This is a genomic window from Dyadobacter sp. UC 10 (assembly GCF_008369915.1).
In the GTDB taxonomy this organism is placed as follows: Bacteria; Bacteroidota; Bacteroidia; order Cytophagales; family Spirosomataceae; genus Dyadobacter.
The window spans coordinates 4968661-5026331 of the sequence record NZ_VSRN01000001.1 but is presented as its reverse complement, the minus strand read 5'-3'; the positions used below and the strand labels follow the sequence as shown (position 1 = coordinate 5026331).

Here is a 57671-nt window from a genome sequence, read left to right as displayed (position 1 = left end):
TTCAGGCTCATCGCCGCCACTAACAGAGATTTGAAAGCAGAATCAGAATCGCATAAATTCAGGTCCGACTTGTATTTCCGTCTAAATGTCTTTCAGATCCAGCTGCCTTCTTTACGGGAAAGAAGGCAGGATATCCCGCTTTTGCTCAATTTCTTTCTCGACTATTTTTCAAAACAGACCAACAAGCCGAACCCGGGATACTCCGGGGATTTTCTGAAACGACTCGAAACACACGAATGGAGCGGAAACATCAGGGAGCTTAAAAATGTGGTCGAACGGGCGGTAATCATCAGTGACGGCGAGCTGCAAACGGATAGTCTGCCTTTCAATATGCACCAATCCATTTCCACGCACAGTCCGCACCTTTCAGCCTTCTCGATGGCCAGTGCCGAGAAATTGCATATCCAGAAGGTTTTGAATTACTGTAAAGGAAACAAGACGGAAACCGCCCGTCTGCTGGAAATCGGCATTGCCACGCTTTACCGGAAAATCGAGGAATACGGTCTTCAAAAATCAGTTCCATAAATCCAGCGCCGGTTCGAAACATGCAACAGATTCAGTATATCACAAGCCCGAATATGACCACACCACTGTTCGCTTCCGAACATCAGCACTTTCCCAATTCCAACATAAACACCTCTCTATAAGAAGCTTACGATTTCAGAATTGACTGGTATATTATTTTGCCCTGGACACCAGGCGCATTGTACACCAACCCCTGTCGGCCATGATCCGTAACTACTTCAAAATTGCATGCAGGAACCTGACGAAAAACCCGGGCTATTCGGCGATCAATATCGGCGGCCTGGCTGCCGGAATGGCCATCGCAGTGCTGATCGGATTGTGGATCTATGATGAATTCTCATTTAACAAATACCATCAGAATTACGGCAGCATAGCGAAAGTAATGCAAACCGTTACCGTGGAAGGAAAAACTTACCACGGAGAATACATGCCCGGGCCGCTCGGCAACGAACTTCGTACGCAATACGCGGGCGACTTCAAACATGTGGTCATGTCGTCTTTCTTCGGCGATCATATCGTGGCATATGGAGACAAAAAATTCACAAAAAAAGGAATTTACCTGGGTGCAGAAGCGCCTGAAATGTTTTCGCTGAAAATGATCCGCGGAACCCGGGCCGGGTTGCAGGACCCGTATTCGATTATGTTGTCCGAGGAAATCGCAGGAGTCCTCTTCGGAACAGAAAATCCGGTCGGCAAAATCGTGAAGCTCGATAATACGATGAACCTGAAAGTGACGGGAATTTATGAAAACCTGCCTTACAATACAGAATTCCGCGACATGAAATTTATCGCCCCCTGGGATCTGTATGTTGCCACTCAGGATTGGGTCAAAACGGCTTTGGCCAATGCAGAATGGGACAATAACTCCTGGCAGATCCTCGTGCAGCTTAATCCGAACGCAAACCTGGAAACAGTTTCGGGAAAGATCAGGGACGTTAAACTGAAACATGCGCAGGAAACAGCTCATCTGAAGCCTACCGTTTACCTGCACCCCATGGAAAAATGGCACCTGTATTCCGGTTGGGATTCCACCGGGAACACTACCGAGCGAATCCAGTATGTGTGGCTATTTGGCGTAATCGGCTTGTTCGTCCTGCTGTTGGCCGCTATTAATTTCATGAATCTGAGCACTGCCCGGTCTGAAAAGCGGGCGAAAGAGGTAGGGATACGAAAAGCCGTCGGTTCACTGCGCAGCCAGCTGATCGGCCAGTTTCTGAGCGAGTCGCTGCTCGTGGTGGCTTGTGCATTTGTCCTTTCTGTCCTGTTGGTAGTGGTACTGCTACCGGCATTTAATGCCCTTGCCGACAAACAGATCGCATTTTTGTGGACAAACCCGGTATTCTGGCTTGCGGGGGGCCTGTTTTGCCTTATTACCGGCATTGTTTCTGGAAGTTACCCTGCGCTTTATCTATCATCTTTTCAGCCGGTTAAAGTATTAAAAGGGACATTTTCCACTGGCCGGTTTGCGGCAGTTCCGCGGAAAGCCCTTGTTGTTTTGCAATTCACGGTATCTGTGACGCTGATCATCGGTACCATCATCGTTTACCGGCAGATCCGGCATGCGAAAAACCGCCCGGTCGGATACGATAAAAACGGGCTGATCACCGTCAATATAAATACGCCGGAGCTCTACAACCAGTACAATGTACTCAGGAGGAGCCTGCTGGAAACGGGAGCCGCGGTTGAAATGTCAACTTCCTCTACGCCGCCTACCCAGACGAGTTCCAACAACGGCGGATTCGAATGGGAAGGTAAAGACCCCAATTTCAAGGACAACTTTTCTACCATTGCCGTCACCCACGATTTCGGCAAAACCGTCGGCTGGCAGTTTGTCGAGGGAAGGGATTTTTCACGGTCATTTTCGACGGACTCGACAGGTATGGTCATGAATGAAGCCGCTCTGAAATACATGGGTTTCCGCAAACCGTCGGATATCATCGGGAAGCCGGTAAAATGGAATGGTGTAACCTTTACGGTGGTTGGCGTGATCAAAAATATGCTGATGGATTCTCCATTCAAGCCAGTTCGGCCGGCCCTTTTTATGGTCAATTACGGCTGGGCAAATGTGATCAATGTGAAGCTCAATCCGGCTTTGTCAGCTCATGAATCCCTGGAAAAGATAGGAACTGTTTTTCGCAAGCTGAACCCGGGAAGTCCATTCGACTTCAAATTCGCCGACCAGGAATTTGCTGTAAAATTTGCAACTGAAGAACGCATTGCCAGGCTGGCTTCCGTTTTTGCAGCGCTGGCGGTCATGATCAGCTGCCTGGGACTATTCGGCCTCGCTTCCTTCACCGCCGAGCAACGCACGAAGGAGATCGGGATCAGGAAGGTCCTGGGCGCATCGGTTCCCAATCTGCTGGCACTTCTGTCCAAAGATTTCGTACTGCTGGTGATCATTTCCTGCCTGATTTCTGTCCCGGTTGCCTGGTACCTGCTGCGTAACTGGTTGCTTACATACGAATACCGCACAGAGATTTCATGGTGGATATTTGCAATCTCCACACTGGGCGCCTTGGTGATTACTTTGCTGACAGTCAGCTACCAGGCTATCCGCGCTGCCATGCTCGATCCCGTTAAATCGTTAAAAACAGAATAATCTGACTGGTAAGTAATTATATTGGGGGATGAAATTAAAACGACATTTACTGACCGCAGTTTTCGCTCTCTCCGCATTGATTACGCTTGCCTACGATCACCCGGGCGGAATGCATCCGAAAAGCCAGCTTGACTATGTTAAAAAGCAGATCAAAACAAGGCAACAGCCACATTGGGATGCATATCAGCAGCTGATCGTCTACGCTGACTCCGCCTTGCAAAAACCCGCCGAGGCACTCGCCGATTTCAGTGTACCAGGTTATTACGTGAATGCGCTGATGCACCGGAAAAACTCAAAAAGCCTGATGTCCAATGCATTCGGCGCCTATGCCTGTGCGCTTGCGTGGCAGCTAAGCGGTGAGCAGAAATATGCGGACAAATCGCTGGAAATCCTGAATGCCTGGGGTTCAACCAACACGAAATACTCGGATGCCGACGGAAGTCTTGTCATGTCTTATGCCGGCTCGGGGATGCTGATGGCCGCCGAGCTGCTGTACCATTATGAAGGTTGGGAAAAAGCCGACAAAAAGCAGTTCGGTACCTGGGTTGAAAATGTGTACAAGAAAGCATGCAACGAAATCCGGAACCGATCAAATAACTGGGCCGACTGGGGCAGATTAGGCTCCGCTTTGTGTGCACAATTTCTGGATGATGAAAAAGAAATGGCGGAAAATGCGAAACTGATCAAGAGCGACCTGTTTCATAAGATTGCGGCCGATGGAAGCATGCCGGAGGAAACAAAGCGTAAGGCGAATGGCATCTGGTACACCTACTTTTCACTGGCCCCGATCACGGCCGCATCGTGGGTGATTTTTAATGCGACGGGCGAGAATCTTTTCACCTATTCCCAGGAAGGCCGGTCAATGAAAACTGCCCTGGATTATCTGCATTATTATGCCATGAACCCGTCGGAATGGAAGTGGTTTGAAAATCCTAACAAAGGATCTGCCGGAAGCTGGCCGGGCAATTTGCTGGAAGCGATGTCAGGCATTTATAAAGAAAACGAATATGTGAAATACGTTCAGGCCAAACGCCCGCTCATTTATCCCACGCACCATTTTGCGTGGACTTTCCCTACGTTAATGACTGTCACGCTCGATCAGTCCAAACAGGAGAAACCTTAAACTTGATTAACGATTTTTCTTAATTCAAATCATTGGTATTGCCGGCTCAAAATGATCAATTTTGTCAGATCACTTAAATTAACAGAAACATGAAACTGAAATGTTTACTTACACTTTGCCTCATGGCTGGTTTAGTTCAGTTTGCCTCCGCTCAAAACTCCGCCGAAGAAATGGTGAAAGAGTGGGAAAGGGCGAAAGCCTACACGAAAGAGTATCTTGACGCAATGCCGGAGAAGGGTTATGCATTGAAGCCCACGCCCGAAATCCGCTCTTTTGCGGATCAGATGCTCCACCTTACCGATGCAAATTACGGTTTTGCTTCTGCTGCAACTGGCGAGAAAAGTCCTTACGGAATGGGAGAACTGGAAAAATCCACGACCGATAAGTCAAAGGCAAATATTACCAAGATCGTGCTGGAAGGATATGATTTCGTAATCAATGGTATTAGGAAAATGACGCCCGCGCAAATGGCTGAATCTGTAAAGCTTTTTGGTCGTTTTGAAATGACAAGGGCAATGGCATTAGCCAAAAACTTTGAGCATCAGACCCACCACAGAGGACAAACAACGGTATACATCCGCATGGCCGGCGCTACTCCTCCGAATGAAAAATTGCTTTAAGCGACACTTGATCTGACGTGGCAGCCGGTAAAACCGGCTGCTACGCTTCAGTATCCCGCTTGCGCTTCCGGCGAAACTTCATCCGCAGTGGTCAATGACCGATTTCAGGATATGGCTATTGTTACTTCAATGCTTCGCCAACTATCTTGCCGATAGATCCGCTGGGTGGTAAAATGTGTAACAAAGCCGCGATCGTAGGCGCAATATCACTGATATGTGTCCTGTTGAATGTCTCACCCGGCTTCACTCCCCAACCGAAAAGCACGAAAGGCACGTGCGTGTCGTAGTTATAAGGCGTACCATGAGTAGTGCCATGATTCCCCCTGCCTATCCAGCCCGGCTGAAAAATGAGCAGCAGATCGCCGCTCCGTTTCGGATTAAAATCGTTGAGATATAACTGTTTCTGATACTCAGTAAGTGTTTCCTGATGCAGGTTGCGCAAATTGACAACATTCGCAACTTCCGGTAAATCGGCGATGACCTCCCGGATCACTTCCTGCACCGCCGTAACGGACACATTCTTTTCTATCATCCGTTTTTTATCCAGATAAATCTGCCAGGACGAGATCGCTTTGATGAAATGTTCGCCGCCAAATTCCGCCGCCAGCCGTTCTTTTATTTTTCGCTGAATATCCCCGGACTGATAACGCGAACCGGGCATTTTATTCGCAGCAAGAAACTCAGGCACGTCCATAACACCATGGTCAGCCGTAAGGAACACGGTGTAATTTCCCTTTCCTGTCCAGTTATCCAGAAATTCAAACAGCCCGGCCAGCTCGGCATCCAGCCTCAGGTAAAGATCCTGCTGCTCAACGGAATTGGGACCGAACTTATGCCCTACTCCGTCAGGTGCGGAGAAGCTCAGGGCGAGGAAGTCGGTAAATGCTCCTTTGCCAAGCTTCTCCGCCTGTACCGCGGCCATTGCCATTTCCCTGGTGAGCGTATTTCCCCAGGGCGTTGAGCCCACCAGATCAGGTTCGGATGTTGATAGCTTGTAAGGAAATACGGGTTTATTATTGCCTTCCAATCCTTCCTCATACCGCTGATCGTCCGTGGTGCTCTCGGTATATTCGCTCAGCGGCAACATCGGCTGCCAGCCTTTTGAAAGATAAGTGGCCGGAAGCTTCCGCGCATTGAATGCCGTTACCCAGTCAGGCACTTTCTCCATGTAGAAAGTGCTTGTTACCCAATTCCCCGTATCCCCGTCATACCAGTAACTTCCATTCGAAGTATGACCGCCGGGTAATACCGCCGAACGGTCTTTCAGTGCAATACTGATTGTTTTTGACCTGAAATTATTGGCGATCCGCAGCTGGTCGGTGATAGTGGTAACCAGCAGATTGCGGGGCGAACCTTTCCCGGCTTTTGTTGTCCCAACACCCGATACGATACTATCGGCGACACAATTGATATTTTTGTTTAAAGCAGGCACATACCAATCATTCGCCAGGATACCGTGTATCGCAGGAGCGGAACCTGTGTAAACAGACGCATGCCCCGGGCCGGTGGAGGTGTTGGCATAATGGTAATGGTGGTCGCGGCAATTGAATCCTTCCCGCAGCATCCGTCTGAAACCGCCTTCCTTGTACTTATCATAATAGCGGTAGAGGTAATCATAGCGCATCTGATCTACCACAATGCCGACGACCAGTTTCGGGCGTGGCAGTTTGGCAGGCTGCGGCTGCGCATTTACCAAAACAACAGATGCAGGCAAGAATAGCAGCCCGGCGAGAAAATGCGAAAATTTCATTGATAACTTATTTATTCAAAAAAAACCAGCTTCTTATACTACGCCGAATAAACAGGAGGTGACTATTGGCTACGTTACTGACATTTTTTTTTGCATTCGGAACCTGTTGAAAACGAAGGGTTCACTTGTGGATTAATATTGACTTTTACTAAATTAGCAAACCCAAAGTTCCTCTAAAAACCCTACTCTTTCCGTTCTGTATGAAGATACTACCTCTACTATCCCGTATTTCTATTCTTGCCCTCGCCGTAATGCTCGCAGGTTGTCCGTTTGGTTCAAAAGAAGATGGACCAACGCCTGATCCGGGTTCTGGTAACGGCAAGCAAAAAGTGGAAGTTTTGAAACTGGACTGGGACTCTGCGAGTGTCAGCATGGAGCAAACGAGCCGTACCGTCGATAACGAAGCGAATGTCATTGTCGTGGGGTCGTCTGATGGCTGCTGGGGCTGTAAGGATTGGTTTTTATTCGCCATTGTAGAGCAGTCTCAATGTGGCAGGAACGGCTGGCAATGCACTGCCAGGGGTAATATTGATGTCAAATTCGAAGGTCTTCAAATCGGTAAGGAATCGTCGCTGGGCTGGCAGGTAAACACCGGCGGGAAGCTGACGATCAGGTCTATCGACGGGTCTCCCTTTATTTCCGGCACGACAGCGACAAAGAACTATCAGATACAAAAAATCGAGATCGAGTCTCACAACGACGAAACTTCCCGTAACAATGGGGATCTGCGCATCGGCACGCCCGAATGTCCGGCTGTAAACCAAAACCGGCTCTGGCAGAAAAGCGACGAGGGCGACCCGCGCAAACTGCTTGTCGACGTTGCCGCTAAAATGGCGGGAAGGAAATACGCGCTCGCTATCAAAGTCACCGACCTGAACCGGTGGTGCGCCAGTACCAGCTACGCGCCGCTGTTTACTTCGCTCAAAGGTGAGAAGTTTAGTTTTGAACAAAAATCGGTGGTAACAGGCACAGGCGAGTTCATCGGCCAGGACCTGGCAGACCTGCTGATCGAAGACCACGAAAACCTGTACGATTACAGCCAGGGCAGCACCTATTTCTGGATGAATGATGAGGTAAATATTATCACGGCTTCTGATACGATCCAATATTACAAACGCGGCGTTTCCAACACCTCGGGTAATATGAAGTTCTACGTCGCCGATCTGATGTTCCATTTTGAAAGCAACGACAGCATGATGGTCATGGTCGAAGGTTACCAGTCATTTGAAGGAACCTGGAAATTTGCGGATAAGACGAAGTACGACCGGATCATTATCAATGGTCACGACAACGGCCTCGGTTTCGGGTATGACAACGTAGAGTTAAAAATCGACAAGCTGCAAAAGAACGTTTTCAACTATACCCGGGAAATCGACCTGACAAAATTCGACCCTTACGGAACCACCAATTCCGCCTATATCATAGAACAAGTCGGCTGGCTCTCGATACTGGAAGAGCTCAGGAAACCGCCTTTGTCCAAATTCAAACTGCAATGTAAAATGGTGCCTTACCGGTAAGCCGCCGGCACTGCATCACTCGCTTTGCAAGCTTTTCACGGGGTTCATCAATGCAGCTTTGATACTTTGGAAACTTACTGTAAGCAAGGCTATTGCGGCAGCTGTCAGGCCCGCTAAGGCAAATATCCACCAGTCGATCGTAGTTTGATATGCAAAATCCGCAAGCCACCTGTCCATGGCGTACCAGGCGATAGGCGAAGCGAGCACAATGGCTATTGCGATTAATTTCAAGAAATCGCGGGAAAGCAATGTTACGACGCCTGCCACGGTCGCGCCCAGCACCTTTCGCACACCTATCTCTTTTTTACGCTGCTCGGCCATGAATGCTGACAAACCGTAAAGCCCGAGGCAGGATATAAAAATGGCCAAACCAGCGAAGAGGTTAAAGATATTCCCCATTTGCTGCTCGCTCCGGTACAGGTTATCCAGGTCTTTATCAAGAAAACCGTATGTAAATGGATAAGCAGGATTAAGCTGGCGGTTGATCTCTCCCAGCTTGGTAATGGTGGCTTCGTTGGTACCGCCCTGCGTCCGCACGATCACCACGCCTCCCCACCTGTTGAGCCGTAGTATGAGCGGCTCAACCGCATATTGAAGTGATTTGAAGTGAAAATTTTTCACCACCCCTACGATAGTCCCACGGCTTTCACTGAAAGTAATGCTTTTCCCAACTGCGTTGTTGACATTCATTCCCATGATCTGCATGGCTTTTTCGTTGATCACGTAGCTGGAGCTGTCGCCTGAAAATTCACGGGAAAAGCCGCGCCCTGCGAGCAAGGTTGTTTTGAAAACGCTGACAAAATTCTCGTCCACATCCATGGAAGGCACGACCACTTCGTTTTTGGTCACCTGCCCGTCCCACTCGAGATCAACAGTACCGGATGTCAATGCCGTGGGCAGGTCCGAAATGATCGAGAAATTTTCCGTGAGCGGACTTTGCGCCAATGCCGTTTTGAGCGCCTGCTTTTTTCCCCACAGTTCGCCTGTCATGGGAAGATACAGCAGGTTGGATTTGTCGAAACCGAGGTTTCGGTCTTTGATGAAATTCAGTTGTTTGTAAACGATCGCAGTACCAACGAGTAAAACAATAGCGACGACAAACTGCGTGACAACCAGCCCGTTCCTGAAATAGAGGTTTGCCCCTGCCATCCTCAGTTTCCCTTTCAATACTTTCACAGGAGCGAATCCCGAAAGAAATAATGCAGGATAACTGCCTGATATCAGGCCGGTAAGCACCGCAATGCCAGCCAGGCTCAACAGCAATCTTCCATCAAGCAACTGAATATTCAGCGCTTTTTCCGTTAACATTTCGAAGACCGGCAGCAGCAGGTACACAATCCCGACCGCGATGAAAAGGGACAGGAAAGAAAAGATCAATGATTCTCCAAGAAACTGCGCAATAAGCTGGTAGCGACCGGCGCCTACCACTTTGCGCAGCCCTACTTCCTTCGCCCGCCGCTCCGACCGGGCTGTGGCGAGGTTCATAAAGTTGATACACGCAACTGCCAGGATGAAGATGGCGACCACGAAAAAGATATTGACATACTGCATGTTGCCGTGTCCGGGCACATCGATCTGTAAATCGGAATGCAAATGAATGGCTGTCAACGGTTGCAGGTGAAAGTCAACTTTCATGACCTGCCCGTGCGCTTTGTAAAGTTTATAGATCTGCTCGCCCAGTGCATTTAAACCGGCGGTAGTTGTGTTCGTATTTTTATTGATTTTGAAATAGGTGTAAAAGTTAAAGTTCCCCCACGTTCCTGTCTTCAAATCGTTATCGTAACGCGCCAGCGTCGACATAGGGATAAGGAAATCGAACTGCAGGTGCGAATTGGAAGGCGTGTTCGCCAGAACGCCGGCTATAGTAAAGTTTTCCTGATTATTTCTGCGGATCACCTTACCGATCGGGTCCTGGGTTCCATAATATTTCTTGGCCATTTCCTCCGTAATCAACAGCTTGCCCGGGTTGCTCAGCGCAGTGCGTATCTCGCCTTTTAAAAGCGGGAAGGAAAATATCTGCAGAAAATTGGAGTCAACGAACAACACGCGTTTCTCCTCAAACTTCTTTTCGCCTGCTTCAAAAAGGCTGGTAACGGATTTACTGGTCCTGACCGAAGCTTCGATCTGGGGCATTTGCGCCTGCAATCCGCTGGCCATTCCCGCCGGGGTTACGGCCGCCCGGAAATCACCGGCGTTGCAGGTGAGCCTGAAAAGCTGATCGGCGTTCGCGTGGAATCTGTCATAGCTCAGTTCATTCCGCACCCAAAGCAAAATCAGAATGCTGCATGCCATCCCGATAGACAGCCCCGCGATATTGAGCGCTGAATAAGCTTTTTGACGGACAATATTACGCCACGCGATTTTGATGTAGTTCTTGATCATATCGGGATTTAAGAAAAAAGGTTGGTGGTATGTTGTCTTGCTTTGCCTGCGTTTGACGAAAGGCGGCAGCACTGAAATCACATTATGGATATAGCGGAGGGTTGCCTGCGTTTTGCCGGCGCGCCTGTACCAGTGTTCAAATAATTCGTCCAGATCACCTTCCACTTCCTCGATCGTATTGTCGGGATGCAGCTGCCGGAGCAGTAACCTGGCCCACCTCGGAGGTTTTGGAGTGCTCATATCCCGCTCATATTTAGCGCATGGTCCGGCATCATTTGCCAGAGTTTGTTGCGGAGCTGCTGAATATCTCTGAGTGCATTGCTTCCCAGGTTAGTTACCTTGAAAAGTCGCTTCCGCCGCCCGCCGCGTTCAGTAGTGGCCCCGCCCAGCTCAGAGCTTACAAAACCCTTCTCTTCCAGCCGGATCAATGTATTATGCACGGCGCCAAATGTGACTGCCCTGCCAGTGTGCTGCTCAATTTCCTGACTGACGGTTACCCCATAAGCCTGCCCGTCGAGAATGGCGATCATCATTAAAACCAGTTCTTCAAATTCCCCCAGATAGGTTCGGCGCATTGGCAATGCTTATTAGTTTATATTTTCTAGTACAAATGCATGCCAATTTCTTAAAACGGGCTAACTGAGCCCTTATGCACTCTTTTCAACTATTTTCTGTAAAGAAATTTGTCCGCAAGAGAACGGATACTGTCCGGTAACGGACAATGTAAATGACCGGGTTGAGAAGTTTCGGTGAACGGATAATCAGGATGAAAATGTATCAGAATTTCAATTTCATTCCTTCGTGGCTACCCACAAACCCCAGTTGCTGATAAAATTTCAAAGCTTCCGGCCGCTGTTTATCGGTTGTCAGTTGTACCATATAGCAACCCTTTTCCCTCGCCCGGCGGATCGCGTAGCTTAACATTTCTCTGCCGATTCCTTCGCCGCGGCATTTTGATGCAACTCGCACTGCTTCGATCTGCGCGCGCAAACCACCCTGGTGGGTGAGATACTGTATAAATGTAAGATGATAAGTTCCCACTATTTCCCCGTCACGTTCCACGACCGTCAGCTCATGGTTTTGATCATTTCTAATCTGCTTGAAAGCATCACCGTACGGTTGAAAAAAATCTGCCGCCCCTTTTTCACGTTTGGCACCAAGGGGATCGTCCAGCAGCATTTCGACGATATTCGCTAAATCTGATTCTGTGGCCAGGCGGAATTGAAGAGGGATTTCCATTCGTTTGTAAAATGTGAATAGACGAAGATATTAATTTCTTCAACCTAAAAAATGACCTGCCGCGATGAAAATCTCCGCCGGATCCGGATAGGGAATGTGCGTTGCATACAGCTGATCCGACACATAACGTATGATGGAATTGGTGCTTTTCAGATGCTCCGGGACCGAAAACGGAAGGATCAGGTGCGGCGATTTCCAAGGGGTATGCTGTGGGTTTGTCTGCGCATACAGTACCACCACGGGCGTCTGTGTCGCTGCTGCGATGTGAATGGTAGCGGTATTGACGGAAACCACACAACGCGCGCCTTCGATGAGGCTTATAAATTCGCCCAGTGAAAGCATTCCCGCTACCGAAACCGCCGGCTCCCCAATGCCTTCTGCAATGGTATCCGCCAGCCTTTTCTCTCCACCCGACCCACTTACCAGGATCGGCAGCCCATAATACTCCCTCGCCAGTAACCGCCCCGCTCCTATCCAATACTCGACCGGGTATTCCCTTTTCTGTTCGGAAACACCTGGATGAAACAGCAGGTAAGGCTGTGCCGTATCCATTCCGATCTCACCTAGTTTTTGTCTGAATGAATGCTTTTCTGCATCATTTACCCGAAGCAACAGATGGTCGTCGGCTGTACCCGCACCCAGCTTAGCGACCAGTGAGAGGTCACGCTCCACCTGATGAGTGATCTCCTCAAAAGGTTCAGGATCGGGAACCCAATGCGTAAGGAGCTGGTAGGGGTTTTCACGGGCATAGGCTACCCGCACGGGGATACCGGCCATAAATGCCAGCATAGCGGCGGGAAAGGAAGTCTGACTATAAACAGTGAAAATCACTGCCGCATCGAAATTTCTTTGTCTGAGTTCTCCTGTTAATGCCACCAATTCGCTGCCGTCACAACCGTCACTCCGCACCCAGGGCAGATCGGTCACAATCGTATCGTCCAAACAGTCAAGATTCTTACATATGAGCGAGCCTGCCCTGGAAGTGAGCAAAGTAATGTGGCTGCCAAAAGTTTCCTTGAGTGCGCGGATAGCCGGAGAAGCCATGATCACATCTCCCATATTATCCGCACGTATGCAGAGTATTTTCTCAAATTTCGGTTGAGGCATCGGCAGTTACTGTTTTCGAAGCAATGTAATCCGCCGCTTCCCGGAAGTCGCTTGCAATATATTCGGCATCGCGGAAAGGGCCGGCGACCCACTCCGTTTCATTTCCATTGTTGATCAATACCGTCCTGCATCCTGCCCGGTTACCTGCCTCGACATCGTTTAAAATGTCGCCAACCATCCACGATCGTTTCAGGTCAACGTTCAATTCTCTTGCAGCCCGGATCAGCAGACCCGGCTCCGGCTTTCTGCATTCACAGGAAACGCCCTGTCCGCCAGGTGCGTGCGGACAATAATAAAAGCCTGCAAGTTCCAGCCCCTTTTCCCGGAATGCCGCGTGAAAGCTTGCAATCAATGCATCGAGCTGCTCCTGATTAAACTTTCGCAGTTCCAGTCCCGGCTGATTGGATATAATGGCCAGCTTGTATCCACTGGCCTGAAAATTTTCCAATTCTTCAAAAACATAGGGTTCAAAAACGACCAGTGCAGGATCCGCATTGTAGGGGATATCCTTAATCAGCGTACCATCTTTATCGAGGAATATCGCTTTTGCAGATAGATTTTCAGAAATATTGATCATAGGTTCCGGCATTTTGATTGCGCGGGAGTTGCGGTATCCGGCGCCTGGGAAGAGCGCTATTCCTACTTATATCCACACAGTCCGCTAGCAGGTTTTGTTTGACCGGCTACTCTGCCAAGGACGGCAGGCTGCCTTTTCTCAGAACTGCCTCCTTATGAATGTAGCGTTCAGAAAGCTCCCGCAGCAGCAAATCGGTCCCTGCATCGTCGATAATGTTACCTTCCAACACTTTCTCTACAGATTCCGCCGCCAGTATCTGCGATAGCGTTATCAAGTTTTCGTAGCATGCAATTTTATATCGCCCGGCTTTTTGCGCCGCGATCATGATCGTCAGATCAGCCGTATTTTCATTGGCAGCCTGATCGGCAACAACCTGTTCCATATCTTGCGCCCACCTTTCTATAGCGGCAGACTTAGCTCCTTCGGCAGGTTCTTCAAGTGATTCAAAAAGACCCCTTACCCGGTTGGTATGCTCAAAGGCGTGCGTACGGCCCTGACGTAGTATGCGTGCAAAATCCGGAGACTTAACCGCATCCTGGAACCTGCGAAGCACTGAACTGATTTTCTCTTCCACCCAGAACATTTCGCGGAGTTCAGAAAGGAATATTGGGTAAAATGCCGATTCTTTGTATGCTGGTGCCATAGTATTTCGTGTAATCTGCTGGTTAGTGCAGCGGTGCGCTTGGAATCGCCAGTCAATGTTTGTATGATGGCCTGCGGGTTTATCAAAAAACATGCCAGGCCAGCAATCAGCTCAGCATCATTCGCATTTGCCGGAGATGCTCTGCCTCCTCCTTCCGCTTTTGGAGCAGATTCGCGATCATTTCATCGAGCATATCGTTAAAATCCTGAAACTCATCTTTGAGCGCCCGGTGCGCTTGCTGCAAGGAAGAAATGCAAGCCTGATGCGCATTCACTACCTTTTTGGGATGCTTGTCATATTGGCTGTATTCCACATAAATTTCCTGATTAACCGGATCTGTATACCACTCTCCTACCAGCTCCTGGATAGGTACTGACGGTCGGCAGCCCAGCAGGTAAGTCGTTCCTGTCAAAGGATATTTGTACATCAGCACGCTTACACGCACATTTATGCCCCGTCTCATTCCGGGTTGATAGTCTGACAGAGGCAATATCCGGTCGACAATTACCTGCCGACCGTTCAGAAAATCGATATCAGGCACACTTAGCCGGAAAGTATCTTTCAGCGACGAAATATGTTGTCCGATCTCCATTGAACGGAAGTATTCCTCAGGCCATTGGCCCACCTGATCTTCCAGTTCCTTTTTGGTTTTAAGGAAGAGCGCAGCGGCATCATACTGTGAGAATAATCTAATTTTTTGCATGGGTAAAGGATAAAAAACGCCTGACTTTTTATTGCAAACCTGCTACTAAAAACAGGCCAGGCGTGACTAAAATCAACCGCCTCCCGAAAAAAAATATTTCGCCGACCTTGCGCCTCCTCAAACTACATATCAATTGAAAATTACGAGGAAGCGCATCACTATCTCAGGCAGCTTAACGACCATCCGTACCAGGCGGTGATTTTGCCGGAAACGGAAAGGATGCCAAACTGATTCTGCTATCCACAAACATTATTTTTTTCCGTACACACTGGAATGGTTTTTTACAAACCCGGCCAATTCAAATTCTCGAACAGGCACTTAACAGTTCAACTATGTTAGCAATGAATTATCGCGGCCCGTATCGGGTCAGGGCTGACCGCAACAAGCCAATGCCCAGGATTGAGCATTCCGGCGATGCGATCGTCCGCGTCACACGATCCTGCATTTGCGGATCTGATTTACACCTTTATCATGGACTGGTGCCGGATACCAGGGTTGGTACCACTTTTGGTCACGAGTTCATAGGCGTTGTCGAGGAGATCGGCGAAGCGGTTCAGAACCTCAAAGTTGGTGACAATGTGCTGGTACCATTTAATATCGCTTGCGGAAAATGTGTGTTTTGTGAACAGCAGCTATATGGTAACTGTCACGAATCCAATCCTGAGGCTACGGCGGTAGGCGGCATATTCGGATATTCCCACACGGCCGGGGGATTTGATGGCGGTCAGGCTGAATATGTCCGCGTACCTTATGCCGACGTGGGCCCGATGATCATTCCCGAAGATATGGACCACGACAATGCGGTATTGCTGACCGACGTTTTCCCGACCGGATACCAGGCCGCAGAAATGGGCGGGATCAAGCCTGGCGATACGGTCGTTGTTTTTGGAGCGGGTCCGGTAGGGATTATGGCCGCCAAATCGGCCTGGCTTTTCGGTGCGGGAAGGGTGATCGTCATCGACCATCTTGAATACCGGCTGGAATTCGTCAAAAACTACGCGCAATGCGAAGCCTACAATTTCAGGTCACTGGAAGATCCCGTATTGTTTATCAAAAAAACGACCGACTGGTTGGGCGCCGATGTTTGCATTGATGCCGTAGGTTGCGAAGCTGCCGGCGATGCCATGCAAACCATCACCGGAAGGAAGCTGATGTTACAGGCCGGATCGGCTACTGCCCTGCATTGGGCGATCAATTCCGTTAAGAAAGGCGGGATCGTATCGATCGTGGGTGTGTATGGCCCTACCGGTAACCTGATACCAATCGGGAACGTGGTCAACAAAGGCATTACGATCCGGGCCAACCAGGCTTCTGTTAAAAGGTTGTTACCCCGGCTGATCGAGCATATCCAGTCAGGGCGCATTGATCCCAAACAGATCATTACGCACAGGATCCCTCTGGAAGAAGTATCCGATGCGTACCATATATTTTCTGCAAAGCTCGACAACTGCATTAAGCCAATACTGATTCCGCCATCTGCACGTAAATAACAAAATGATGAAAAATACAGAACAAGATTACAGCCACATCAAAGGCTGGGGATTCGACGCCGATCCGTTGGATGTGCCGTCATACCCGATGAAAAAGAGAACTGAAAATGATAACAAAGGAATGATTTGGGAGAGGCCCCCGCAACAGCCGGAACTGGTAGAGGTGCTGCATTCGAATGAGCGTCCGGGCCTTACTGCTGTTTTCGGCACACCTAACCCACCCGCAGGCCTGAGCGGTAAAATCCGGCGCTTTGCATTCCGGTATAGCGAATCCATGATCAGGCACTGGCTATTGCTATTGCTCGCCGACCGTGTCAATGTGATGGAAGGTGTCCACCAGGATATCCGGAGCGGCCACATACCTGACTTTTTCGGAGAACTCGGCGGTAAAGCCGAACTCAAATACAATAAGGCGGGTCTGATCCGGAAAGTGGCGCTGGGAGTGCTGGTGGGGGTTGTGGCGGTGGCTTGCTTGCGGAGGAAAAACGAATGACGGATGATCAGCCGTGGAACGGGGAATGAGCAAATGACCTAATGACTTATTGAACTGCAAACTCAAATGACCCTGACTAGGATCACCGGGGTTTGCAGTTTTGCTTGGGGCCGATCCGGCTTTGGGCGAGCTTTTCACAAAATCAGGTCAAAAACAGGTGTGACCCTGCATGATAATCGAAAGCGCCCCCGATCCATTTACGGGCGTGACTGCGTTTTCTGATTATGCTTAATTTCCTGGTTTTGGTAGTTGCCAGTTTTGCCGGTTAAGTTTTTCGAATTCTTCGGCGCAGACCCACTGCCTTTTTTAACGGTTGTGTCTGCCTCTGTAAGATTTTTCCTACGCGCTGCGAGCGCCTTTTTTGAATGCGTCATCGACTTCTCATTTTCCTCCTCAGAATAGCGTCCGACGTCGTTTGCATTCTCGTGTGACCTGCCACCGGGACGCGTACTGCCATCTCCCGCCGTACTTTTTTGAGCCTGCTTTGAACGGGTATCTACCTGGCCGGCATTGCCTGTTTGCGGCGTATTACCCTGCTTGTTCTGCCCGTCAGTACTACTTTCCTGTACCTGCTTGTCAGACTGCCCGTTGGAACCGGAACCGGATGTAGATGTTGACGTACTCTGTGAATATGAGACCGTGATAGCAAAAAATAGTGCTGCTGCGACGATCATAATGGACTTTTTCATAATACTATTTTTAGATGTGATGAATTGTTCAAACTGAAAGCTGGGTACTTTTCTAAAATTATGCCAGCAATGATGGCAAGCCCCCTGCGGGAATTACGCTCATGCGTGCCTCGCTTGCTTTCAACGCACTTGCGATAAGCTGCTGGCCCAGTAATACTGCGGCTATGGAAGCCGAGTGCGGTAGCCGGGCAAGCTTATCCGGGTAATTTGTGTCCCAGAGGCCCGACTGGTGCCACACCTCCGTATTGTCCCAGTCAGGCCTGTCTATCACGGGATAAATGCAAACGCCCAGGAGCGGCGCGCCCCGGTTGATCAGTTCCGCACACTGCGCCGAGATCATACGGATCCATAAGGGCCTGTCTTCCTTCGGGTGACTGGTTTCGGAAATAAGGAACGGCTTTTTGTAGCGAAGCCAGGCGGTTTCCAGCAGGTCGGCGAGGGGTTTCCACCTGGGATCGGCTACCGGGTCGTTCCAACCCAGAAATTCATATGTCCCAATGATCCACTGATTGTTATAATAGTAATTGAAGCCGAGCACGTCGACCAGGTCGGTACTTCCGCCCAGTTCAGGGCAGATAGTACCGCAAAGCATATCTACGGATTGAAACTGCTGCTCATTTTCAAGCGACGCGGCCAGCATATCGTCCAGCGTTGGGTCAAGGGGAGGGACCATATTCACGAGTGGTTCGGTGGTCAGTATCCGCACATTTTCACTTGCCTGCTTCATTGCTTTTGCCGCTGCGATGTACGCCTTCATCAATGCATACTTCACATGCCAGCCGTTTTTCTGACAATAAGGAACAGTCCCTCCTACCTCGCCGCCGAGCCAGGATATGAAGCTCACTTCGTTAATCGGCGTAATGTAGAAGATTTCGTCCGGGAAATGTTCAGTATAAAAGGCAACAAAAGCTTTGCAAAGCGACACAAAGCGCGGCGTAAAATGCGGATGTAAAGGAGAAAGATCATCGGGAAAACCGAAGTGACAGATATCCCAGATCTGCTGCACATTACACGCTTTGCCTGCATTCAGCATCCGCAAAACGTCAGTAAAATCATAATGATACGGCTTGAATTCAACCACACTCCACCTGATTCCTTCACGTACCGTTTTGATGCCAAGCGAACCGATACGGGCATAGTCTGCATCGATCAGTTCCAAATGCCCGGTCAAAGCAAGCAAATCCACGCGATCTCCGCTTGCATTGAGCTGGTCGCTGCACTCGAAGCCAGCCATCCAAAATGAATTGAACGGAGTCTTCATAGTTTCCGACAGGACAGCCTGCCCCGCGCTGTCAGCTGGCATTTTTCAATTCGATAGTTAATGCCACAGCCTTATCATGCCTTGCGGCTGCATGCATCAGGGCCAGCATGGACGAATAAGTATCCTCCCAGGATTTGTCGGATAAGAATGTGTCGACAGCTTGCAGCCAGTCGGTATTCCCGAGATTGCCCAACTCATATTCGATAGCCGAAATAAAAGTATCCGCATCTTTACCGATACTCACGAGCCCTGACTTTCCATATGGAAATACTACGTCCCGGATCGGAGTTGAAACGACCGGTCTGCCGGCAGCCAGGTATTCGGGCGTTTTGGTCGGGCTGATAAATTGCGTGGATTCGTTGATCAGGAACGGTATCAAAGCTACATTCCACCCGGAAAGGTATGCGGGCAGCTCTATATAGTTTTTGCATCCGAGATAGTGAATGTTACCCGCCGCCGGAAGCTCTGCCGGATCGATTTTTACAATCGGACCGATTAAGATAATCTGCCACTCCGGCCGTTTCGCAGCAATAACCCTGATCAGCTCCTGGTCGAAACGCTCATCTATAACTCCGTAGAACCCCAACTTTACTCCGGAAATAGCAGCCTGATCCTGCGGCTCTGCCAGTGCTTCACGAGCCGACTGGAAATGCGTTTTGTCAATGCTGCTGGGGAACGGGTGTATGTTGGGGTGACTGGACTTTTTGGCTTCATAAAGCGTGAAACCACCCGTAAAAACGACGTCTGCCTTTGCCAGCAGCTGTTGTTCCAGTGCCCGGATCCCGGCCGGGGCGAATTTGAAAGCCGACAATTCGTCCATGCAGTCGTAAACGATCAGTTCGGGCTGAAAGGTTTTTGAAAATTCAAAAGCCATCGGTGTGTAATACCAGAAAATAAAGTTGGTACTGCCCCGCTCCTCAAAAAACGATCGGAGCAATCCTTCCATGAGCCCGGCCGCATTGGAGCCTGTGCAGCCAGGCGGCAAATGAGGCACGCAGACCGAAAGCCCCGGAAGCTTCTTCTCAAATTGAATGTAGGGATTTTCCGAAGCGTCGAAAAGCGGCTCTTCCAGGAAAAACACGTTCCCGTTCTGGGCAAAACGTGTCATTAAATGTTGCGGTCGTTGAAACACAAAATCCCATCGGAGGTGGGAGAAGCAAATCAAATCCTTCTGTAAGTTGATACCCATATCACGTTGTGCCAAAATAAAAAACTGACCGGTGTAGATAAGAAGTATGCCAGCGGTTAGATCGCATTTACTGACCTGCTCAGGTTTACATTGGGGAACCGTTTTCCACTTGCGGGATCAGCTTTCGGAAATACGATTGGGAATTTCGACCCATTTACAACAAAATCGTCAAAACCCAGGGGCACGACCAGGAGGGATCGCACAAGGTTTCAAACTGCGTAAAAAAGCTAAGGGAGGCGCTAAACAGGCGCCTTTAATTTGTTCATAAAAAGGATGGTTTGCCCCGATAATGCCAGTAGAAACAATGTGAAATACCGCTTTGTTTTTGTATGATCATTATCGCGTTGGTTCTCTCCCTTATTTTTTTCGCGTTGGGTTTTATTGTTACTAAAAACAACGCCAGGTATATCCTGTCAGGCTACAATACCATGTCCGAACAGGATCGGCAGCAGTTTGATATTGTTTCCTACATCAAACTGTTTAAGCAGTTCCATCTGATTCTTGCGGCAACCCTTTTTGGTGGGGTATGCCTGCTGAGCCTTGTCAACAATAATTGGGCAAGCCTGTTCATGACCGTTTATCCACTGGTTGCCTATCTGTATTTTCTGATCAGATCGGCGAAGTATCATAAGGGAAAATTCGGCCGGAAAGCAGGCGCATACATGGCGGGCGGCGTGCTGGTTGTCGTTATCGCGGTACTGCTGATCAGCAGCCTCACCGACTATAAAAGCAGCGAATTAAGCCTGGGTTCAGAGCGGCTTGAGATAAAGGGCTCCTACGGACTTACCCTTGGTAAAAGCGAGATACTTGAGCAAAAAGTTGTGGACCAACTTCCGCCTATCAGCTACAAATCAAACGGTTTTGCCGCCGGTGATTATGCAAAAGGCCGTTTTAAAACCAGCGACGGTAAATCCGTCTGGCTTTTCGTAAATAAAAAGGCGGGGCACTTCCTGCTGATACGCAGCTCGAAAGGGGATATCTATTACAGCCACGATGAAATGGATATACAGCAACTGAGCCGGAATGTAGCGCAGTGGCTCGCGCGTAAATTGTGAAATCCAGCCTAGGATTTATCGCTGGTACTTTTTAGTGCCCACCAGATCAATACCGGCTGAAAGAATAACCGTACAAACCGCTTTTTGTCAGTATCCAGCCCGAAGGCATCGCGGCGATTCACCAGCTGGGCAATATTTCCGGGAAACACGGCCGTAAAAAAAGCACCTGCAACCTTCCCTACCGTTTCGCGGTATCGCTTCGGTGCGGCAATGAGCGCACTTCCCATCGCTATCTCCGCAATACCAGAATAAACTACGGTATCGTCCTTTATGAGTGGCACAAAATCCGGTACCTGCGCCTGAAATTCCCTTCTGGCAAAAGTAAGATGACTAATCCCTGCATATATCAGCCCGGCGCCCAGCAAGATCCGCGCCGCTGTTTTCATATCCCGTTCTTTCATGATCTCTGTTTTAAAAGGCAGCTACACAAATATTGTTCCCTGATTACGATTTGGTGATTGACGTGGCTGCTATTTGAAAAGCAGGAAAATGATGGTTTCCAGGTCCGGGCAGGCCGGTTATCAGGGTTTCAAAAAGTCACATTTGGTGACATTGAGATCTAATTTCATCTTGATCACAATAGCCTTTGTCTTAAAAATAGGGGCGTTCGTCCCTTTTTTCTGGACTCAGGTGCAAGGATGCCGAAATTTGTAGCCTTCACCATCACCAATCCGAGCACAAATGCCTGCATTACTAACCATTCGTCAGAATTTACTAAACCCCGCGAAATATCTCCTGGCAACATTGCTATTCACAACCACATTATCAGACACGCTGGCGCAAACGATATCCGATACAACAAAGCATAAGGATATTGCTCCCGATACAACGATCAACCCCGCAGCGCGGTGGTATGCAAAAGAAACGATCTACCTGGTTGGTGGTAATACGTACATCAAAGACGGCAAACAACTGGGCAGAAAAACGCTGCTGAACGAGTTTTCTGTTTCTCCCGCAGGAATGCAGCTATATGTACGGTCCAGGCGCATACGGAACTTCACAATGACATTGTCCCTGGCCGGAGCCGTCGGAACAATTATTTCAACTACATCAAAAAACCGGGATAATTTAAGAGGCTTGATGTGGACATCGATCGGCGTTGGTGTCGTATCATCCTGGGGAACCGCGTATGCAAACAGCCTGCGTGACAAGGCTTTCTGGACCAGAAATTATGATGTGATGCGTAAAATGAATGAAATGAATGAATAGCTTTTAACACGATTATCTCAATGAATCGATAACCTTAGCTGAGAGCCAAAAGATATCTCCGTCGCGGGAAAAGAATATATATTTGCCGTCGCTGGTAACAAAAGGGCAAAACTCGTAGCCTTCACTATTAACCACGCCGCCCATATTTTTTGCTTTTTCCCACTCGCCGCTTTTGTTCCTGAAACTAATATAAAGGTCTCCTTTTCCCAGGCCGCCCGGACGCTCGGAGCAAAAAATGACATACTGCTCGTCAGGCGAAACAAAAACGTCGGCTTCATAATGCCCGGTATTAACAGCATCTGCCAATTTTACCGAAGGTGAAAACGCACCCTTTGAAAAACGGGATGAGCGTATATCATAGTTTTTGTCGGTTGACTGATCGGTGCCACCGTTAGAGGAGAAATACATCGTGCCACTTTGTGTAAATGACATATAATATTCATTTTTCCCGGTATTGATCGCCGGGCCGGCATTGACGGGCATCTGCGACCAACCGCCCTTTTTTCGTTCCAAATACCAGATATCAAAATCCTTTTTGTCACCCTTTCCGTTTTTTGCCTGATCAGAAATAAAATACAATCGATTTTGATCCGGTGAGAGGAAGGGATCATTGTATTCGTATTTATCGCTGCCAATAACCGTTTCAGGCATGGTCCAGGAACTATCTGCAAGCCGGCTGTACCGGATCTGAGGCTTACCATTGATAATCACCGCGTAATAGAATTCCTTGCCATCTTTTGAAAATACCGATCCATATTCATAGTGGTCCTTTAAAGAAATCAAGTCCGGCGCGAACACAGTTGGTGTTAAACCGGGGAGCTTCTGATTCATATACAGAACGCTTTCCGGCGCAACAATCTGCCCGGACAATATATTCGGCAAAATGAGTAATACTGCAAATAGGATTCGTAACTGGTTCATGGCGAAGGATATGGTTAAAAGCGAATACAGCCTGCAAGATACATGCTATAATATTATACCAACAATTAACCAACTGCAAAACAGAGAGTTGCAAGCTGAACCACATGAAATTAATGTGCGCTGTCGCTCAACTTGTTCGATATCGAACGGAGGTGTTATAGAAAAAGCAAAAAGCCTGGCAGTGCCAGATTTTCAAAGATAAAGCTTCACCATTTCCCGCCAGTAACGCGGCCGGTGGGCTTCCTCATTCCAGATGTAAAGGTTGTGTGGCACGCCGATCGCGTGAAGAGAGGCGCTTAACTGCTCGTTATCAGACAAAAAAGGATCCTCCTGGCCGATTACCAGCGTGATATCCAGCGTTTTCAACTGGCGAAGTAAATCGGCATCGCTGATCCCGGGCACGAAGCGGTTGGGCATATTGAAATAAATATTCTCATCGAAATAACCGTCGAAAAGGTCGGCGAAAAACGGCAGTGCTCTGGTAAGGTCGTACCTGGCGCTCATTCCTACGATCTTGCTGAATATGGTAGGATGCCGGAGGCCGATATTAACCGCGTGAAATCCGCCGAGACTGCATCCTGCTACGGTCAGCGGGGCATTTTTATCGCTCTTTCTTACAAAGTGGACTACTTCATCCAGGATATACTTCTCATACTGCAAATGCCTGAGTACGCGCTGCTGAGGCGGAATATCCGAGTAGAAACTCTCCTGGTCAATACTATCTACACAAAAAACCTGCACCTCGCCAGCTGCTATTTTGCCACGCATAGCGTCGACTATTTTCCAGTTTTCCAGGTCATAAAAGCGGGCTGACCTGGTAGGAAAGAAAATAACCGGCAGTCCGCTTTTCCCGAAAACCAGCATTTCCATCTGCCTGTTCAGGGCGGGACTGAACCATTTCTGATATTCCCGTTCCATCAAAGAAATTGGTGCGCTTACCATCAGTTAAGGATTAAGTGGCAGGTTGAGGGATTTTCTTATCCGTGTTTTCCAAAGCTCATAACCTGCGGGGCTCAGGTGCAGCCCGTCCTGTTCGAACAAGACGCGGGAAGGTGTTCCCTGCTCATCCAGCATGGCAGGAAAAACGTCAATATAATGCTGGTCGGGATCGCCGTTGATGACGTCGAGAATCAGTCTGTTGGCAGCCCTGATCTGTGAGATGATCTCCCAGCGCTGCAGGCTCGGCTTGATACTGATATAATAGCACGGTATACTGCCAAACTTCTGCCTTACCTGCCCGATTAACTGACGGTAATGCAGGCACACTTCCATCGGGTTGCGGCCGTCACCCAGATCGTTATCCCCCGCGTAAATAACCATCGCCTTCGCCGGGCCAATCTGCGTCATGATCCTGTCAAAAAACCAGGTGCAGGCAGCCATCGTTGATCCTCCAAAACCGAGGTTTACTGGCTTTGCATCTTCAAAATCTGCATATAAGGTTCTCCACAAATTAATGCTGGAACTGCCGTAAAAGACCGTTTCAGGCTGGTAGGCCAGCTTTACGGCTTCTTTTTCAACCCTCAAAACTTCGTCCTCGTACCAATCCATAAAGTTGCATTTCGCTTCGTTAAATCACTAAACCTGGCTTTCAATCCAATATCATTTAAAATTAGGCTTCAAATATGACCTGCGTGTTAATTTCATCCGCAGGAATTTTATCAAATATTGAATATTGAAACTGATGCCGAATATAAAAATCGCACCAGACGCATTCATGCGAACTGCGATTACAGGACCGTGATGCCGTTTTCTTTAATATACATGGAACTACAATCATGCTTTTTAACAGTCACCGACTGGCAGTTTTGTCAGCTGCGCGAAAGGGCATGGAATTTGTGCCTTAACTCTTTTACATTAAAATCAACAATATGAATACTGAAAAAGCCATTCTGGCAGGCGGCTGCTTTTGGGGAGTAGAAGAGCTGTTCAGACATTACCCAGGTGTTATTTCGACGGTTGTTGGCTATACGGGCGGCGATGTTCCCAATGCGACGTACCGGAACCATGGAACACATGCCGAAGGAATTGAGATCGTTTTTGATCCCGCAAAACTGACCTACCGCGCACTCCTGGAATATTTCTTCCAGATCCACGATCCGACGACCAGGAACAGACAGGGAAACGACATTGGAACGTCCTATCGCTCTGCTATTTTTTATCTGGATGAAGATCAGCGCGACGTCGCAAATGCACTGATCGCGGAAATGGATGCATCAGGAGTATGGCCAGGCAAGATTGTCACAGAAGTGGTACCGGCCGGCGATTTCTGGAATGCAGAGGTAGAACACCAGGACTATCTGCAAAAACATCCCGGCGGCTACACCTGCCATTTCGAAAGGCCCGACTGGAAATTGAATTGAGGAGAGAATGCCAAAACGAGCCAGACAAATTATTAATTGTCTGGCTCGTTTTGTTTCGGAGGTACGGCTGTCCCCCCATTTCCTCTTTTTAGTATTTCAGTTCTTTCAGTTTGGCGATCACGCGGTTGGCTACTATTTCGTAGCCTTTGTCGTTGATATGGATCTCGTCCGCATTGCCTGGCCTCATACCACGCGGGAAGTTTCCTTTTTCAATGTCCGAAATGTCTTCCGCCGATGGTGTATAGCTGATGGCCTCCATTTCTTCTTCGGTCGGCGGTTCCATTGAAACAAATGCATCACCATACCGGGCTGAAAGGCTGTTGTTAATATCCCTCACTTCATTGTAACGGTCTGTCCCTTTGTTTTCGGGAATGGCCGTCAACACCCCGAGCACCAGAAATCTTTTAGGTTCTGAGAGGTAATCAATCGAATTGTCGAGTGCAGCCAGGATATCCTCTTTGGCATTCGGCCGGCCGATATTGTTGCGGCCGTACCACAGGACTTGCGTGGCTGTACGCAGCTTGGCCGGTTCTTCCAGCACAAATTCGGAATCGTCGGCAATATCCGCAGTACTCTCGGTATCAGCCTTAATGGTGTAAATCTCGCCTGTTTCCTCGTTTGCTTCGCGGGTAACCGTGCATTTTACGCCAGCTACGGTGCCGGTTCTGCTGTACGTGTTGTAGTTGATGGGCGTTGATAAAAATTCGTTGCTCAACTTTTTGATTCTAACCGGATTTACCCCGTCAAGCTTCCCACCTTCCACCGATAGTTTGACCGTTTCGCCACCCTGCCTGATCGCTATCGAACGGGCGATCTGGCCGCCGATGCCGTCACTTACGATGCGTCGCCCGGGAAGTCCGGTACCGACCATCGTACCATAAGGGACATTCGCCCCTGCGCCGATGGTCAGGCTGTCGCCAAAAAACGCGAGTGTCTGGTCCAATTGTGGCTTGTCTCCTCCCGTACCTTCGGGATTGTTCTTTTTCGGGAAGACTTCATCGATCAGTCCTTCACAGGAAGTAAGGAACGTCGTGGAAATGATCGCCGCCCCAGTTTGGCGAAAAAATCGCCTGCGGCTTAATGAGGTATCAGTGTTCGTGGCGCCGGATTTGCGCCAATTGGATTTATTCATTCGGTTTGGATGAACGTTTGAGTGTGTTTTCATAACTACCCTTCAATAATCATTCCATGTTTTAAGGGCCTGTTTTGTGGTAGAATATGCGCCTGGGATACTGCCTGAGCATTTAGGAGATTCAATGTTGTCAATCCCCTGTCGATTTTTAACTTTACAGCATATAACCCTGCTTGCCCGAAAACCAACAGCCTGTTACTGAATACCGACAGGCAAGTCTTGAAATGGCCGTAAAAACCATTTTCGTAAAAAATCAGCCCCGAATCATCAGTGTTCTGACACTCTATGAATTTGATAAACCGCTACCTCTCGCTTGTTGCGCCGTTATTATTGGCTCTAAATGTGTCAGCGCAAAATGCAAAGCCTTACCAGTTATCGCTAAAAAGCGGTGTGATATTTCCCCGCGAAAACCTGCATGAAATTCTCGCAAACGATGCAGGGACTTCCAGGTCGGCCGCACTGGATGAAGAATTCTATATCATTCAGTTTTGGCAAAACCCTGACGAAACTGTCCGGACGAAACTGAAAGACGCCGGGATCAACCTGCTTGAATACATCCCTGATCATGCTTTTACAGCTGTGGTAACCGGCAAATTCGACGGAGAGACTATGAAGTCGGCAGGTGTGCGGTCGGTTATCAGCCTGTCTGCGGAACAAAAAGTCCACCCCGAACTTTTATCCGGCAGTCTGCCGCAACACGCTGTGAAAGAACCCGGAACGGTAGATTTGTACCTTAGCTACCCCAAATCTTTTGACTTTGAAGAGGTGGCTAAAAATCTGGAAGAGCACAAAATCCAGCTTGTCTCTGATCTGCTGAGGCCTTATGAGATCGTACAGATCCGGATAAAACAGGATGGTATACTTGCGCTGGCCGGGATGCCCTGGGTACAGTACGTTGAAGCAATTCCTGCCCCCTCCGAGCCGCTGAACGATAAAAGCGCAGCAAGTACGAAAGCGAATGTACTGACTTCATCCAGGCTCCTCGGGTACAATCTGACGGGAAAGGGAGTGGTCGTAGGAATCGGCGACTACGGCAGTCCGTTCACGCACAGGGACGTAAGCTACCGCATTATCAGTCATGACCCTACGGCAACTTTCTGGCACGGGGTTCATGTAACAGGTACTGTTGCGGGAGCAGGGCATGTCAACGAACGTTACCAGGGATACGCACCGGAAGCCAGCATTCTTTTCAGGATTAATTCGTCGATACTGGAAGGGGCGCCAGCGTCGGTCCGTGACTTCGGCATGGTGATCACCAGCAACTCGCATTCACCGTCGGGCGGGGCGGGATGCGGCAACTTCGGCGCCTATGCATCAGAATCGTATGTGCTGGACCGGCAGGCATTCCAGCTACCGAGCCTCGAACATGTATTTGCCGCAGGTAACAGCGGGCTGGAACCACCTTGTGAAGGTTTCCCGGCGGGTTTCGGCAACGTGCTGGGGAAGTATTCACCTTCCAAGAACGTAATCAGTGTCGGTCGTACTTTCAATGACGGAACAGTCGCCGGGCCTTCCAGCAAAGGCCCGGTTCGGGACGGAAGGATAAAACCGGAGCTGATAGCACCCGGTACTGCGATATTTTCCACAACTCCCACAGACATTTACCAGGCAGCTTCCGGCACCAGCATGGCAGCACCCGGCGTGGCAGGCGGCCTTGCGTTGCTATATGAACGTTACCGGCAGCTGAACGGCGGAAATGACCCGAAAAATGCGTTGATAAAAGCACTGACCCTGAACGGCGCATCCGATCAGGGACTGGCCGGCCCCGATTTCAGCTACGGATTCGGTAGTCTGAATCTGCTTCGTTCGGTAACCATGCTGGATAAAGGACATTATTTTAGTGGTCACGTTTTTCACCAGGAAGCCAAGTCGCACGGCATCGTTGTTCCGCCCAATACTGCCTTGCTGAAAGTAATGCTGTACTGGAATGATCCCGCCCCTTCCATCCTCAGCGCAGGCAAAACGCTCGTCAACGACCTTGACCTGAATGTAACCATCGCCGGCTCACCAGTACTTCTTCCCATTTTCCCAAGAGCGGCTGACCCCACCATCGCAGCGGCGGCCGGAATTGATTCGGTCAACAATGTGGAGCAGATCGTTATATCCAATCCCACAGCAGGTAACTATGCGCTGAATGTAAAGGCCAGAAAGATACCCCAGGAGCATCAGGAGTATTTTGTAGTATATGATATCATTGAAGCCAATACCTATTTAACATACCCTATCGGATCTGAGCGACTTTCAAAAGGCGATGCGATTAATATTTGCTGGGAATCCTATGGACATAATTCAGGCACTTTCAGCTTGTCTTACTCGCTCAATAACGGCGACTCCTGGGTCCTGATTAATTCCGCGGTGCCAGCCAATAACAGATTGTTTACCTGGACTGTACCCGACGCCACAACCGGCTCGGCGAAAATCAAAATAGTTCATAATGAAAGTGGCACCCAACATGTAAGCGGCGCTTTCACGATCCTTGGGGTGCCTGTTGTTTCATTCGCACCGGTGCAATGTCCGGGTTACGCTGCCATTCGGTGGACGGCCGTAGCAGGCGCTACCGATTACGAGGTAATGGTGCTGGAAGGCGAAAAAATGAAATCCATTACAACTATTAATGCATTGAACTACACTTTAACCGGCCTTTCCAGCGATTCAACTTATTATATCACCGTCAGGGCGCGCAAGGATGGTATTCCCGGAAGAAGAGCCGTTGCGGGCAAACGTAAACCGGACTCAGGTACCTGCTCAGGTTCAATCTCGGATAACGATCTTAAACTTGAACGCATCATTGCACCGGTACATTCTGGCAGGGAACTCACTTCTACCAGCCTTTCTTCATCACAAAAGATCAGTATAACAGTTAGAAATCTCGATGACCAGCCTGTAAACCAACCACTTAAGATTGGTTTCGCGGTGGGCGATGACGGTGCACAAATATATTGGGAAACGGTCCAGACCACTATAGCAGCCCAGGGATCGCTTGATTTGACATTTAACCAAACCGTCAACTTTGCGCCGCCCGGCAATTACCGGTTGCGGGTGCTTGTGCAAAATCCGGGTGATATAGTCGAGAGTAACAATGTAGTAATCAAAACATTCAGACAAATACCAAACCAGCCGGTTGCCCTGCCGGTGACAGAGCTGGTAGAAGCCTCCCCCGGGCAGCAAATTACCTCGCACACGATCGGCATTGCAGGCATTGAAAATTTTGATTTTTCCACACCCGATAACTACGCCCGGCTGCGTACACAAACGAAACAGGTTGCTACCTATTCCGGTGAAAAAGGTTTCACATTGGATTCGGATTCCTGGGGTGTTTACGAAAGCAGGAGTAACCTGGACGCGACTTATAATCTGGCAAATTTTGATACGCAAAACGACGAGATCAGGTTAAGTTTCAGGTACAGGCAGCACAATACTTATTACCACAGCGGGCAACAGGGAGTATTGATCCGTGGCAGGGATACCGATCCATGGGTGTACGCTTACGAATATGGTGCCTCCCAGTTTGAGGAAGTAGAAAATGGTTACCGGCTGGGCGTGATCGAAATCAGTGACCTGTTGAAAAAAAATGGCCAGACGTTTTCTTCCAGCTTTCAGATAAGATGGTCGCAAACCGCCTATTACCCTGCCATGACAGATGGATTTACGATCGACAATATCCGTATCTACAAAACTACCAGCGACATCGGACTTGTGAAGGTAGTACCTCCGGTAACAAGCCCCTGTGGCCCCTACCACCAGCCGGATTTCAGTATAGTTTTAAAAAACAATTCCGCTGAAACCTGTTATAACGTCCCAGTTAGTATTTCGGTCGATGCCGGGACTGCGGAATATATCACGGTCCCGGTTGTACGCGGCAATAGTGATACGACTTTTACCTTTCAGTTCCTGTCGACGCTTCACACCGAAGGTATGCACTCGCTCAAAATACAGGTAGAAAAAGCGTTTGACCAGAATAAAGAGAATGACCTGGTCCAGATTGCGATTAATACACCAGCCGCTGTAACTTCCTTTCCTTATCTGGAAGATTTTGAGCATGGTGCGGGTGGATGGCAGAGTTCCGGCACCAACAGTTCCTGGCAATTCGGACATCCCAATTCGACTAAGGTAAAAAAGGCAGCCAGTGGGCAAAATGCCTGGAAAACCAACCTGACCGGCCCCTATCATACTAACGAGACGTCGTACTTGTATTCTCCCTGTTTCAGACTCAATGCGATGTCCGCCCCTGCGCTCAGTTTCAGCATGTCGGCAGACCTCGAAAATTGCGCGGGTACCAATTGTGACCAGGTGTATATTGAATATAGTGTCGGGGCGATGTGGATCAGGCTCGGTGATGTCGGTTCTGGAACAAACTGGTACAACGCACAAGACAATAACTTCGGGATCTGGAATATAGAAAACTATACCCGCTGGCACGTTGCTACGATCCCGCTCCCGTTTGCTTACCAGAATGAATTCGTTCAATTCCGTTTTGTTTTTAAAACTAATGCAGCCAATAACAGGGAAGGCATTGCAATCGACGATATACATATCTATGACCTGAACCAGGATATCTACAACATTGAAAATGAATCGGATATTGCTAATGCAGGGCAATCGGACGGGAATGGCTGGATTCCTCTAATGAAAAACGGAATGATCCTGGTAGCGGTAAATCCGCACGGCCAGAATATGGGCAACACGTCCGCCGTAACGTACCTGCACCAGGGAAATGTGAGAGATAATGCAAAGCAATATTACCTGGATCGCAGTTTTATCTTCAACTCTTCAAAAAAGACATTCCCAAATCCCGTGGGCCTTCGCCTCTATCTCACCGATCGCGAAATTGAAAAGCTTATTGCTGCCCCGGAAAAGGCTAATATAGACCGTCCTGGCTCTGCCTATGAGCTGGCCGTCACTAAGTATTCAGGAGTTAACGAAGATGGTACGATCTCAAATAATGCGCAGTCCGCGTGGACTTTCTATCCTGTTTCAAATGTCAGAAAAGTGCCATATGGACGGGGATATTATGTTGAATTTAATACCAAAAGTTTTTCGGAATTCTGGCTCGCGAAGGATTACATCGGAACCGGAACGGCGCTGCCTGTGGAGCTGGTCAGCTTTTCAGCCAGAAAAAATACCAGTACGGACGGACGGGATCACGTATTATTGGAATGGTCAACGGCAGCTGAAACCGATTTCAGTCACTTTGAAGTCCAGCTGGCTGTCGGAGACGAGGCTGTGCGGACGAATGCCTTTCAGCCAATCGGGCAGTTGGCTGGTGCGGGTGGTAGTCAGATAACCAGCGGGTATTCGTTCCCTGATTACAACATTAGCCCGGGAGACAAACGGTATTACCGACTAAAAATGGTTGACAAGGACAGTAGTGAACGTTTTTCAGCGATCCGGTTTGTTCATTTTTCCCCCGTTACGGAATGGCGGATATTCCCCAACCCTTCTTCGGGAAAGTTTTACCTCGATACCCGATCCGGTGCGCAGGAAAAGGTAACTGTCAATACATTTGACCTGAATGGGAAAAAGATATTGAATAATACTTTTCGGCCCGGCACGCATGAAATAGATCTTTCGTCCCGCGACATTCAGCCGGGATTATATTTTCTGAAAGTGAATTCTCCTCACAAAGAGCAGGTTTTCAAAGTATTGAAGGAATAGGACAAACTGCACTTCGACAACTTTACCCCGCAGCCAAAAGTGCTTTCCTGACTTTATGGGGTGAATTTCCGTACCATTTTTTGAAAGAATGTATAAAAGAAGCCGGTTCGGAATAGCCCAGGATGTAGGACAAGCTGGCAATCGGATAAGGCTCGTGCAAGATCAGGAATGAGCAAATCTGCTTTTTCAGATCCTCTGTAATTTTCCGATAGGTAATTTCCTCTTTCAACAGCTTCCTCTGCAAAGTTCTGGCTGTCAGGCACATTACATCACAAACACTATCAATATCGGGTAACTCGGGATCAGACATCGAAAGCATTGTTATCCGCACTTTGTCTGAAAACTTGTCCGTAGTATCCAGCTGGCTGATCATTTTCAAATATTCAGGAATCAGAATATCCAGGCGCAACTGGTTCACATCTTTCAGAGACGCTTTCAAAATGATGGAATCGAAAGAAACGCTAAAACCCGTCCCTTGCTCCCAGCCGGAAGGATAATTCTCATCGACAAACGGGCTTGTTATTGTCAGGTTAGTGATTTTCCCCGCCATCATTTGTAGTTCCCGTGAGATAATCGTCAGGACATTTTCAAGGATAATACGGTCCAGGTCGGTGTTGCCTTCTTCGATAGTCAATATCACCGAAGCAGAATCCCCTGAAATAGCTGTTCGCGCGCGGATCATCGGAAATGTTGCCTCCATATAGGATTGCAGATAATGGAATGCTTCCTCAACGGTATTAGTCTGCAGGGAGATCTGGTAAATGGCGCCAAGCAGTTTGAGGGCCATAAAATTTCCGGCTTTAACACCCAGGTAAGGGTCGCCCACTGCCTGACGGAGTACTGCAAGTGCATCGCAAAATGCCGCTCTCTCGATCATGGTCTGTTCTGCGGCCCAGTCAGGCGGCAGTTTCGATTCAAAATATGCCTGATCAGATTTAGTCAAACCACGGAGGCGGGCATAGTCGAAAAAATTTTTCAGATGTAGTGAAAGCACTTTCATAATGTCGCAAAATGTCAATTTATTCCTTAACCGGCAAATTAATTTTGTCAGGTAATCAAAAACATTCAGACTATGAAAATGCTAAAAAACGTGTTGCTGATCAATGCATTAACCTCAGGTGCTACTGGTTTATTACTAACCATTTTTCCTTCTGCTATTGCGGATATTTTTGGTCACTCTCAGAGTATTCCGTTTACTGCCGTTGGTATTTTTCTGGCGATTTTCGCAGGGATTGTGTATCTGCAAAGCAGAAAAACACAGGTCAGCAAAAACTGGCTGAAACTGATCATTGCCCTGGATATGCTCTGGGTAATCGAAAGTGTGGTCATTATCGCCGCTCAAATGTTTGGCTTCACGATGATCGGTTATCTGCTCATCGCCGCCGTGGCAGCCTGGGTGGGGCTTATGGCCTTTCTTCAGATCCGTGGCTTGCGCACGATATCGCTCCATGTAGCGTGACCGTGTCTAAATGCAAAAGAAGGATGAGCTGGTGCCCATCCTTCTTTTGTTTATTATCAAATAGCAGATGCTTCTTATTTAACCAAAGGAATAGCCCAGAATAAACTTGCCTGGATTACGCTGTTTTTGAAGTCCGGGTCAATGCTGTGACCTGAAAAATCCCCCACTTTGGAAAGCCCGGCAACATATCTTACACCAACACCCAGTCCGATCGGTGACTGATACCCGATACCTGCGGCTGCCGCGAGATCGAGGTTTTTCGCAAAATTATTGATAGTCTGGTCAGGGATATTAGAAGAAGTCCTGAAACCTGCCTGCGGGCCAAATTCAAAATAAAACCCGCCGTTGGTCTTAAACTTAAGCATTACCGGCACCGTCACGTAACTGATCTTGAACTCGGACTTAGAGCCAGCATTGTCAACTTTCGCGCCCTGGGTAGAAAAAAGCACTTCGGGTTGTATCGAGAACACTTTTCCAAAACCATAATTTAGGATACCGCCAAGATGGTATCCCACCAGTGCATTCGACTCTATATTACCGCCGGTATAGTTACTGATGTTCAAACCCGCCTTGGGGCCGATACTGAATGATTGGGCAAAAGCTGACTGTACAGACACGAACAGTACAGCTGCAAATAGTAATTTTTTCATGTTTAAAAAATAATTTAATGTGACTTTGAAGTCCATTATCCGGTTGATGGCGGATAATTTATTCGGTACGCCCTGGCGATGTGCCCGACAAACGACACAATGAAAATGTCGTGCCAATATGCCCGGCAGCCAACATCAATTCCGTCCCAAAACGAACAAACCTGTTCGTTATCGAACAATAGCCAGACCTAGCAAATCAGCAAACAATTCATTATCAGAACATTATAACTGTTGGCAAGTTATTTGAGTTGAAGTTGGCAATTGCGTAAATGCAACTTAGAATTTTTGGGCTTATCTGTTCACAGAGCCCCGTTGTACCCAGCTATATTTAATTATGTTCAAAAACTATCTCAAAATCGCCGTTCGCAATCTGTTGCGGAACAAAGGATTTTCAGCAATCAATATATTGGGGCTGTCTGTCGGCATGGCCAGCGCACTGCTGATCCTGCTCTGGATGTACAATGAACTGAGCTACGACAGATTTCACAGCAAAGGCGACCGGCTCTATTCAGCCTGGAACCGTGGTGTTTTTGACGGAAAACTTCAATGCTGGAGTAGTACTCCCAAGATACTCTGCCCTACATTAAAGGAAGAATATCCGGAAATAGCGAACGTCTCGCGCAACTATTCGCGCTGGTATGTGACCAAGGTAGGCGAAACGAAAATATCCACAGAGGCGATGACGACAGACGCCGCGTTCCTGGAAATGTTCGATTTCGAACTGGTCCGGGGGAATGCGAAAACGGCGCTCAATAACATCAGCTCCATTGTCCTGACCCAGAAAATGGCGATTAAGATGTTTGGTACGGAGGAGGCAATGGGAAAGACACTGACGATCGACAAGGACAATTTCACTGTAACCGGTATTTTGAAAGATTTGCCGGTGAATACGGGATTCACCTTCGAATACCTTCTCCCATGGCAGTACATGAAAAAGACCGGGCAGGACGATGATCATTGGGGAAACAACTCCGTTAAAACCTACATTGAGCTGAAACCAGGCACAAACCCGGCTTCGTTTGCAGAAAAGATCAAGGATGTAACGATCAGGCATTCCAACAAAACCGAAGAGCATGAAGTGTTCATCCACCCCATCAGCAAGTGGCACTTGTATTCCAATTTCGAAAACGGGAAAGTGGCGGGAGGCCGTATCATCCTTGTACGACTCTTTGGTGTGATCGCGGCATTTATTTTGCTGATCGCCTGTATCAATTTCATGAACCTCAGTACCGCACGCAGCGAAAAGCGTGCAAAAGAAGTGGGTATCCGCAAAACGGCCGGGGCTAATAAAGGTCTGCTCGTCGGGCAATTTATAGGCGAATCGGTGATGATATCTCTGATTGCCGGCACCATGGCATTCGTGATGGTGATGGCTGCGCTACCCGCATTCAATTCATTGATCGGCAAAAACCTGGAACTTCCCTTTTCCAGCATTTATTTCTGGCTTGCCGTCCTGGCTTTTATTGTACTCACAGGCATCGTCGCCGGAAGTTACCCCGCGTTTTTCCTCTCTTCATTCAAGCCGATTGCAATACTGAAGGGGACTTTTAAACGAACTAATGCAGCTGTCAGCCCGCGAAAAGTGCTGGTGGTAGTGCAGTTCAGTTTCGCGATTGTCCTGATCATTTCGACGCTTATCGTGGGACAGCAGATCAAATATGCGCAGCGCCGCGACGCAGGCTATGACCGCGGGCAGGTCTTGTTTCACTGGATCACCGGTGATCTTGAAAAAAACTACCGTCAGATCAAAACCGAACTGCTTGCTTCGGGCATTGCTTCGGTCACCAAAACGGCGTCGCCACTGAGCAATGTCAACAGCGATACCTGGGGGATTGAATGGAGGGGTAAAAACCAGGGAGAAAAAATAGATTTTGACCGTTTCAGCGAAGACGAAGGACTGGTAAAAACAGCCGGCCTACAACTTATCGCAGGCCGCGATATGGATCTTTCAAAATTCCCTTCCGACTCCGCAGCAATGATCCTCAATGAATCGGCTGCCAAAATTATGCGTTTCAAGGATCCTATCGGCGAGATCGTGAAAGATGGCGACAAAGTTTACCGTGTAGTAGGTGTGGTAAAAGATTTTGTGATCGGTTCTCCCTACGAGCATGCGCGCCCGATGGTGATTGAAGGCGCCCAGAGCTATTTCAACGTAATCCACATCAAACTCGGTACTGAAAGATCTTCGGCAGATCAGCTTAAAACTGTCGAGGCTATTTTCAGAAGATATAATCCTGACTACCCTTTTGAGTATCACTTTGTGGACCAGGATTACGCCTTAAAATTTGAGGATACCCGGCGCATTGCAACACTAACAGGCCTTTTTGCAGGACTTACCATCTTTATTTCCTGCCTGGGACTCTTCGGCCTCGCTGCTTATATGGCTGAAAACCGGGTAAAGGAAATCGGGGTGCGAAAGGTGCTCGGCGCATCGGTAGCGAGTATAGCCACGCTACTTTCCAGAGAATTCATGGTTCTGGTAGGCATTTCCATCCTCATCGCAATCCCGGCGGCATGGTACATGATGAGTTTGTGGCTCAGCGATTTTTCCTACCGGGTCGGCATACAATGGTGGGTTTTCGCTCTTGCTGGTATCCTCGCCATTGTCGTTTCGCTCCTGACGGTCAGCTACCAGGCGATCAGAGCAGCTTTACTTGATCCCGTCAAAAGCCTTCGCAGCGAGTAAGGCTGGAATGGTTTTAGACGGTACAGGGCAATCACATTTGCCTTTTACCGATGGTTGAAAATCAAGCCGGAAAATTTTATGCTGGCACAAGCGGACTGGTATTGCCGGTTCCCAACAAGCAATTTTATCCCCCTGAATTTCAGGATAAAAGTCGCCTTACTTACTATGGATCGCTGTTCAACAGTATTGAGATCAACAGTTCATTTTACAAAATCCCGCAGGCCTCCACTGTCAGGAGCTGGGCAACGCAGGTTCCGGAAGATTTTACATTCACATTCAAGCTCTGGCGCGGGATCACGCACAACAAAAGCCTTGCATTCGATCGGGCGGATGTGCGGAAATTTATGGAAGTGATCGGCCAGGCTGACGCGAAGAAGGGCTGCCTGCTCGTACAGTTTCCGCCATCTTTAAAAGTAATGATGCGTCCTCAGCTGGAAAAACTACTGGGCACCATTTCCGAAGTGGATCCGGACAAAAGCTGGAAAGCTGCGCTCGAATTTCGCGACAGCTCCTGGTATACCGAAGATACCTTTGAATTGGCCGATTCATTAGGTTTTGAAATCGTCCGCCACGACAAGCCAGGTTCCGCACCCGGTTTACTGGAATCGGAGTTAGACTTTACATACCTGCGTTTCCATGGACCAAAGGGCGATTACCGGGGCCAGTACGAGGATGATGTATTAATTGAATATGCCGAAAGCATCCGGGATTGGCTGGACTCCGGAAAAACTGTCTTTGCCTATTTTAATAATACGATGGGCGAAGCGATGAAAAATTTGACCCTGTTAAATGCATGCGTAAACGGGGCGCAAGAGGATCAATGAAAAAGCCCTGCACGACTGGCAGGGCTCCGGGTATTACTTAATTGCTACCGGGACTTCCGTATTATCCCAGCGGAGCACAAATCCGTTGGCGGTTACCTCATAAGCGAGTTTTTCGGCCATAGAACCACTTTTCATAGGCTTTGCTTTGACCGTCAGCACGTCTTTTGCCGGGTCTTTGGACGTATCTCCTCCCCTCTTGATCCCCCACTGACCGGTTTCCGAGTTGAATATAAACGACCACTCGTTTGCTCCGGGAATCGCGTAAAGGCTGTATTTACCTGCTTTCAGTGCTTGCCCTTCTACCATGATATCTTTATCAGTCTGAAAGATAGTAGCTTCATTCGCGCCTGCCCGCCATACCTTGTCATAAGGAACGAGCTCGCCAAATATCTTGCGTCCCTTTACGGAAGGTGCGGAATAACTGATCGTAATAGTGGCGCCACCTGCTTTTCCGGTTGCAGTTTCGGCGGGGCTTGGCTTGGGTTTGTCCTGCGCCTGGCTCACATTGGCGGTCAAAGTGCCAGCCAGCAACAGTGCAAAACCTTTCAGAAGTGTTGTCGTTTTCATTTCAAGTGCTTTTTAGTTTTAGTTAATATTAAATATTTTACTAAATATCGCGAATTTGTGATATAAATGATACTGATAATAAAAGTTGTCCGACTTATCATTACTTGCCTAATAATCATCCTTTTACAACCATTTTTCGCCATTTGTTTTCTCTATCTCCAAATCACATTTGCTATCTTCAACCTGACTTCCTGCGCTATGAAAAACCTCGCCCTTTGCCTGCTGTCGCTGACTTTCTTCCTCTTTTCTGGTTGTGATCGCGATAATCACAGCAACCGCGTAAATATGATTATCGGCGACCTCAGTTTTGTCGAAACTTATGGTTTTGAGCCTGATGAAAATACGGACAATGATTTAAGGATCAGAACGCACCTTCAATATGTCGAGCGGCTTCTTCGGAGTAAGGATATTTCTTTTTTATCAAAAGAACTGAAAAACAAAAGGACTGAAATGCTGGACCTCCTGCACCAGTACGCTGGTAACGGTAAGTACCCAAGAAACTACGATTATCCGGAAGAAAGCAAACCTTGCTTCATAGATAAGGACGGAAATATCTGCGCAGTGGGCTATCTGATTGAGAAAACAGCGGGGCGGAAAGTGGCCGAAACGATTAATGCCAGCCACAAATATGAGGCGCTAATGGACATAAAGAATGCGGATATAGATCGCTGGATCGCTTCCAGCGGGCTCTCGAAGGAGGAATGTGCAATGATCCAGCCGACTTACGGCCCGAACGGTCCGGGACCAGGACCGTCTATGCCTGCCCCGAACTACCGCTACAGAATGAAATCGGGTTTCGTAATAAGTTCGGGAATCCTGATCGGCACGAACGTTGGGCTTAATGTGCTGAACGAAACCAATATCGCAAATGGCAGTACCAACAAGTCAGTTCCCATTGTAGGGCTCCTTACCGGTGCCGGTCAGATTGCCCTGGGTGCAATTGGATATCATCCGGATAACAGTAAGAGCGTAGACTACAACTATTCGGATCAACGCACACTTTCACTGATCAATATAGAGCTGGGTACTGCGTCCATGTTTTTCAGCGGGCGAAATCTCGTGCGGCAACAGAAAATGGCCAGACGGCGAACATCCTGGAATGTTTTCAGTTTCCCTGCGGGACGGAATCAAACAGGCGTCGGTTTGAGCCTCAGCAGGAAGATTTGAAATGTGAGGTCGGTATTCGCAACCTCACATTTCATACTAAGCAATCCTGATATCTACCATCCAGTCAATGCCGAATTTGTCCTGAAATGCTCCGTAAATATCACCCCACATTTGCCGGTCGATCGGGATTACAATAGTGCCCCCTTCGCTTAATGCATTATACTTTTCACGCAATATTGCCTCGTCGAAACCGCTGAGGGACAGGGCGATCTTTCCGGCTCCAAGCGACATTCCTTCGGGCGCGTCACCACCCATGAATTCGACGGAGCCGCCCATAAGCGTGCCGTGCATGATTTGATCGCGGACTCCGGCAGGACAGTTTCCGTCCATATCTCCATAAGTCATAAAATTCAGCTCCCCACCAAAAACGTTCTGATAAAACTCAAACGCCGCCCGGCAATTTCCATCAAACATTAAATACGGATGCAAATCTATTTTTTCCATCGTTTAAAAAATTTACGACCCTCAGGCCAGGTGAAAATGTGATATGCAAAGATAGAATAGCAGTTTGGCAGGCAGCAGGTGGATACACGACAATCTGAGGGGGACTTTGGGACAATATTTTTACAACTTTTTCCAACCATTTACTGTCATCCTGAAAAAACGTTCTACCCCTATGAAAAACGCAATTCTACTGCTCTTGTCCCTATTTTTTCTAGCCCGATCGCTTCACGCCCAGGAGGCACGTTCTTTCAGGAAATTTGGCCTGGGTATTTACGGCGGGCCACAGATTTTGGGGAAAATATATGACAATGATAAGCTCTCTAAAATTTCAGGCGCTGCTGTCGGGCTGGACTTCCGGTATGCATTCTCGAAGGAGCCGCAGGGATTCTCGTTGCATTTTCAACCCGCGTTCAATTCTTTCCGTGAGTTTTCGTCGGAAGGTGCCAATACGCAAGTCTATCGGGAAACGACATGGCGGTGGAAAGCTTTTCATCTGCCACTCCTGGCCAGGTACACGATTTCTTCCGGCAAAGTCCGTCCCTTCGCCGAGCTCGGCCCTATGCTCAGGTTCCGAACCGCACTGACTGTCAAGCAGGGAGGCACGATATGCGGCGTCGCAGGCTGCGGCCCAATAGGGTTAGCCGATAACATTCACCCGGAAACCAGCCGCGATCCGGTAGGTTTTATCGCGGGTGCTGGCGTGGAGGTTGATCTCTGGAAAATCACTGTTCCCGTTGCCGTCAGGATTCAGGAGGGCTTTGGTACCTACAAAATGGAAAGTGTCCGGTATGACGGACCCTATTATTATGAAAAGTTCAAAACCAGGACGATACAAGTTACCGTAGGAGTAGCCTGGCCATAATGCCAGCACACTTTTGATGCAAGAATGCCAGTCGCTGGCATAGGATTGTTGGGCTTGGTGGGTTCATCAAACTCAATAAACTATGTACATCATACTGGGAGCAACCGGACATGTCGGAACGGCAGTCGCTGAAACGTTACTCGCTCGGGGTGAGGAAGTGACCGTGATTACGCGTAATGCCGGCAAGTCGGACGATTGGCAACAGAAAGGCGCGAAGGTCGCAGTCGCTGATATCCGCGATGTGGAGGGATTTCGTCAAATTTTACAAAAAGGGAAAAGGTTATTCTTTTTAAATCCCCCGGCCCCTCCGACATCAGACACCATCGCAGAGGAACGGAAAAACATGCATGCGATTGTTTCTGCGTTGGAAGGTTCGGGTTTAGAAAAGATTGTGGCGCAGTCTACTTATGGCGCTCAGGATAAGGACGGTATCGGCGATCTGGGCGTGCTTTACGAAATGGAACAGGCGCTCGCCAAAACCAATATTCCCACCACTATTCTGCGCGGAGCCTATTATATGAGCAACTGGGACGTATTTCTCGAATCAGCCAGAGAGGAGCAGAAAATTTACACATTGTACCCTGCCGATTTTAAAATCGCGATGGTAGCCCCCGAAGATATTGGCCGTTTTGCCGCCCACTTGTTGACTGAGGCGGTTGAAAAAACAGGGCTGCATCACATTGAAGGACCTGCTGTGTACGCTCCGGCTGATGTGGCAGAAGCTTTTTCGCAGGTTTTGGGCAAAAAAGTAGACACGGTAGTCATACCGAGGAATGAATGGGTCTCTTATCTGACAAAAATGGGCTTCTCTCAAAAAGCCGCAGAATCCATGGCCGCGATGACCGCCGTTACACTGGATGAGAAATATGACTTAGGCAGTGCACCAGAGCGCGGCCAGACTACAATCCGGGCTTACATCAAAAAACTCGTCAAAGCCACCACATGATCACCTAATTGGGCGTGCACTGTTGCATGGTTTTCTAAACACCCTGCATACTATACGCTGCCAGAAGCCTGCAAATTAAGTATGCACGGATCATATCGCGTCCAAACTCAGGATTTGCGGCTTGTATGCTTCCGGCAAGATTAGATTGCGCAGCAAGTTCTGCAGCCTGATTTTTCGCAGTGCCTGATAAAGCGGCAAAATAATACCTATTACCGGTCCGCCGCCCAGAGCGAGCAGTTCATTCACTGTGGCGGGGGTAATCTGCGCCTGTACCTGTTTGAGCAGATGATAACGCCCCAGGCCCAGGTGCTTTTTGTATTGTTTATATAGATCGATCGAATAGTTACTTTTTGCCAGATTTTCGAGCAAATGCTCCCTGCGCATTACCTCCCATTCTTCAAAGGTGGCGGGTAAACCCCTAATGCCCATTCCGAGCCCGACCCGGTTAAAGACATCGAAAATCTCCGCTTTCTCGCCGGTACTCAGTTTCCTTTCCAGCAATTCAAAAGAGCGGATGGAATAATCGATAAGCATAAATAATACATCCCTGTAAGCCCAGTCCGGAATTTGTGCACCGCGTTTGTTTTCAACTTCCTTATGGATCGCCGCAATCTGGTTTATAGCCCGGACAGCGTCATCGTGTTGTGCAAAAACAATCTTGCGCGCGTAAGTTACTGTAGAAAATAACCGGCCCAGCGGGTCTGCCGGAAGCTTTCCGGTAAAGTACAGCCAGTCCACTGCTTTATTAACAGCAAATTCGGCGGAAGCCCCTGCAAAAATGAAAAGGATCGTGTCCGCCTTTCCCCAGATTTCCCGCACGATGGAACCTTCTTTTACAAACCATTTCATGCACAAATCTAACACACAAAAAGTACTTTGCAATGCAAAGTTGTACAAAATTTGCATGTTTGCTCAGGCTCATTCATTACACCGGTTAATTTTTCCCCAGGAACCTGTTGATAATCCCTTTTGCGATTTCGAGCAGGGCTGTGAAACTGTTAGGTTTTACAAAGAAGTCGTCGGCTCCCGCCGCCAGCGCTTTCTTTTTGAGTTCGGGATTGCTGGAAGTCGACAACATCACGGTAGGCAGGTCGACCAGCTCCGGATCAGCCCTGATTTCTTTAATTGCTTCTATGCCATTCATTTTCGGCATATTCATATCTACTACCACTACGGTTTCTGACAGGTCGTCCGAGTTTTTTACATTCTCGATCAGCTCCTGACCATCCTCCGCTTCTATGACGGTTACATTCGGGTTGGCTTCTTCCAACGCGTCTTTAATCAGCATTCTGTCGTCCTCGTCATCGTCCCCGAGATGCACTGTCTGCCCATTTTCCATAATACTTCAGCAAAAAGACAAATATATCAAATGATTGTGGTTTATAGAAGTGTGGAAAACATGCAAATTAAATCAAACGGCTATCCTTTTTCCGGCCCGAAACATGCCCAGATTGACTGAACAAGATCTTCAATTTTCTGACCGCGATACATTCTGATAAAAGACCGCTGTTTCACAAATCCACTCGCCTCCGCCCACGAAATTGACTGGACATTTGCTGATGGTATATCAATAAACACCCTTTCCGATTGGTATTGCGCACTCATTCTGGCAAGCAGTTCCAGGGCAGATTCGGGCATAGCGGATATTACAGGCCCAATCTGGAACGCATAAGTGCCCGGCCTTCCGGTTGCGTATGCTTCTACCTGGCCGTTTTTACGGTATTTACATAAAATGGGTGAACCTTGAATGCGCAATGCCGACAGCAACGCTTCCCTGCCAGTTTTAGTAGCTTGCCTGTCCAGCCCGGCAATATCCTCTATTAATTGCCTGGAAGAGGTCTCAGCTAACACATGGTTGTCGAGAAGCGCCTCGCGCCGGAACCTGATCACTTCATATTCATCCTCAAAACCCAGCTTTTCGTATAAACCCTGCCCCAGAGAAGTTGCATCTAGCCGGATCGTCGCTATTTTCCGGCTTTCCAGGTAAGCAATCGCATGTTCGAGTAATTGCCTGGCAATACCCTGATTGCGGAACCGCTTATCGACCAGCACCATCGCGATCCAGGCAATGGAGCCAAAGCAGCAGGTTGTGGTGGTTGCCACCGGTGTATGACCTTTTTCCGCTATGAAACAGCCTGTCGGTTCCAGCTCCATAGCCCGCGACCAGTCGGCATCGGTCTGGTTCCAGCCGGCTTCCGCAACCAGCCTGTGGCAGAAAGGCAAATCTCCGGGGTTCAGTTGCCTGATGTGGATCGATACTTCGGCCATGACTGAGATTCCATTTAGAACAGGCAATTTTAGTAAAAATTAAGCAATGTTGTCTCGCACGCCCCCTCAAGATGTCCTTTCCGAGGATGATTTAAAGCTTCCGGACCCAGTAGTTTTGACGTATCAAAATCATTTTGAAAACAACTAACCTTATTTTCGTCATGGCTAAAATAAACACCTACCTCAATTTCGACGGTAACACGGAAGAGGCTTTCGACTTTTATAAATCTGTCTTAGGCGGAGAATTTTCCTCGGTTCACAGAATGTCGGACATGCCCGGCGCAGAGCAGCTTGCTGAAAATGAGAAAGGCCGGCTCATGCATATTTCACTGCCGATCGGGAAAGACGGCGATATTTTAATGGCATCAGATATCCTGCCTTCCATGGGCCATAAACTTAACACCGGCAACCATTCCTATATTTCCGTTTTTACAGAGAACCGCGAGGAGGCCGACCGGCTGTTCACAGGATTATCGGCAGGCGGAGAAATTGAAATGGCAATGGAAGATACTTTCTGGGGCGACTATTTCGGAAGCTTCCATGATAAGTTCGGTATCGGCTGGATGATCAATTATCCCAAGCAAGATTAACGACAAAGACAGATAATCGGAAAACCTCCGGCGGCTACGCATTCATTGCATAGCTGCCGGAGGCCTTTTTATGCTGTCCCTGCTTGATGTATCTTATCCGATAGCTCCGACTGGCTCGGTTTTTTTGATACCCAACTTAAAAACATCAACAAAAATGGCTGCTAACGAGAAAAACAACCAGGCGGGTAAAGAGAATGCCACTACTACCGAAAATGCGGAGATCAAGGGATCAAACACCGTCAAAAATCCAGATGAATGGACAACCGGCGACGAGCCTATGACCGGTGCGCAACAGTCTTACCTCAAAACGCTGTCCGATGAGGCAGGCGTTGAATTTGACAGCACATTAACCAAAGCAGAGGCTTCCAAAAGGATCGACGAATTGCAGCACAAGACAGGCAGGGGATTATAGGGAAAGTTCATTTACGAGGCAGCGTTATCGAAAAGACAGTCCCTTTTCCTTCCGCAGATTCAGCTTTGATGTGGCCGCCGTGGTTATTAACGATCTTGCGGCAATAGGCAAGGGAATGTCCTTCCGTTTGCCCGTTTTTGTAATCAGGAAATTTTGAAAAAATATTGAAGATCTTTTGCAGCTGCACTTGTGAAAAACCTCTGCCATTGTCCTCTATCACGATTTTAAGCACATGGTTCATTTTTTGTTGACCATTCCTTTCCGCAATTTCATTTTCATTTTTTCCCGGATGAATGTGGATTAAATGCTGCCCCCCTCCCTTTGCATATTGAATCGAGTTGGTGACGAGATTACGGAAAAGTTGCTCCATCTGAAAACGATTTGCTGTTATCGTTGGAAGATTTTCAAAGGTTATCTGAGTATTTGTGGTTTCCAAAAGCAAAGACAGCAATCCCGAAACGTCAGACACTACCTGATTTAAATCGACCGTTTCAAAATTTGTTTCATTAAATAATTCCGTAAAGTCCGAGAGTTCTGTCACGATCGCAGAAAATTCCGCAGCACAGGAATCAACTCTGGCGGCGTAAGCCTTCACTTTGTCCAGCTCATTCTTGTCCACAGCATTCAGCATCATTCCCGAAAAAACACGCATCTTACGAAGTGGTTCCTGAAGGTTGTGATTGGAGATGAATTGGAACTGATTATTAATATTAATTGAGTCGGCGAGCTGGTGGTTGACTTCGTTGAGTGTTTGCCTGGTTCTCTCAACAGACTCGATACTCTGCAAATGGAATGCGATCAAATCGACAAACATGTTAAACATGCCCGTTATCTTAATGTCACTCAATACGGCCGGTCTGGGGTCGATTGCGCATAATGTACCAAAGAACTTACCGTTTTTTAAAATAATCGGGACAGAAATGTAGCTTTTAAACCCGTACATTTTGGGTGTATGGTGCTGGCAAAAGTTTGGATCCCGGTCAACATTATCGATCACGACAGCCTCCCGGTTTGATCGTATTTCATTACAGATCGTCGTCTCCAGTACCAGCTCACCGCCTGGTTTGAGTCCAAATTCAATTTCATCCCTTACACTGCAAGCCACCCACTTATCCTCTGTTACTCTAGCGATCGCTGCAAAGCCCATCCCGGTAGTACGGCAAATTACCTCCAACATGGTGGGTACGATAGATATCTGTTCAATTCTCGCAATATCGTTCAGTAAATTGCTATCAAGGTTGCTCATTCGGGGAAACGTAGTTTTTCAAAAATAACCAAGTTCTGGTCCGAAAAAAAGAATTATTCAGCTCTTTCAGGAATATGCACGTAGCCAAAATTTTGAAGCATCTATAAAGCTCTGAGCAGGCGAAGTAGCAGCTACTTTCTCAATTTTTATCCATAAATTGACCGTTCTTAATTCTAATAGTTATGATCAAAATATCCCGACTTAACCTTAAAAGGCTCTTTTGCCTTACATTAACAATCATTTCAGCCTGCACAATGCAAATCAGTGCGGAAGCTTTCAGACCACTCGCCTCCCCACTTGAAGGTCGCTGGGACATTACTGTCGACATGTCCGGCAAGCCCGCACCTTCCTGGCTGGAAGTGAGGCATTCGGGTACCAAAACGCTGGTCGGACAGTTTACCGGATTTTCCGGCAGCGCCCGGCCGATCTCGGAAGTACATTTTGCAGATGGGAAGTTCAAATTTGAAATTCCCCCGCAGTGGGAACGCGGCGACAAGTATCTGTCTGTAGAGGGAACCTTGTCCGGCGAATCACTGACCGGCTCGATGACCACTCCGGACGGAAAAACTTATACCTGGAAAGGCGTCCGTGCACCCTCGCTGCGCCCGAAAGCAATGCCTGCCTGGGGCTCCCCGATCAAACTGACAGCTGGCAATGAGATCAAAGGTTGGCACGCAGTGGGTGGCGAAAATCAGTGGATAGCCGAAAATGGCATTCTGCGCAGCCCAAAATCAGGCGCCAACCTGATTACCGATCAAAAATTCAATGACTTCAAACTGCACATTGAATTTCGCATTCCCAAAGGCAGCAACAGTGGTGTGTATCTGCGCGGAAGATATGAAGTGCAGGTGACCGACAGCAAAGGAATGGAACCTGCCCTGGATCAGATGGGGGCCGTTTACGGATTCATAACGCCAAGCGAAATGGTAGCCAAAGAAGCGGGTGAGTGGAATACGCTCGACATTACGCTGGTAGGCAGGATGCTCACACTGGTTGCAAATGGAAAAACGGTGATCAGCAACCAGGAGATCCCAGGTATTACCGGTGGAGCGCTGGATAGCAACGAAGGCGAACCGGGGCCCTTGTATATTCAGGGTGATCATGGGCCTGTTGAATATCGAAACATTATCATTACCCCTGCCAAATAAACTTCATTTTACGTTTTTGAGCCCCATATAGTGGCTCCGAAGCGGCTGTTCGAAATGCTCTAGCGAATAGCGTAAAAGCGTTCTGGGCATGATGGCGGCATATTTATCGAGGAAGTTAAGCAGTTGCGGGCGGTGAACCTGTCCCGCGCTGCGTAACATCCAGCCAGTGGCTTTATGGATCAGATCATGTTTGTCTTTCAGCAGCAGCTCGGAAATTCGAAAAGTATCTCCAAGATCGCCCTGTTTAATGAAATAGCCGGTGCTCACAATAGCTGTACGGCGCTCCCAAACATTTTCCGATAACGCGAGTTCGTACAAAATATCTCTCGGCTCTCCCGACAGATACAAATACCCTCCTACTACGTGAGGGGCGCAGATATCCACCAGGTCCCAGTTATTGATACGCGTGGTATTACGCAGATATAGCTCGTACATCTTCTTCCGATGAACCATCGGGGCTTTTTTACTTCTGGCTTGCTGATTAATGATACTCAATGCGCCTGTCCGTATCTCGTGAATCGGACTTTGTAAAAGTTTCTCCACTTCTTCCAGCGGCATAGCCAGGTAGGCTTTGGCAAGAGCGAATATTTGTCCCATCCTAACCCCCATGAAAATATCGCCTTCCCCATACTCTCCCTCGCCTGTCTTAAAATACCGCATCAGCTTCATAGCTTCCGCTGGTGACCGGTATAATTCCATCTGTCGGGAAAATTCGGCGGCTGTTGGATTAATTGGTTTTTCGACTGGGCGGATGTCAGACATGATGATGAGCGTGTCATGGTGGTATCTCAAATATAGCAAATGTTCCGGTCGACAAAATACAAACGCGACGATGAGCAACTGTCATCGCCGCGTCGTTCTGGCCGGCGGCACGATTTCGCTGGATTCAGGAAAAAATCAGTTTTCTCACTTTTTCGTCCCGCAGACCAAGGCCGACCCAGATTAGTATTCCAAATGTAAGGGCAAAATACAAAGGCTGACCGGCCTGGACCATGATCGCAATTGCCCCGCCGAGGTACCCGGTTACTAAAATCGCTCCCAAAACAGCAGTTCTGGGGATTATGTAAAGTATCGTGCTGACCAACAGCGCTATTCCTATGCTCTGGACCTGATCAACCGGCCAGCCTAGCTGGGCAGATCCTTCCATAGAAATTGGATGTTTTATTACTTTCATAATCGCATCGACCAACAGGAACAGGACGCACAATACGCTGATGATCTTTCCTGCCAGAACTCCTCCTTTGCCTGACCGGATTTTTACGGGCTGATTTAACATAGTAGCTTCCATTTTTTTTAAAGTTTAAGTGTTTTTGTTTGAACCGATTGAATGATACAAAGCTATATTGCCGCTAACCGGAAAACGCTGTGCAAATCCGGCAATCAAAGGGGGCTTTTGCGACATTGAATGAAATAAATTCTGGCATGTCTTTTTTTACCTAAAAAATCAGCCCGAAATGACGTTTTTCGCGTAGGCAATCTCTCACTTCTCTGACTATATATGCTTGACCGCATCTGCATCGCACTGGTATTTCTGATTATCCTGAACGGATGCAAAAGCGCCAAAGACAGTCCGAAATTCAATTTCGCTGACGGCGTTTATCACACTAAAATCAAAGAGGTTAGGCAACAAGTCTACATTGAGAATACCGAAGACTCGATTGTTGTATATTCTTTGAAGAAAGGATGGAAGCGGCTGGATCTCAAAAGCACAGACATTGAGAAAAAAACCTATCCGCATAATGCCGGCAAAAAGACATTGGGTGCCAACCGGTATTGGCAAAATGGTTTCGATATTGATATCCTTACAATGCCGCTGAAATTTCGCCCTTCCCAGCCATCTTTTCCCAGCCAGTTCAGTAATAATGTGAATGGAGTGGTGTATCTCGGCTATCGAAGTGACATTTACCGGCTGTCATACAGCAAAACCCCCATCGGCAGGATCACGCAGAATGTAAAACACTACGGAATATCGGCGGGTTTTGTAACCGGTTTGGGAGGCACTGCCATGAATCCCTGGGTAACCAATAATGCGCTTTCTATTGAATATGACGGTCTGGTATGGTCAAAAGGCATTGCGGTGTTAATGGGGCTGAACCAGATCACCTTCGGCCTGGTAGGCGGGATCGACCATCTTCTCGATAAAAACAGGGTGCATTGGATTTACCAGGGCAAACCTTATCTGGGGCTCGCCGTGGGCTTGAACCTGAACTAAAAAACCTATTTTTGGCGTGAACTCACCATTTCTCTCTCCATGAAATCACTTGTATTTCTATTTTTAACACTGAGCTCCCAGCATGTTTTCTCCCAGATCAAATTTAACGACAGCAGTACGAGCTGGCAGGAGCTTTCGGGTCAGGCGCAGAAGGAAGATAAACTCATTTTCGTTCACTTCGAGAGTAACTCCTGCCAGCAATGCAACGAAGTCGCTTCTCAGGGTTTTGACAATTCGCAGCTGACCGAAAAGTTCGCCAAAAACTTTATATCCATCCGGCTGAATGTGGAGACGGAAAATGGAAAGGCTATTAAAGACACGTTGCAGGTGCAGGGATCGCTGATTTCTGTATTTGCGGATGCATATGGAAATATTCTGGAACGGCAAAACGGATCAACCAATAATGCGACTGTATATTCAGATAAGGCAGATGTTGCTATTAGCCGGAAAGGAAAAAAAGGTATTACCGCATATTCGAAAGAATATCAGGCCGGTAGCCGGTCGACGGGATTTTTGAAAGAGTACCTGGACATGCTGAAACAGCTGGATATGGACAATGGTGAAGTACTTGACGAATACACGGCCCAACTTCCGCCGGATTCCCTGAAACATTTCGGAATAGTGAAATTCATTTACCAGCAAGGCCCCACGCTCGACAGCAAAACCTACCAGGCGATCAGGGAATTCACGCCACGGAAATTAATTGACAGCCTTCACAGATCCGTACCGTTTCAGGAAGCGGTAAACCTGAACAACGGCATTATTGGCCACTCCATGCGTAAAGCAATCATGAAAAAAGACCTGGTACTAGCCGAAGGCGCCGCGTGGTTTGCCCGGGCCACGTACGACCGTGACCCGAAGCAGGGCCAGATAGCATATGAAAAGAATATGCTTTTTTATCTGCATGCCACGCGGGACTCGACAGAATATCTGAGACGCGCCGCCCGGTTTATTGAACGATATTATTTAAACATCTCGCTGGATTCATTGAAAGGACTTGATCAGGCAGAAAAAGATAAAATGTTGGCTGTCAAACCAAAAATGAAAGATGGTGTGACTGTTATGAGTTTTAAATTTACCAACCCGTCCCAGTTTTATCCCATGGAACTGAACAACAGGGCGTGGCATTTTTACCAATTGGCTTCCCGCAAAGAAGACCTGGAAAAAGCTTTGGAGTGGTCGAAACTGGCGATGGAATGGAGTGAGGCATTATTACTGAACGAAAACAACACTTCCATTAACGGAAACCCCAGCTACGTGGACACCTATGCACACCTGCTCTACAAGCTGGGCCGGAAAAATGAGGCGATCGAGTGGCAGACGAAGGCTTTGGAACGACAGAAACGCACAGGCCAGCCGCACGGTGCTATGGAAACAGCGCTGATTAAAATGAAAGCCGGCACCCTGTAATTCTCAGACAAATGCACTTTCGCCCGTAATCGCCCTTCCGACGATCAGCGAGTTGATCTCCTTGGTTCCCTCGTAAGAATAAATTGCCTCGGCGTCGGCGACAAAACGCGCAATATCGTATTCAAGCAATATTCCGTTCCCGCCGAAAAGCTCGCGGGCGTGGTCCACGATGGAACGCATGCGCAATGTGCAAAACACCTTCGCGAGCGACGCGTGCTCGTCTGTCAACACGCCGCTGTCCTGCAATTGCGACAATCTGAAAACCATCGTCTGCATTGCCGTCAAATCGCCGAGCATGGTCACGAGCAAGTCCTGTACGAGCTGGAAACCCGCAATCGGGCGGCCAAACTGCTTCCTTTCCATGGTGTATTTCAATGCAAGCTCATAAGCCCCGCGCCCGCAGCCTACTGCCTGCCAGGCAACGCCCGCCCGCGTCATACGAAGCACATTGGCGGTATCTTTAAAAGAATTGGCATTTTGCAGCCTGTCCGATTCCGGAACAATGCATTCGGTCAGGGTAATTTTTGCATTCTGGACCGTGCGAAGCGCCATTTTATCCTGCATTTTCTCCGCTTTGAAACCGGGGTTCTCTTTTCTTACTATAAAACCCTTCACCTGATTATCGTCCAGATCGCGCGCCCAGATAATCGTTATGTCAGAAAATGTGGCGTTGCCGATCCACTTTTTCTGACCATTGATCACCCATTCGTCTCCGTTTCTCTTGCAGGTAGTTGTCAGCCCGCCTGCGACTCCCGAGCCTACTTCCGGCTCTGTCAGACCGAAAGCCCCTATCATATCCATTCGCTGCATAATCGGCAGCCAGTATTGCTTCTGTTCTTCGGACCCGCACAAATAAATGGAGCCCATTGCCAGCCCGCTATGCACGCCGAAAAACGTTGAGATCGACGAATCAATGCGCGCCATTTCCATGGCGATAAACCCTTCCAGCAGCGCCGACATCCCTGCACAGCCATAACCCTTGTAGGTCAGTCCGCAAATATTCAGTTTGGCCACCAACGGAATGATGTGCATCGGGAACTGTGCATTATTCCAGTAATGATTCGCAATCGGCTTTATTTCAGTTTCCATGAACTCCCGCACTTTGAGCTGGATCAGCTTTTCTTCTGGCAAAAGTGTTTCGGTAAGTTCGTAAAAATCCCCATTCACGACCGGCGGCGCCTTTTTCTTTCCCGAACCTGACTCCATAAATTTCAGCATCTTGCCCAGGTCTTCTTCACTCATCTTCGACACAATTCCCATCAACTTATTCAGGTCAACCTTTTTCGAAAGCCTGCTGACCGCTGCCAGATCGATGGTTTTCAAAATATTACGCAATTGAGAAAAAGAATCAAACAAGCTCATAATACGAGAATTGGTTATTGTTGCTGAAAAGGAAAGACCACAAGCCGGGAAATCTATTACGATTGCTGCAATTTTCGCGCCTGTTTCCACATTGCGGGAATGAAAATTGCCTTATGCTTTGTAAAAAACCAGAGATACCATGAGCACTAAAACTGAAAACGAAGAAGACATTGAAGGCAGCACTCCCTCACCCTCCGGCCCGAAAGACCATTCCAGGCATCAGGATGACAGCGACAAACCGTCGAAGGTTTTAAAAAAGGAGGCTATAAGGGAATCTGAAAAAGACAATATGACAGGCAAGAAGGGCTATAACGAAACGCCGCCCACTGTTCCCGTAAAATAAATTCATTGCTCCATAATAGCCTCTATTGCCGCCGCCAGATAAACCATAGGCGCGTTCCAATTGATCGCGATTTCGTTTGAAGCGTAGGAGCAATTGTCATCCGTGAATGATTCGTCGGCAAACTTGCTCGTGTAAGTCTTGCATTTGTCTTGCTGTGCCGGATTCGGGCCGCCTGACAGCAGGCCGGGTACAGGATCTTCTATGCCGTCGGCAACCGAAGGCCTGTGATGCGGATGCATAACTCTTTTAGAGCCGAAGCCGGTCAGAAAACAGTAGGTCGTCGCATTTCTTCCTAACAAATAATCCAGATTACCGAGCGCGGCATTCAGATACTTTCGGTCTTTGGAAATTTTGTAAGAATACAAAAGTGCGATACCCTGATTTGCGGCAACCGAGCTGCTGCCCCAGGAATAATCCTTTGCAGTTTTACCCATTACGGTATGGTAAGGCTGCTTTTCAATATCCTTCAACAGACCGTCGGCAAAGCGTCTGACATTATTTCTGATCGGATCGATCAGGGCACCTTCCATTTTCAGCCTTTCAGCAGAACGGATCAGGGTATAGTAACCCATTGCATGCACCATACTCCACGTAGGCAATGTCATGGGCTGCCCTGATTTGAGGTCAATATTTTTCAGGTAGTCAGCCTTGCCGGTGGTAGCGTACATTTCTGCGGCAGCCCAAAACCGCTCGTCTGCTGCGTTTCTGTCACCGTATGCGCCCGTTACCACGTCCGGATCAAATTTCCGGTTCACTTCATCCTGGTTATAGAAAATGTCCGGATGTTTGCCGGCCCATTCCCAGCCTTTCACCGCAGCTACCAGACAGGAATCTGAAAGACCCGGTAGTTTATTTTCAAAACCCTTCAAAATCCTGCCCGCCTGAGCCATTACGGCTACGAAATCGAGGGTTGCCACAGTATTTTTCTGAACAACATACCTCGGCTTGTCGCATTGATCTGGCATCACCATTCCATCGAAACGCGGATTGGTCAGCTTATGATAAACACCGCCGTCTGCCGGGTCCTGCATGGTCAGCATCCACCGCAGGTTCCAGATCACTTCGTCGAGCAGGTCAGGGATGGAGTTGTTATTTTCCGGAATATTGGTGTTGAAATTCTCGAAAAACAGTGGAAAATCTTCATACAACGAAAGTAATGTGCCCATTGTAATTCCCGAGTTAACAATGTATTTGTTGTAGTCCCCAGCATCATACCAGCCTTTTGGCGAGCTGATTACGAAATTCTCCGCGCGACCATCCGACACCGCGGAAGGATGAACGAGCACTTTGTGATCAGGATGCCCGGCAGGCCGCGCCCACTTTCCGGCAAACTTTTCGGGCAGATCAGTGGAAGCACGCTGGTAATAAAAGCCCTTCAGCGAAGCCTCAGCGACTTCCCGATGGATCTTTGCCTTAATTTCAAATACAGCCGATTTACCCAGGCCGCTCACTTCTATGGTATATTTTCCGGTTTTTTTGAGATTGGAAAAGTCCGCTACTTTACTGATTTTTCCTGAATGCTGATTTTGTCTGGCTGGCCCCAGTTTCCCTTTAAAAACAGCCTTACCTGAGGGATCTTTTACCAAAAAATCAGTGAAATTGTCGCCCACAACTACCGCAATCTTTGGTGCAGCCGGGTAAAACCCAACCTGATTAAGCCGGATATCGGAGGAGTATTTCTGAGCAACCAAAGGTTTCCCGATCTGCATGGCAAAAAGTAAAACTGATGCTGTGCAAATCTGTAAAAAAGGCTTTTAAACATACTGGATTGAAAGTTTTCGTCTATCAGGAGTAAAAGACCCTTTCTGTTGCTACCCTACTTTCTTCGGTCCGACTGAATCGTAGACTACTACTTTTTCCCACAGGTGACTATATTCTTCGATAAAATCCAGATGGATCGGGTGGGTTTGATAAATCTCTTCTTCAATGATATTCTTGAAAAAGCACATCCACGAAAAGGTATAGTCACGCACAATTACGGGGCGATTAGTCTCGGCCGGCTTTCCTATGTGAACATATTGAATAGCAGGTACTTTGGCGAGCTTGTTCAGTCCTTCCAGCAGCTTGGCTTCGTCCTGTGCATTATGCGGGTCTTTGAGGTAAAAATATACGTGATGAATAAAAAGCTCCTTTCGTCTCTCAGGTGCCGCAGCCATTGGACTTACCGATGCGATTGTTGCCAGACCAGCATTCCGCAGAAACTTACGTCTTGAATTGTCTTTCATGTTTGGTTAAGTGTATTACATGGAGGAAAAACTGCATGGAAGGGATTTCCAGCCAAGAATACGACTTCTTTGCACATAATCAAAGTGTCATTGCTGCGTTGAAAGCGCTTCTGCCAGCCTCACCAGCTCGACTACCGTCTTCCAGTTGCGCGTCGTAGCGGTGACTTTCAGCTTATTTTCGAAGAAATTGTTATTGAGTTTCGTGCGGCCGTAACCGTCGGGGCAGAAAAGATAGATTGTATTGCCGACCAATATAAATTCATCCGGCTTGTACTTATCTCCGTCAATTTTTCCAAAAGCTTCCTTGTCCGGAATTTCCGACAAAAAAGTGGCGTGAAGCTTGGTAATATCCTCATGCTGCAATTCCAGAAACGGATTTTGCTCCAATACCGACCGCAATGCAGCGAGGCTCAGCACAATAACCGGAACATCGTAGCCAAATGCATTTTCTATTGCGGTTTTAATCCGGGCTGACACCTTTTGTTCATCAGCCTTTTCCGTATTAAAAAGTACGTTTCCGCTTTGTATATACGTTTTGCAATCTTCAAAACCTTCCTTCTCCAATAACGAAACCAAAGCCGGCATTTTTATCAAATTATGCCCGCTCACATTAATGCCACGAAGGATTGCAACGTAAGTAGACCTCAGCATTCAGGATTATGAAGGTTTTTTGTTACTGTTCAGGATGTGGTCGGGAATTGGGTTTCTTTCAAGAAATATGCGCGCCTCGTCTGCTTTCTTCTCAAAGAAATCTTCGAACTTACCTTCCTTAGAAAACTGCAACTTTCACAGATTGCGTATTTCCGACTTTTTCCGTTGCAGTCCTTTCGATCGCAGAGGCATAAATTCTTAGATTGCCACTGACTTTCAATTGTTACGCTTTATCTCTTCAAAAGGAAACGGATTTTCTTTCAAAGTTGCCCTCATCTGCATAATCTTCTTATCGACCGCAGACAATTTTTTCACTGGTTGTTCTGTTTGTGCAACTCTTAGTTTCTCCGATTTCGTTGTGCTAATTTTTGCAACTTTCATGATAATATGAATAAGTACTATTTCAAATATAACGAAGATTTGAATACAAAATGAAGGCGCGGTAATTGACACCTACCTCAAAATCAGTCCAGTTTGATGTGTGACAAGAAGTAGGCTCTGCCCGCAATCCTGATATTTTGATATGCTTTGGAACCTCAACCAAATATTTACAGATGCCCATTTGATACTTCCTCGTTCTTGAAGGGGTGCTTCCCTGAGCAAAAACAAAGGCACCTGGATGTCGCTCCAAAAAGTCAAGAGCTGTCTTGGCAACAGTTGACAGGATACGGTCTGCATCCCCATTTCTCAGTTCTATACTATCGTCAATATCTTGTACATCCAAACTCCAAAGCCCAAAAGCCAAATTATAAAGCTCATCACCGGATTCACCGGATTCCCTTGAAAAAATTATTCGTAATTCAAACATGCCACGCGGACCAGTACTAAAAAATTGATACGTATGTTCATTCAACCGATGAACATGATACTTCGGTACTTTCATAATTAGCGTGCGGAAAAATCTTCCAAAAACAAAAAAAGCTCCGGCGTGAACCGGAGCTTTTCATCATGCTGCAAGATAAACCTTATTTCGACTTCGCATAAGCCGCGGCCAGCTCGTTGAGCGTGGCATCTTTCAAATGCTCGGAAGCAATTACCATACGGTAACGAAAGGTCGTCGACTCGCCTTTTTTGAGTTTAAAATTCAGAACATCCTTCCCATCGCTCAGCGCTTTCATCCCCAATGGGTTCACTGCAAACAATCCATAACCCCGCGCATGCCAATATGCAGGATAACCGACATTTTTAGGATGATCGATGATCGCGACGCTGATATTCTCGTCTTTAATTTTACCTGTCAGATTACACCAGATCGCTCTTTTGCCCCAAACTGCCTCTCCTTCCACTCCGTTACTGTTACGGTAGTTTCCGGTGATACCTTCATTATTCAGAACCGGAACCTTGGTGGCGATACCGCCTGCGTCTGTAAAAATCTCCGGCTTGTTGGAAGGCAGTTCGAGCTCCCGCGCTACACGTATCGCATACATTCCGTCCTTGATATCCGGCATTGCTACTTCATCCAGCACGGCTGTTAAGGTAGTACTGCGATCAATCATACGCGTTTCGCCTTTTCCGCTGAAGGTGTAGGTAGTGGTTTCCTTTAAAGTCAGGGTACCGTTTTTGTCAACCCAGTCGGCGGTGACTGTCAGCTCGCCTTTGTCTTTGCCGCTTTTGACGGAGGTGATGCCGGTATGCAGGATCGTTCCGTAAGCGCGCTTCGCGTGGTCAACGGCGTCGGAATTGTTCCAGTAATCATTACCGTTCACATCCTCATAATTCAGCCAGATCCCGACGTGGTGCGGGTGATCTACGCGCTCGCCGGGACGAGGATCCAGCGGCCAGCCCCTGGTAATAACGGTTCCCCTCGCAGTTTGAACAGGATAGAGAACCGCTTTTTTCAGCACCTTTTCCCCCGGGTAGTAATATGCGGTAAAAGGTTTACCGTCAATTTTGACCTCAACCTTTTTTTCTGCTTCATTCTTTACCAGATCTACTTTTTGCGCATTCGCCAGGCCAGCCA

At 48.1% G+C, this 57671-nt stretch carries 57 protein-coding genes (2 of these 57 only partly in view); 23 read left to right on the top strand and 34 right to left on the bottom strand.

The window, feature by feature from the left end:
• The 4 genes from FXO21_RS20755 to FXO21_RS20740 form a co-directional block, all read left to right on the top strand.
• Positions 1-525, top strand: partial view of a sigma-54-dependent transcriptional regulator gene (locus FXO21_RS20755; protein WP_149641884.1) — the final stretch only. It extends 825 nt beyond the left edge of the window; 525 of the gene's 1350 nt are visible here — the last part of the coding sequence; the start codon falls outside the window, past its left edge; it ends in the stop codon at positions 523-525.
• Between the two features lie 202 nt (positions 526-727).
• On the top strand, positions 728-3124 hold the full coding sequence (locus tag FXO21_RS20750; protein WP_149641883.1) for an ABC transporter permease: 2397 nt from the start codon (positions 728-730) through the stop codon (positions 3122-3124).
• A gap of 28 nt (positions 3125-3152) precedes the next feature.
• Positions 3153-4247, top strand: a complete 1095-nt coding sequence (locus FXO21_RS20745; RefSeq protein ID WP_225865778.1) for an alginate lyase family protein — start codon at positions 3153-3155, stop codon at positions 4245-4247.
• A 122-nt stretch (positions 4248-4369) separates the two neighbouring features.
• Entirely contained in the window at positions 4370-4867 is a 498-nt protein-coding gene (locus tag FXO21_RS20740; RefSeq protein ID WP_149643569.1) for a DinB family protein, read from the top strand.
• A gap of 121 nt (positions 4868-4988) precedes the next feature.
• Here FXO21_RS20740 and pafA read toward each other — a convergent pair whose 3' ends face one another.
• Entirely contained in the window at positions 4989-6617 is a 1629-nt protein-coding gene (gene pafA / locus FXO21_RS20735; RefSeq protein ID WP_149641882.1) for an alkaline phosphatase PafA, read from the bottom strand.
• Between the two features lie 200 nt (positions 6618-6817).
• On the opposite strand from pafA, the gene FXO21_RS20730 reads away from it, so the two are divergent.
• Complete coding sequence (locus tag FXO21_RS20730) at positions 6818-8134, top strand: hypothetical protein (protein WP_149641881.1); 1317 nt, start codon at positions 6818-6820, stop codon at positions 8132-8134.
• 15 nt (positions 8135-8149) lie between these two features.
• On the opposite strand, the gene FXO21_RS20725 is transcribed toward FXO21_RS20730, so the two are convergent.
• The 7 genes from FXO21_RS20725 to FXO21_RS20695 form a co-directional block, all read right to left on the bottom strand.
• On the bottom strand, positions 8150-10756 hold the full coding sequence (locus tag FXO21_RS20725) for an ABC transporter permease (RefSeq protein WP_149641880.1): 2607 nt from the start codon (positions 10754-10756) through the stop codon (positions 8150-8152).
• Positions 10753-11091 (bottom strand): PadR family transcriptional regulator, encoded by a 339-nt coding sequence (locus FXO21_RS20720; RefSeq protein WP_149641879.1) that lies wholly within the window; start codon positions 11089-11091, stop codon positions 10753-10755. Before FXO21_RS20720 ends, FXO21_RS20725 begins: the two co-directional genes overlap by 4 nt.
• A gap of 202 nt (positions 11092-11293) precedes the next feature.
• Positions 11294-11755 (bottom strand): GNAT family N-acetyltransferase, encoded by a 462-nt coding sequence (locus FXO21_RS20715; RefSeq protein ID WP_149641878.1) that lies wholly within the window; start codon positions 11753-11755, stop codon positions 11294-11296.
• 39 nt (positions 11756-11794) lie between these two features.
• A complete protein-coding gene (locus FXO21_RS20710; protein ID WP_149641877.1) occupies positions 11795-12862 on the bottom strand; it encodes a glycosyltransferase family 9 protein in 1068 nt (355 codons plus the stop codon).
• The gene (locus tag FXO21_RS20705; protein WP_149641876.1) at positions 12843-13439 is read right to left on the bottom strand and encodes a D-glycero-alpha-D-manno-heptose-1,7-bisphosphate 7-phosphatase; all 597 of its coding nucleotides are present in this window, start codon (positions 13437-13439) and stop codon (positions 12843-12845) included. The genes FXO21_RS20710 and FXO21_RS20705 overlap by 20 nt, the downstream gene beginning before the upstream one ends.
• A 106-nt stretch (positions 13440-13545) precedes the next feature.
• Positions 13546-14082: a YciE/YciF ferroxidase family protein gene (locus tag FXO21_RS20700; protein WP_192579281.1), complete on the bottom strand. Its 537-nt coding sequence runs from the start codon at positions 14080-14082 to the stop codon at positions 13546-13548.
• A 106-nt stretch (positions 14083-14188) separates the two neighbouring features.
• Positions 14189-14785 (bottom strand): hypothetical protein, encoded by a 597-nt coding sequence (locus FXO21_RS20695; protein WP_149641874.1) that lies wholly within the window; start codon positions 14783-14785, stop codon positions 14189-14191.
• 332 nt (positions 14786-15117) lie between these two features.
• On the opposite strand from FXO21_RS20695, the gene FXO21_RS20690 reads away from it, so the two are divergent.
• On the top strand, positions 15118-16275 hold the full coding sequence (locus tag FXO21_RS20690; protein WP_149641873.1) for a zinc-dependent alcohol dehydrogenase: 1158 nt from the start codon (positions 15118-15120) through the stop codon (positions 16273-16275).
• Positions 16276-16279: 4 nt separating this feature from the next.
• Positions 16280-16768 (top strand): hypothetical protein, encoded by a 489-nt coding sequence (locus FXO21_RS20685; RefSeq protein ID WP_409014770.1) that lies wholly within the window; start codon positions 16280-16282, stop codon positions 16766-16768.
• Between the two features lie 197 nt (positions 16769-16965).
• Here the strand turns inward: FXO21_RS20685 and FXO21_RS20680 are convergent, their stop codons facing one another.
• The 4 genes from FXO21_RS20680 to FXO21_RS28825 form a co-directional block, all read right to left on the bottom strand.
• Entirely contained in the window at positions 16966-17457 is a 492-nt protein-coding gene (locus tag FXO21_RS20680; protein WP_149641872.1) for a hypothetical protein, read from the bottom strand.
• Positions 17458-17515: 58 nt separating this feature from the next.
• The gene (locus FXO21_RS20675) at positions 17516-18760 is read right to left on the bottom strand and encodes an amine oxidase (protein WP_225865777.1); all 1245 of its coding nucleotides are present in this window, start codon (positions 18758-18760) and stop codon (positions 17516-17518) included.
• Complete coding sequence (locus tag FXO21_RS20670; RefSeq protein WP_225865776.1) at positions 18750-19826, bottom strand: glycosyltransferase; 1077 nt, start codon at positions 19824-19826, stop codon at positions 18750-18752. Before FXO21_RS20670 ends, FXO21_RS20675 begins: the two co-directional genes overlap by 11 nt.
• Before the next feature lie 137 nt (positions 19827-19963).
• The gene (locus FXO21_RS28825; protein ID WP_192579280.1) at positions 19964-20110 is read right to left on the bottom strand and encodes a hypothetical protein; all 147 of its coding nucleotides are present in this window, start codon (positions 20108-20110) and stop codon (positions 19964-19966) included.
• Positions 20111-20236: 126 nt separating this feature from the next.
• Between FXO21_RS28825 and FXO21_RS20665 the strand changes: the two genes are divergently transcribed.
• The gene (locus tag FXO21_RS20665; protein WP_149641870.1) at positions 20237-20962 is read left to right on the top strand and encodes a DUF3784 domain-containing protein; all 726 of its coding nucleotides are present in this window, start codon (positions 20237-20239) and stop codon (positions 20960-20962) included.
• 8 nt (positions 20963-20970) lie between these two features.
• On the opposite strand, the gene FXO21_RS20660 is transcribed toward FXO21_RS20665, so the two are convergent.
• Positions 20971-21363 (bottom strand): DoxX family protein, encoded by a 393-nt coding sequence (locus FXO21_RS20660; protein ID WP_149641869.1) that lies wholly within the window; start codon positions 21361-21363, stop codon positions 20971-20973.
• Between the two features lie 280 nt (positions 21364-21643).
• Between FXO21_RS20660 and FXO21_RS20655 the strand changes: the two genes are divergently transcribed.
• The gene (locus FXO21_RS20655; protein ID WP_149641868.1) at positions 21644-22171 is read left to right on the top strand and encodes a Rossmann-fold NAD(P)-binding domain-containing protein; all 528 of its coding nucleotides are present in this window, start codon (positions 21644-21646) and stop codon (positions 22169-22171) included.
• Between the two features lie 12 nt (positions 22172-22183).
• Here FXO21_RS20655 and FXO21_RS20650 read toward each other — a convergent pair whose 3' ends face one another.
• From FXO21_RS20650 to FXO21_RS20640, 3 genes are all read right to left on the bottom strand, one after another.
• A complete protein-coding gene (locus tag FXO21_RS20650) occupies positions 22184-23092 on the bottom strand; it encodes a TolB-like translocation protein (RefSeq protein WP_149641867.1) in 909 nt (302 codons plus the stop codon).
• A gap of 192 nt (positions 23093-23284) precedes the next feature.
• Positions 23285-24034 carry an esterase family protein gene (locus FXO21_RS20645; protein ID WP_225865775.1) on the bottom strand — a complete coding sequence of 250 codons (750 nt, stop codon included), beginning with the start codon at positions 24032-24034 and terminating at the stop codon, positions 23285-23287.
• 3 nt (positions 24035-24037) lie between these two features.
• A complete protein-coding gene (locus tag FXO21_RS20640; RefSeq protein ID WP_149641866.1) occupies positions 24038-24640 on the bottom strand; it encodes a GDSL-type esterase/lipase family protein in 603 nt (200 codons plus the stop codon).
• Positions 24641-24960: 320 nt separating this feature from the next.
• Between FXO21_RS20640 and msrA the strand changes: the two genes are divergently transcribed.
• The gene (msrA, locus tag FXO21_RS20635; protein WP_149641865.1) at positions 24961-25452 is read left to right on the top strand and encodes a peptide-methionine (S)-S-oxide reductase MsrA; all 492 of its coding nucleotides are present in this window, start codon (positions 24961-24963) and stop codon (positions 25450-25452) included.
• Between the two features lie 88 nt (positions 25453-25540).
• Here msrA and FXO21_RS20630 read toward each other — a convergent pair whose 3' ends face one another.
• Entirely contained in the window at positions 25541-26584 is a 1044-nt protein-coding gene (locus tag FXO21_RS20630; protein WP_225865774.1) for an SGNH/GDSL hydrolase family protein, read from the bottom strand.
• A gap of 285 nt (positions 26585-26869) precedes the next feature.
• Here FXO21_RS20630 and FXO21_RS20625 point away from each other — a divergent pair, with 285 nt between their 5' ends.
• A complete protein-coding gene (locus tag FXO21_RS20625; protein ID WP_149641864.1) occupies positions 26870-32239 on the top strand; it encodes a S8 family serine peptidase in 5370 nt (1789 codons plus the stop codon).
• Positions 32240-32261: 22 nt separating this feature from the next.
• Here the strand turns inward: FXO21_RS20625 and FXO21_RS20620 are convergent, their stop codons facing one another.
• Complete coding sequence (locus FXO21_RS20620) at positions 32262-33239, bottom strand: helix-turn-helix transcriptional regulator (RefSeq protein ID WP_149641863.1); 978 nt, start codon at positions 33237-33239, stop codon at positions 32262-32264.
• 72 nt (positions 33240-33311) lie between these two features.
• Between FXO21_RS20620 and FXO21_RS20615 the strand changes: the two genes are divergently transcribed.
• Positions 33312-33698: a hypothetical protein gene (locus FXO21_RS20615; protein WP_149641862.1), complete on the top strand. Its 387-nt coding sequence runs from the start codon at positions 33312-33314 to the stop codon at positions 33696-33698.
• Positions 33699-33772: 74 nt separating this feature from the next.
• Here the strand turns inward: FXO21_RS20615 and FXO21_RS20610 are convergent, their stop codons facing one another.
• Positions 33773-34348: a porin family protein gene (locus FXO21_RS20610; RefSeq protein ID WP_149641861.1), complete on the bottom strand. Its 576-nt coding sequence runs from the start codon at positions 34346-34348 to the stop codon at positions 33773-33775.
• 334 nt (positions 34349-34682) lie between these two features.
• On the opposite strand from FXO21_RS20610, the gene FXO21_RS20605 reads away from it, so the two are divergent.
• Both FXO21_RS20605 and FXO21_RS20600 read left to right on the top strand, forming a co-directional pair.
• Positions 34683-37034 (top strand): ABC transporter permease, encoded by a 2352-nt coding sequence (locus FXO21_RS20605; protein WP_149641860.1) that lies wholly within the window; start codon positions 34683-34685, stop codon positions 37032-37034.
• A gap of 50 nt (positions 37035-37084) precedes the next feature.
• Positions 37085-37858, top strand: a complete 774-nt coding sequence (locus tag FXO21_RS20600; RefSeq protein ID WP_149641859.1) for a DUF72 domain-containing protein — start codon at positions 37085-37087, stop codon at positions 37856-37858.
• 33 nt (positions 37859-37891) lie between these two features.
• On the opposite strand, the gene FXO21_RS20595 is transcribed toward FXO21_RS20600, so the two are convergent.
• Positions 37892-38425 carry a DUF2911 domain-containing protein gene (locus tag FXO21_RS20595; protein WP_149641858.1) on the bottom strand — a complete coding sequence of 178 codons (534 nt, stop codon included), beginning with the start codon at positions 38423-38425 and terminating at the stop codon, positions 37892-37894.
• A gap of 198 nt (positions 38426-38623) precedes the next feature.
• On the opposite strand from FXO21_RS20595, the gene FXO21_RS20590 reads away from it, so the two are divergent.
• A complete protein-coding gene (locus tag FXO21_RS20590; RefSeq protein ID WP_149641857.1) occupies positions 38624-39592 on the top strand; it encodes a hypothetical protein in 969 nt (322 codons plus the stop codon).
• A 36-nt stretch (positions 39593-39628) separates the two neighbouring features.
• Here FXO21_RS20590 and FXO21_RS20585 read toward each other — a convergent pair whose 3' ends face one another.
• On the bottom strand, positions 39629-40036 hold the full coding sequence (locus tag FXO21_RS20585) for a VOC family protein (protein WP_149641856.1): 408 nt from the start codon (positions 40034-40036) through the stop codon (positions 39629-39631).
• 172 nt (positions 40037-40208) lie between these two features.
• Between FXO21_RS20585 and FXO21_RS20580 the strand changes: the two genes are divergently transcribed.
• Positions 40209-40898 carry an outer membrane beta-barrel protein gene (locus tag FXO21_RS20580; protein ID WP_149641855.1) on the top strand — a complete coding sequence of 230 codons (690 nt, stop codon included), beginning with the start codon at positions 40209-40211 and terminating at the stop codon, positions 40896-40898.
• A gap of 82 nt (positions 40899-40980) precedes the next feature.
• Positions 40981-41844, top strand: coding sequence for an NmrA family NAD(P)-binding protein (locus FXO21_RS20575; protein ID WP_149641854.1), 864 nt, complete (start codon positions 40981-40983; stop codon positions 41842-41844).
• A gap of 90 nt (positions 41845-41934) precedes the next feature.
• Here the strand turns inward: FXO21_RS20575 and FXO21_RS20570 are convergent, their stop codons facing one another.
• From FXO21_RS20570 to FXO21_RS20560, 3 genes are all read right to left on the bottom strand, one after another.
• Positions 41935-42693 (bottom strand): oxygenase MpaB family protein, encoded by a 759-nt coding sequence (locus FXO21_RS20570; RefSeq protein ID WP_149643564.1) that lies wholly within the window; start codon positions 42691-42693, stop codon positions 41935-41937.
• Between the two features lie 85 nt (positions 42694-42778).
• Positions 42779-43183, bottom strand: a complete 405-nt coding sequence (locus tag FXO21_RS20565; protein WP_149641853.1) for a response regulator — start codon at positions 43181-43183, stop codon at positions 42779-42781.
• An 80-nt stretch (positions 43184-43263) separates the two neighbouring features.
• On the bottom strand, positions 43264-44112 hold the full coding sequence (locus FXO21_RS20560) for a GNAT family N-acetyltransferase (RefSeq protein ID WP_149641852.1): 849 nt from the start codon (positions 44110-44112) through the stop codon (positions 43264-43266).
• Between the two features lie 161 nt (positions 44113-44273).
• Here FXO21_RS20560 and FXO21_RS20555 point away from each other — a divergent pair, with 161 nt between their 5' ends.
• Complete coding sequence (locus tag FXO21_RS20555) at positions 44274-44702, top strand: VOC family protein (RefSeq protein ID WP_149641851.1); 429 nt, start codon at positions 44274-44276, stop codon at positions 44700-44702.
• 154 nt (positions 44703-44856) lie between these two features.
• Positions 44857-45114, top strand: coding sequence for a DUF3072 domain-containing protein (locus FXO21_RS20550; RefSeq protein ID WP_149641850.1), 258 nt, complete (start codon positions 44857-44859; stop codon positions 45112-45114).
• 7 nt (positions 45115-45121) lie between these two features.
• Here FXO21_RS20550 and FXO21_RS20545 read toward each other — a convergent pair whose 3' ends face one another.
• Positions 45122-46360, bottom strand: coding sequence for a sensor histidine kinase (locus FXO21_RS20545; RefSeq protein WP_149641849.1), 1239 nt, complete (start codon positions 46358-46360; stop codon positions 45122-45124).
• Between the two features lie 182 nt (positions 46361-46542).
• Between FXO21_RS20545 and FXO21_RS20540 the strand changes: the two genes are divergently transcribed.
• Positions 46543-47508 carry a 3-keto-disaccharide hydrolase gene (locus tag FXO21_RS20540; RefSeq protein WP_149641848.1) on the top strand — a complete coding sequence of 322 codons (966 nt, stop codon included), beginning with the start codon at positions 46543-46545 and terminating at the stop codon, positions 47506-47508.
• 3 nt (positions 47509-47511) lie between these two features.
• Here the strand turns inward: FXO21_RS20540 and FXO21_RS20535 are convergent, their stop codons facing one another.
• Both FXO21_RS20535 and FXO21_RS20530 read right to left on the bottom strand, forming a co-directional pair.
• Positions 47512-48207: a DNA alkylation repair protein gene (locus tag FXO21_RS20535; RefSeq protein ID WP_225865773.1), complete on the bottom strand. Its 696-nt coding sequence runs from the start codon at positions 48205-48207 to the stop codon at positions 47512-47514.
• 187 nt (positions 48208-48394) lie between these two features.
• Positions 48395-48796, bottom strand: a complete 402-nt coding sequence (locus FXO21_RS20530; protein WP_149641846.1) for a DoxX family protein — start codon at positions 48794-48796, stop codon at positions 48395-48397.
• A 210-nt stretch (positions 48797-49006) separates the two neighbouring features.
• Here FXO21_RS20530 and FXO21_RS20525 point away from each other — a divergent pair, with 210 nt between their 5' ends.
• Together FXO21_RS20525 and FXO21_RS20520 are read left to right on the top strand one after the other, a co-directional pair.
• A complete protein-coding gene (locus tag FXO21_RS20525; protein ID WP_149641845.1) occupies positions 49007-49720 on the top strand; it encodes a hypothetical protein in 714 nt (237 codons plus the stop codon).
• Positions 49721-49759: 39 nt separating this feature from the next.
• Complete coding sequence (locus FXO21_RS20520; RefSeq protein ID WP_149641844.1) at positions 49760-51130, top strand: thioredoxin family protein; 1371 nt, start codon at positions 49760-49762, stop codon at positions 51128-51130.
• Positions 51131-51133: 3 nt separating this feature from the next.
• Here the strand turns inward: FXO21_RS20520 and FXO21_RS20515 are convergent, their stop codons facing one another.
• On the bottom strand, positions 51134-52492 hold the full coding sequence (locus tag FXO21_RS20515) for an acyl-CoA dehydrogenase family protein (RefSeq protein ID WP_149641843.1): 1359 nt from the start codon (positions 52490-52492) through the stop codon (positions 51134-51136).
• A gap of 139 nt (positions 52493-52631) precedes the next feature.
• Here FXO21_RS20515 and FXO21_RS20510 point away from each other — a divergent pair, with 139 nt between their 5' ends.
• Positions 52632-52835, top strand: a complete 204-nt coding sequence (locus FXO21_RS20510) for a hypothetical protein (protein ID WP_149641842.1) — start codon at positions 52632-52634, stop codon at positions 52833-52835.
• A gap of 2 nt (positions 52836-52837) precedes the next feature.
• On the opposite strand, the gene FXO21_RS20505 is transcribed toward FXO21_RS20510, so the two are convergent.
• From FXO21_RS20505 to FXO21_RS20485, 6 genes are all read right to left on the bottom strand, one after another.
• Positions 52838-54544: a glycoside hydrolase family 9 protein gene (locus FXO21_RS20505; protein ID WP_149641841.1), complete on the bottom strand. Its 1707-nt coding sequence runs from the start codon at positions 54542-54544 to the stop codon at positions 52838-52840.
• A gap of 102 nt (positions 54545-54646) precedes the next feature.
• Positions 54647-55060 carry a Dabb family protein gene (locus tag FXO21_RS20500; RefSeq protein ID WP_149641840.1) on the bottom strand — a complete coding sequence of 138 codons (414 nt, stop codon included), beginning with the start codon at positions 55058-55060 and terminating at the stop codon, positions 54647-54649.
• A gap of 87 nt (positions 55061-55147) precedes the next feature.
• Positions 55148-55711 carry a DUF1697 domain-containing protein gene (locus FXO21_RS20495; RefSeq protein WP_149641839.1) on the bottom strand — a complete coding sequence of 188 codons (564 nt, stop codon included), beginning with the start codon at positions 55709-55711 and terminating at the stop codon, positions 55148-55150.
• 216 nt (positions 55712-55927) lie between these two features.
• Positions 55928-56092, bottom strand: a complete 165-nt coding sequence (locus FXO21_RS28820) for a hypothetical protein (RefSeq protein ID WP_192579279.1) — start codon at positions 56090-56092, stop codon at positions 55928-55930.
• Between the two features lie 22 nt (positions 56093-56114).
• On the bottom strand, positions 56115-56594 hold the full coding sequence (locus FXO21_RS20490) for a DUF6934 family protein (RefSeq protein WP_149641838.1): 480 nt from the start codon (positions 56592-56594) through the stop codon (positions 56115-56117).
• Between the two features lie 82 nt (positions 56595-56676).
• Positions 56677-57671, bottom strand: the 3' portion of a protein-coding gene (locus FXO21_RS20485; protein WP_149641837.1) for a DUF6807 domain-containing protein. It continues 52 nt past the right edge of the window; 995 of the gene's 1047 nt are visible here — the last part of the coding sequence; its start codon lies off the right edge, out of view — the gene reads right to left on this strand; its stop codon occupies positions 56677-56679.

Coding starts and splice junctions, on each gene's coding strand:
- FXO21_RS20750 (WP_149641883.1), top strand. CDS start 728: ATGATCCGTAACTACTTCAAAATTGCATGCAGGAACCTGACGAAAAAC.
- FXO21_RS20740 (WP_149643569.1), top strand. CDS start 4,370: ATGGCTGGTTTAGTTCAGTTTGCCTCCGCTCAAAACTCCGCCGAAGAA.
- FXO21_RS20535 (WP_225865773.1), bottom strand. CDS start 48,207: ATGGAATTATACCGGTCACCAGCGGAAGCTATGAAGCTGATGCGGTAT.
- FXO21_RS20590 (WP_149641857.1), top strand. CDS start 38,624: ATGAAAAACCTCGCCCTTTGCCTGCTGTCGCTGACTTTCTTCCTCTTT.
- FXO21_RS20630 (WP_225865774.1), bottom strand. CDS start 26,584: ATGAATAAATCCAATTGGCGCAAATCCGGCGCCACGAACACTGATACC.
- FXO21_RS20615 (WP_149641862.1), top strand. CDS start 33,312: ATGAAAATGCTAAAAAACGTGTTGCTGATCAATGCATTAACCTCAGGT.
- FXO21_RS20600 (WP_149641859.1), top strand. CDS start 37,085: ATGGTTGAAAATCAAGCCGGAAAATTTTATGCTGGCACAAGCGGACTG.
- FXO21_RS20565 (WP_149641853.1), bottom strand. CDS start 43,183: ATGGAAAATGGGCAGACAGTGCATCTCGGGGACGATGACGAGGACGAC.
- FXO21_RS20525 (WP_149641845.1), top strand. CDS start 49,007: ATGCTTGACCGCATCTGCATCGCACTGGTATTTCTGATTATCCTGAAC.
- FXO21_RS20625 (WP_149641864.1), top strand. CDS start 26,870: ATGAATTTGATAAACCGCTACCTCTCGCTTGTTGCGCCGTTATTATTG.
- FXO21_RS20660 (WP_149641869.1), bottom strand. CDS start 21,363: ATGAAAGAACGGGATATGAAAACAGCGGCGCGGATCTTGCTGGGCGCC.
- FXO21_RS20700 (WP_192579281.1), bottom strand. CDS start 14,082: ATGGCACCAGCATACAAAGAATCGGCATTTTACCCAATATTCCTTTCT.
- FXO21_RS28820 (WP_192579279.1), bottom strand. CDS start 56,092: ATGAAAGTTGCAAAAATTAGCACAACGAAATCGGAGAAACTAAGAGTT.
- FXO21_RS20620 (WP_149641863.1), bottom strand. CDS start 33,239: ATGAAAGTGCTTTCACTACATCTGAAAAATTTTTTCGACTATGCCCGC.
- FXO21_RS20580 (WP_149641855.1), top strand. CDS start 40,209: ATGAAAAACGCAATTCTACTGCTCTTGTCCCTATTTTTTCTAGCCCGA.
- FXO21_RS20650 (WP_149641867.1), bottom strand. CDS start 23,092: ATGAACCAGTTACGAATCCTATTTGCAGTATTACTCATTTTGCCGAAT.
- FXO21_RS20705 (WP_149641876.1), bottom strand. CDS start 13,439: ATGATCAATATTTCTGAAAATCTATCTGCAAAAGCGATATTCCTCGAT.
- FXO21_RS20665 (WP_149641870.1), top strand. CDS start 20,237: ATGATCATTATCGCGTTGGTTCTCTCCCTTATTTTTTTCGCGTTGGGT.
- FXO21_RS20585 (WP_149641856.1), bottom strand. CDS start 40,036: ATGGAAAAAATAGATTTGCATCCGTATTTAATGTTTGATGGAAATTGC.
- FXO21_RS20610 (WP_149641861.1), bottom strand. CDS start 34,348: ATGAAAAAATTACTATTTGCAGCTGTACTGTTCGTGTCTGTACAGTCA.
- FXO21_RS20500 (WP_149641840.1), bottom strand. CDS start 55,060: ATGAAAGACAATTCAAGACGTAAGTTTCTGCGGAATGCTGGTCTGGCA.
- FXO21_RS20690 (WP_149641873.1), top strand. CDS start 15,118: ATGTTAGCAATGAATTATCGCGGCCCGTATCGGGTCAGGGCTGACCGC.
- FXO21_RS20710 (WP_149641877.1), bottom strand. CDS start 12,862: ATGCCTCAACCGAAATTTGAGAAAATACTCTGCATACGTGCGGATAAT.
- FXO21_RS20540 (WP_149641848.1), top strand. CDS start 46,543: ATGATCAAAATATCCCGACTTAACCTTAAAAGGCTCTTTTGCCTTACA.
- FXO21_RS20745 (WP_225865778.1), top strand. CDS start 3,153: ATGAAATTAAAACGACATTTACTGACCGCAGTTTTCGCTCTCTCCGCA.
- FXO21_RS20560 (WP_149641852.1), bottom strand. CDS start 44,112: ATGGCCGAAGTATCGATCCACATCAGGCAACTGAACCCCGGAGATTTG.
- FXO21_RS20670 (WP_225865776.1), bottom strand. CDS start 19,826: ATGACACGTTTTGCCCAGAACGGGAACGTGTTTTTCCTGGAAGAGCCG.
- FXO21_RS20490 (WP_149641838.1), bottom strand. CDS start 56,594: ATGAAAGTACCGAAGTATCATGTTCATCGGTTGAATGAACATACGTAT.
- FXO21_RS20695 (WP_149641874.1), bottom strand. CDS start 14,785: ATGCAAAAAATTAGATTATTCTCACAGTATGATGCCGCTGCGCTCTTC.
- FXO21_RS20520 (WP_149641844.1), top strand. CDS start 49,760: ATGAAATCACTTGTATTTCTATTTTTAACACTGAGCTCCCAGCATGTT.
- FXO21_RS20725 (WP_149641880.1), bottom strand. CDS start 10,756: ATGAGCACTCCAAAACCTCCGAGGTGGGCCAGGTTACTGCTCCGGCAG.
- FXO21_RS20675 (WP_225865777.1), bottom strand. CDS start 18,760: ATGCCAGCTGACAGCGCGGGGCAGGCTGTCCTGTCGGAAACTATGAAG.
- FXO21_RS20515 (WP_149641843.1), bottom strand. CDS start 52,492: ATGAGCTTGTTTGATTCTTTTTCTCAATTGCGTAATATTTTGAAAACC.
- FXO21_RS20605 (WP_149641860.1), top strand. CDS start 34,683: ATGTTCAAAAACTATCTCAAAATCGCCGTTCGCAATCTGTTGCGGAAC.
- FXO21_RS20645 (WP_225865775.1), bottom strand. CDS start 24,034: ATGGTAAGCGCACCAATTTCTTTGATGGAACGGGAATATCAGAAATGG.
- msrA (WP_149641865.1), top strand. CDS start 24,961: ATGAATACTGAAAAAGCCATTCTGGCAGGCGGCTGCTTTTGGGGAGTA.
- FXO21_RS20570 (WP_149643564.1), bottom strand. CDS start 42,693: ATGAAATGGTTTGTAAAAGAAGGTTCCATCGTGCGGGAAATCTGGGGA.
- FXO21_RS20555 (WP_149641851.1), top strand. CDS start 44,274: ATGGCTAAAATAAACACCTACCTCAATTTCGACGGTAACACGGAAGAG.
- FXO21_RS20510 (WP_149641842.1), top strand. CDS start 52,632: ATGAGCACTAAAACTGAAAACGAAGAAGACATTGAAGGCAGCACTCCC.
- pafA (WP_149641882.1), bottom strand. CDS start 6,617: ATGAAATTTTCGCATTTTCTCGCCGGGCTGCTATTCTTGCCTGCATCT.
- FXO21_RS20720 (WP_149641879.1), bottom strand. CDS start 11,091: ATGCGCCGAACCTATCTGGGGGAATTTGAAGAACTGGTTTTAATGATG.
- FXO21_RS20505 (WP_149641841.1), bottom strand. CDS start 54,544: ATGCAGATCGGGAAACCTTTGGTTGCTCAGAAATACTCCTCCGATATC.
- FXO21_RS20550 (WP_149641850.1), top strand. CDS start 44,857: ATGGCTGCTAACGAGAAAAACAACCAGGCGGGTAAAGAGAATGCCACT.
- FXO21_RS20545 (WP_149641849.1), bottom strand. CDS start 46,360: ATGAGCAACCTTGATAGCAATTTACTGAACGATATTGCGAGAATTGAA.
- FXO21_RS20680 (WP_149641872.1), bottom strand. CDS start 17,457: ATGAAAAAGTCCATTATGATCGTCGCAGCAGCACTATTTTTTGCTATC.
- FXO21_RS20530 (WP_149641846.1), bottom strand. CDS start 48,796: ATGGAAGCTACTATGTTAAATCAGCCCGTAAAAATCCGGTCAGGCAAA.
- FXO21_RS20595 (WP_149641858.1), bottom strand. CDS start 38,425: ATGAAAACGACAACACTTCTGAAAGGTTTTGCACTGTTGCTGGCTGGC.
- FXO21_RS20685 (WP_409014770.1), top strand. CDS start 16,280: ATGATGAAAAATACAGAACAAGATTACAGCCACATCAAAGGCTGGGGA.
- FXO21_RS20640 (WP_149641866.1), bottom strand. CDS start 24,640: ATGGATTGGTACGAGGACGAAGTTTTGAGGGTTGAAAAAGAAGCCGTA.
- FXO21_RS20730 (WP_149641881.1), top strand. CDS start 6,818: ATGAAGATACTACCTCTACTATCCCGTATTTCTATTCTTGCCCTCGCC.
- FXO21_RS20655 (WP_149641868.1), top strand. CDS start 21,644: ATGCCTGCATTACTAACCATTCGTCAGAATTTACTAAACCCCGCGAAA.
- FXO21_RS20575 (WP_149641854.1), top strand. CDS start 40,981: ATGTACATCATACTGGGAGCAACCGGACATGTCGGAACGGCAGTCGCT.
- FXO21_RS20495 (WP_149641839.1), bottom strand. CDS start 55,711: ATGCTGAGGTCTACTTACGTTGCAATCCTTCGTGGCATTAATGTGAGC.
- FXO21_RS20715 (WP_149641878.1), bottom strand. CDS start 11,755: ATGGAAATCCCTCTTCAATTCCGCCTGGCCACAGAATCAGATTTAGCG.